The organism is Ralstonia sp. OTU4908, assembly GCF_038440115.1.
GTDB lineage: Bacteria > Pseudomonadota > Gammaproteobacteria > Burkholderiales > Burkholderiaceae > Ralstonia > Ralstonia pickettii.
Genome location: NZ_JASATD010000008.1, coordinates 110,318 through 166,831 on the forward strand (window position 1 = coordinate 110,318; position 56,514 = coordinate 166,831).

The 56,514-nt window shown below is 65.7% G+C and carries 51 protein-coding genes, 1 tRNA gene and 1 riboswitch (2 of these 53 only partly in view); of the genes, 27 read left to right on the forward strand and 25 right to left on the reverse strand.

Translation table 11 applies throughout. The features are described 5' to 3' along the window. Positions 1-96, reverse strand: the 5' end (the start) of a protein-coding gene (locus AAHM38_RS09685; RefSeq protein ID WP_015856048.1) for an alkaline phosphatase. 1,299 nt of this gene lie to the left of the window's left edge; only the first 96 of its 1,395 coding nucleotides appear in the window; its start codon is at positions 94-96; its stop codon lies off the left edge, out of view. 16 nt (positions 97-112) lie between these two features. Next, a complete protein-coding gene (locus tag AAHM38_RS09690) occupies positions 113-1,570 on the reverse strand; it encodes an alkaline phosphatase (protein WP_015856049.1) in 1,458 nt (485 codons plus the stop codon). A gap of 225 nt (positions 1,571-1,795) precedes the next feature. Here AAHM38_RS09690 and AAHM38_RS09695 point away from each other — a divergent pair, with 225 nt between their 5' ends. From AAHM38_RS09695 to AAHM38_RS09715, 5 genes are all read left to right on the forward strand, one after another. Further along, a complete protein-coding gene (locus AAHM38_RS09695) occupies positions 1,796-2,545 on the forward strand; it encodes an AAA family ATPase (protein ID WP_015856050.1) in 750 nt (249 codons plus the stop codon). 42 nt (positions 2,546-2,587) lie between these two features. After that, positions 2,588-2,672, forward strand: a riboswitch (S-adenosyl-L-homocysteine riboswitch). A gap of 108 nt (positions 2,673-2,780) precedes the next feature. Continuing rightward, positions 2,781-4,205, forward strand: coding sequence for an adenosylhomocysteinase (ahcY, locus tag AAHM38_RS09700; RefSeq protein ID WP_015856051.1), 1,425 nt, complete (start codon positions 2,781-2,783; stop codon positions 4,203-4,205). A gap of 55 nt (positions 4,206-4,260) precedes the next feature. Then, on the forward strand, positions 4,261-4,605 hold the full coding sequence (locus AAHM38_RS09705) for a phage holin family protein (protein WP_004628357.1): 345 nt from the start codon (positions 4,261-4,263) through the stop codon (positions 4,603-4,605). Between the two features lie 10 nt (positions 4,606-4,615). Then, the gene (gene metF, locus AAHM38_RS09710; RefSeq protein ID WP_015856052.1) at positions 4,616-5,446 is read left to right on the forward strand and encodes a methylenetetrahydrofolate reductase [NAD(P)H]; all 831 of its coding nucleotides are present in this window, start codon (positions 4,616-4,618) and stop codon (positions 5,444-5,446) included. Between the two features lie 30 nt (positions 5,447-5,476). Continuing rightward, positions 5,477-5,935: a TfoX/Sxy family protein gene (locus tag AAHM38_RS09715; RefSeq protein ID WP_015856053.1), complete on the forward strand. Its 459-nt coding sequence runs from the start codon at positions 5,477-5,479 to the stop codon at positions 5,933-5,935. 4 nt (positions 5,936-5,939) lie between these two features. Here AAHM38_RS09715 and AAHM38_RS09720 read toward each other — a convergent pair whose 3' ends face one another. Continuing rightward, complete coding sequence (locus AAHM38_RS09720) at positions 5,940-6,554, reverse strand: pyridoxamine 5'-phosphate oxidase family protein (RefSeq protein WP_015856054.1); 615 nt, start codon at positions 6,552-6,554, stop codon at positions 5,940-5,942. Between the two features lie 17 nt (positions 6,555-6,571). Continuing rightward, entirely contained in the window at positions 6,572-7,165 is a 594-nt protein-coding gene (locus AAHM38_RS09725; RefSeq protein WP_015856055.1) for a 5-formyltetrahydrofolate cyclo-ligase, read from the reverse strand. An 86-nt stretch (positions 7,166-7,251) separates the two neighbouring features. On the opposite strand from AAHM38_RS09725, the gene AAHM38_RS09730 reads away from it, so the two are divergent. The 4 genes from AAHM38_RS09730 to AAHM38_RS09745 all read left to right on the forward strand — a co-directional run bounded on the left by AAHM38_RS09730 (position 7,252) and on the right by AAHM38_RS09745 (position 12,589). Continuing rightward, positions 7,252-9,204, forward strand: a complete 1,953-nt coding sequence (locus AAHM38_RS09730; RefSeq protein WP_015856056.1) for a lytic transglycosylase domain-containing protein — start codon at positions 7,252-7,254, stop codon at positions 9,202-9,204. A 183-nt stretch (positions 9,205-9,387) separates the two neighbouring features. Then, positions 9,388-10,392 carry a complex I NDUFA9 subunit family protein gene (locus AAHM38_RS09735; protein WP_015856057.1) on the forward strand — a complete coding sequence of 335 codons (1,005 nt, stop codon included), beginning with the start codon at positions 9,388-9,390 and terminating at the stop codon, positions 10,390-10,392. Between the two features lie 224 nt (positions 10,393-10,616). Next, complete coding sequence (locus tag AAHM38_RS09740) at positions 10,617-11,306, forward strand: glutathione S-transferase family protein (protein ID WP_015856058.1); 690 nt, start codon at positions 10,617-10,619, stop codon at positions 11,304-11,306. Further along, positions 11,303-12,589 carry a multifunctional CCA addition/repair protein gene (locus AAHM38_RS09745; protein WP_015856059.1) on the forward strand — a complete coding sequence of 429 codons (1,287 nt, stop codon included), beginning with the start codon at positions 11,303-11,305 and terminating at the stop codon, positions 12,587-12,589. The genes AAHM38_RS09740 and AAHM38_RS09745 overlap by 4 nt, the downstream gene beginning before the upstream one ends. 30 nt (positions 12,590-12,619) lie before the next feature. Here AAHM38_RS09745 and AAHM38_RS09750 read toward each other — a convergent pair whose 3' ends face one another. The 15 genes from AAHM38_RS09750 to def form a co-directional block, all read right to left on the reverse strand. Continuing rightward, positions 12,620-13,525 (reverse strand): glutamate/aspartate ABC transporter substrate-binding protein, encoded by a 906-nt coding sequence (locus AAHM38_RS09750; RefSeq protein WP_015856060.1) that lies wholly within the window; start codon positions 13,523-13,525, stop codon positions 12,620-12,622. Between the two features lie 83 nt (positions 13,526-13,608). Beyond that, on the reverse strand, positions 13,609-14,442 hold the full coding sequence (locus AAHM38_RS09755; RefSeq protein ID WP_041668572.1) for a 3-keto-5-aminohexanoate cleavage protein: 834 nt from the start codon (positions 14,440-14,442) through the stop codon (positions 13,609-13,611). Next, on the reverse strand, positions 14,439-15,794 hold the full coding sequence (locus AAHM38_RS09760) for an aspartate aminotransferase family protein (RefSeq protein WP_015856062.1): 1,356 nt from the start codon (positions 15,792-15,794) through the stop codon (positions 14,439-14,441). Before AAHM38_RS09760 ends, AAHM38_RS09755 begins: the two co-directional genes overlap by 4 nt. Positions 15,795-15,810: 16 nt before the next feature. Next, positions 15,811-16,719, reverse strand: a complete 909-nt coding sequence (locus tag AAHM38_RS09765) for a MurR/RpiR family transcriptional regulator (protein WP_015856063.1) — start codon at positions 16,717-16,719, stop codon at positions 15,811-15,813. 183 nt (positions 16,720-16,902) lie between these two features. After that, positions 16,903-17,208: a hypothetical protein gene (locus AAHM38_RS09770; RefSeq protein WP_009239413.1), complete on the reverse strand. Its 306-nt coding sequence runs from the start codon at positions 17,206-17,208 to the stop codon at positions 16,903-16,905. A 286-nt stretch (positions 17,209-17,494) separates the two neighbouring features. After that, positions 17,495-17,570, reverse strand: a tRNA-Phe gene (locus AAHM38_RS09775). A 67-nt stretch (positions 17,571-17,637) separates the two neighbouring features. Next, positions 17,638-18,351: a response regulator gene (locus AAHM38_RS09780; protein WP_015856064.1), complete on the reverse strand. Its 714-nt coding sequence runs from the start codon at positions 18,349-18,351 to the stop codon at positions 17,638-17,640. Between the two features lie 36 nt (positions 18,352-18,387). After that, positions 18,388-20,859 carry a sensor histidine kinase gene (locus AAHM38_RS09785; protein WP_015856065.1) on the reverse strand — a complete coding sequence of 824 codons (2,472 nt, stop codon included), beginning with the start codon at positions 20,857-20,859 and terminating at the stop codon, positions 18,388-18,390. Further along, positions 20,856-21,626, reverse strand: a complete 771-nt coding sequence (locus tag AAHM38_RS09790; RefSeq protein WP_015856066.1) for a DUF4390 domain-containing protein — start codon at positions 21,624-21,626, stop codon at positions 20,856-20,858. Before AAHM38_RS09790 ends, AAHM38_RS09785 begins: the two co-directional genes overlap by 4 nt. A 13-nt stretch (positions 21,627-21,639) precedes the next feature. Then, on the reverse strand, positions 21,640-22,971 hold the full coding sequence (gene rsmB, locus AAHM38_RS09795; RefSeq protein ID WP_015856067.1) for a 16S rRNA (cytosine(967)-C(5))-methyltransferase RsmB: 1,332 nt from the start codon (positions 22,969-22,971) through the stop codon (positions 21,640-21,642). A gap of 103 nt (positions 22,972-23,074) precedes the next feature. Next, positions 23,075-23,935, reverse strand: a complete 861-nt coding sequence (htpX, locus tag AAHM38_RS09800; protein WP_015856068.1) for a zinc metalloprotease HtpX — start codon at positions 23,933-23,935, stop codon at positions 23,075-23,077. Positions 23,936-24,055: 120 nt separating this feature from the next. Continuing rightward, positions 24,056-24,712, reverse strand: a complete 657-nt coding sequence (locus tag AAHM38_RS09805) for a LysE family translocator (RefSeq protein WP_015856069.1) — start codon at positions 24,710-24,712, stop codon at positions 24,056-24,058. 31 nt (positions 24,713-24,743) lie between these two features. Further along, positions 24,744-25,727, reverse strand: a complete 984-nt coding sequence (gene fmt / locus AAHM38_RS09810) for a methionyl-tRNA formyltransferase (RefSeq protein WP_015856070.1) — start codon at positions 25,725-25,727, stop codon at positions 24,744-24,746. Positions 25,728-25,783: 56 nt separating this feature from the next. Further along, complete coding sequence (locus tag AAHM38_RS09815) at positions 25,784-27,808, reverse strand: ArnT family glycosyltransferase (RefSeq protein WP_015856071.1); 2,025 nt, start codon at positions 27,806-27,808, stop codon at positions 25,784-25,786. Between the two features lie 10 nt (positions 27,809-27,818). Then, positions 27,819-28,334 (reverse strand): peptide deformylase, encoded by a 516-nt coding sequence (gene def, locus AAHM38_RS09820; protein ID WP_009239404.1) that lies wholly within the window; start codon positions 28,332-28,334, stop codon positions 27,819-27,821. Positions 28,335-28,586: 252 nt separating this feature from the next. On the opposite strand from def, the gene AAHM38_RS09825 reads away from it, so the two are divergent. The 4 genes from AAHM38_RS09825 to AAHM38_RS09840 all read left to right on the forward strand — a co-directional run bounded on the left by AAHM38_RS09825 (position 28,587) and on the right by AAHM38_RS09840 (position 34,332). Then, positions 28,587-29,774 carry a LysM peptidoglycan-binding domain-containing protein gene (locus AAHM38_RS09825; RefSeq protein ID WP_041668416.1) on the forward strand — a complete coding sequence of 396 codons (1,188 nt, stop codon included), beginning with the start codon at positions 28,587-28,589 and terminating at the stop codon, positions 29,772-29,774. 25 nt (positions 29,775-29,799) lie between these two features. Continuing rightward, positions 29,800-31,005 (forward strand): DNA-processing protein DprA, encoded by a 1,206-nt coding sequence (dprA, locus tag AAHM38_RS09830; protein ID WP_015856073.1) that lies wholly within the window; start codon positions 29,800-29,802, stop codon positions 31,003-31,005. A gap of 62 nt (positions 31,006-31,067) precedes the next feature. After that, complete coding sequence (locus AAHM38_RS09835) at positions 31,068-31,448, forward strand: thioredoxin family protein (RefSeq protein WP_015856074.1); 381 nt, start codon at positions 31,068-31,070, stop codon at positions 31,446-31,448. A gap of 253 nt (positions 31,449-31,701) precedes the next feature. Further along, entirely contained in the window at positions 31,702-34,332 is a 2,631-nt protein-coding gene (locus tag AAHM38_RS09840; RefSeq protein WP_015856075.1) for a DNA topoisomerase III, read from the forward strand. A 73-nt stretch (positions 34,333-34,405) separates the two neighbouring features. Here AAHM38_RS09840 and AAHM38_RS09845 read toward each other — a convergent pair whose 3' ends face one another. Next, positions 34,406-35,344 carry a LysR family transcriptional regulator gene (locus AAHM38_RS09845; RefSeq protein WP_009239399.1) on the reverse strand — a complete coding sequence of 313 codons (939 nt, stop codon included), beginning with the start codon at positions 35,342-35,344 and terminating at the stop codon, positions 34,406-34,408. 452 nt (positions 35,345-35,796) lie between these two features. Here AAHM38_RS09845 and AAHM38_RS09850 point away from each other — a divergent pair, with 452 nt between their 5' ends. Beyond that, positions 35,797-37,485, forward strand: coding sequence for an AMP-binding protein (locus AAHM38_RS09850; protein ID WP_015856076.1), 1,689 nt, complete (start codon positions 35,797-35,799; stop codon positions 37,483-37,485). A 38-nt stretch (positions 37,486-37,523) separates the two neighbouring features. Here the strand turns inward: AAHM38_RS09850 and rodA are convergent, their stop codons facing one another. The 5 genes from rodA to AAHM38_RS09875 all read right to left on the reverse strand — a co-directional run bounded on the left by rodA (position 37,524) and on the right by AAHM38_RS09875 (position 44,005). Continuing rightward, on the reverse strand, positions 37,524-38,675 hold the full coding sequence (rodA, locus tag AAHM38_RS09855) for a rod shape-determining protein RodA (RefSeq protein WP_015856077.1): 1,152 nt from the start codon (positions 38,673-38,675) through the stop codon (positions 37,524-37,526). Between the two features lie 23 nt (positions 38,676-38,698). Beyond that, entirely contained in the window at positions 38,699-41,104 is a 2,406-nt protein-coding gene (gene mrdA, locus AAHM38_RS09860; protein ID WP_015856078.1) for a penicillin-binding protein 2, read from the reverse strand. 42 nt (positions 41,105-41,146) lie between these two features. Next, on the reverse strand, positions 41,147-41,659 hold the full coding sequence (mreD, locus tag AAHM38_RS09865) for a rod shape-determining protein MreD (protein WP_015856079.1): 513 nt from the start codon (positions 41,657-41,659) through the stop codon (positions 41,147-41,149). A 16-nt stretch (positions 41,660-41,675) separates the two neighbouring features. After that, on the reverse strand, positions 41,676-42,722 hold the full coding sequence (gene mreC, locus AAHM38_RS09870; protein ID WP_015856080.1) for a rod shape-determining protein MreC: 1,047 nt from the start codon (positions 42,720-42,722) through the stop codon (positions 41,676-41,678). A gap of 239 nt (positions 42,723-42,961) precedes the next feature. Then, positions 42,962-44,005, reverse strand: a complete 1,044-nt coding sequence (locus AAHM38_RS09875; RefSeq protein WP_004628293.1) for a rod shape-determining protein — start codon at positions 44,003-44,005, stop codon at positions 42,962-42,964. A gap of 502 nt (positions 44,006-44,507) precedes the next feature. On the opposite strand from AAHM38_RS09875, the gene gatC reads away from it, so the two are divergent. The 13 genes from gatC to AAHM38_RS09940 all read left to right on the forward strand — a co-directional run. Continuing rightward, the gene (gatC, locus tag AAHM38_RS09880; RefSeq protein WP_004628291.1) at positions 44,508-44,807 is read left to right on the forward strand and encodes an Asp-tRNA(Asn)/Glu-tRNA(Gln) amidotransferase subunit GatC; all 300 of its coding nucleotides are present in this window, start codon (positions 44,508-44,510) and stop codon (positions 44,805-44,807) included. Positions 44,808-44,905: 98 nt separating this feature from the next. Beyond that, a complete protein-coding gene (gene gatA / locus AAHM38_RS09885; RefSeq protein ID WP_015856081.1) occupies positions 44,906-46,393 on the forward strand; it encodes an Asp-tRNA(Asn)/Glu-tRNA(Gln) amidotransferase subunit GatA in 1,488 nt (495 codons plus the stop codon). Between the two features lie 38 nt (positions 46,394-46,431). Then, positions 46,432-46,914, forward strand: coding sequence for a hypothetical protein (locus AAHM38_RS09890; protein ID WP_015856082.1), 483 nt, complete (start codon positions 46,432-46,434; stop codon positions 46,912-46,914). Further along, entirely contained in the window at positions 46,914-47,876 is a 963-nt protein-coding gene (locus tag AAHM38_RS09895; protein ID WP_015856083.1) for a dienelactone hydrolase family protein, read from the forward strand. The genes AAHM38_RS09890 and AAHM38_RS09895 overlap by 1 nt, the downstream gene beginning before the upstream one ends. Positions 47,877-47,961: 85 nt before the next feature. Further along, positions 47,962-49,428 carry an Asp-tRNA(Asn)/Glu-tRNA(Gln) amidotransferase subunit GatB gene (gene gatB, locus AAHM38_RS09900; RefSeq protein WP_015856084.1) on the forward strand — a complete coding sequence of 489 codons (1,467 nt, stop codon included), beginning with the start codon at positions 47,962-47,964 and terminating at the stop codon, positions 49,426-49,428. 14 nt (positions 49,429-49,442) lie between these two features. After that, positions 49,443-50,132: a DUF484 family protein gene (locus AAHM38_RS09905; protein WP_015856085.1), complete on the forward strand. Its 690-nt coding sequence runs from the start codon at positions 49,443-49,445 to the stop codon at positions 50,130-50,132. A 14-nt stretch (positions 50,133-50,146) separates the two neighbouring features. Then, positions 50,147-51,133, forward strand: coding sequence for a tyrosine recombinase XerC (gene xerC, locus AAHM38_RS09910; protein ID WP_015856086.1), 987 nt, complete (start codon positions 50,147-50,149; stop codon positions 51,131-51,133). A 39-nt stretch (positions 51,134-51,172) separates the two neighbouring features. Beyond that, positions 51,173-52,366, forward strand: a complete 1,194-nt coding sequence (locus AAHM38_RS09915; RefSeq protein WP_009239390.1) for a class I SAM-dependent rRNA methyltransferase — start codon at positions 51,173-51,175, stop codon at positions 52,364-52,366. A 78-nt stretch (positions 52,367-52,444) separates the two neighbouring features. Then, positions 52,445-52,963 (forward strand): metal-dependent hydrolase, encoded by a 519-nt coding sequence (locus AAHM38_RS09920; RefSeq protein WP_009277216.1) that lies wholly within the window; start codon positions 52,445-52,447, stop codon positions 52,961-52,963. A gap of 131 nt (positions 52,964-53,094) precedes the next feature. After that, the gene (locus AAHM38_RS09925) at positions 53,095-54,621 is read left to right on the forward strand and encodes an FAD-dependent oxidoreductase (RefSeq protein ID WP_015856087.1); all 1,527 of its coding nucleotides are present in this window, start codon (positions 53,095-53,097) and stop codon (positions 54,619-54,621) included. A 12-nt stretch (positions 54,622-54,633) separates the two neighbouring features. After that, positions 54,634-55,872, forward strand: coding sequence for a lactonase family protein (locus AAHM38_RS09930; protein ID WP_015856088.1), 1,239 nt, complete (start codon positions 54,634-54,636; stop codon positions 55,870-55,872). 96 nt (positions 55,873-55,968) lie between these two features. Further along, on the forward strand, positions 55,969-56,496 hold the full coding sequence (locus AAHM38_RS09935) for a Fur family transcriptional regulator (protein ID WP_009239386.1): 528 nt from the start codon (positions 55,969-55,971) through the stop codon (positions 56,494-56,496). Continuing rightward, positions 56,484-56,514: the 5' portion of a CobW family GTP-binding protein gene (locus tag AAHM38_RS09940; RefSeq protein WP_015856089.1), read on the forward strand. The gene runs 1,049 nt beyond the window's last position; the window shows 31 of its 1,080 coding nt (coding positions 1-31); the start codon lies at positions 56,484-56,486; its stop codon lies off the right edge, out of view. Before AAHM38_RS09935 ends, AAHM38_RS09940 begins: the two co-directional genes overlap by 13 nt.

Here is a 56,514-nt window from a genome sequence, read left to right on the forward strand (position 1 = left end):
GTTCTTGGCTTCACCGGCGGCGTGCGCCTGGGCGCAGGCCGCGGCTGCCAGTGCCACCAGGCCGGCGCGGAAGATGCGGTTCGATTGCTTGTTCATGATTGCCCTCTCCCTCTTACAGGCCCACGGCCTGCTTGATGAGGCCGAAGACCTCGGTGTTGTCCAACGTGCCGGTAAAGCGCTCGGCACCCAGGCCGCGTGCGCCGATGAAGACATCGGTGCCGCCGTGCGTTTCGCCGCCCGGTGCAACCGGGATCACGGCTTCCTGGTGGTAGTTCTTGTCGTACACGGCAGCATCGGTCAGGGCGCCGCGCGTGGCCGGGCGGTTCTCACCCGTGCCGAAGCCGATGATCGTGAACGGGTTGCCGCCCGTGTCGGTGGCGTTGGCGCCCGTCACGTAGTTCTTCAGCAGGCCCAGCACGCCGGGGTTGCTGTCGCTGGTCGGGCCCGTGCGCTTGGCGTAGCCGTTGAGCACCAGCGTGTGGTCGTGGTCAGCCGTCACGACGATCAGCGTGTTCTTCAGGCCCGGGTCGATCGTGTTGAGCTTGTCGATCGCGCCGCGGATGGCGGAATCGAACGCCACCGTGTCCTGCAGTGCCTTGCGGGCGGTGGTTTCGTGCAGCGCGTGGTCGATGCGGCCGCCTTCCACCATCAGGAAGAAGCCCTTCTTCTTGGCGGCCAGCACGTCGATGGCCTTGTTGGTCATCTCGCCCAGGCTCGGCTCCTTGCTCGGATCACGATCCAGGTCGTACGACATGTGGCTGCTGGTGAACAGGCCGACGACCTTGCCGTCGGTGGCTTGCAGCGTGTCGAATTCGGCCTTGTTGCTGGCATAGCGGTAGCCGCCCGCCTTGAGTTCGGCGATCAGGTCGCGGCCATCGGTGCGTGCGCCGCCTGCCGTGGTCGGCTGGAAGTGCTTGCGGCCGCCGCCGAAGACGACGTCCACACCATCGCCCAGCGCAGCGTTGAAGCCCTTGCCGGCCGGCGTGAGTTGCGCGGCGATGGTGTTCTCGCCGTCGCGATGGCAAATGTGCGAATACGTGGCGGCCGGCGTGGCGTGCGTGATGCGCGTGGTGGTGACCACGCCCGTCCCGTAGCCCGCTGCCTTCATCAGTTCGAGCAGAGTCGTGACGGGCTTGCCGTTGCCGCTCGGGCAGGTGCTGTCGGCGCCCGAGAGGTAATCCTTGCCGCCGGCGTCATAGGCCATCGTGTCCGGCGACATCGAGATGACCTCGTTGTTCATCTTCACGCCGGTCATGTAGGCCGACATCGACGGCGCCGAGTCGGTCACCTGCGCGTTGTTCGAGAACGTGCGCACGAAGCCGGTTTCCGGCAGCGTGTCCATGGTCAGCTCGCCGTCTTCGCCCACCTTGTAGATGCGCGCGGCGGTCATGGTGGTCAGGCCCATGCCGTCGCCCAGGAAGAACACGACGTTCTTGGCGGGCGTGGCGCTCGGCGGGGTGGTATCCGGCGTGGCGCCGCCGGCGGTGGACGTGCCGTCGCTGCCGCACGCGGCCATGGCCAGTGCAGCGGCCGCGGCGGCGGCGTACTTCGTGAATGTATGGTTGTGCATCGTTGGCTCCCTGAACGATGCCCGGCACTTTGGTGGCCGCGTGTTGCACATCCGTGATGCGGGTGCGCCACTTCCTAACCGGATCGCAAGGTTCGCCCGTGACGGCGCATTGACACTGCGGCGCGAGGCGCGCTACCGAGACTCGGTTGCTTGAGCAGGCAAACGGTCCCGGGCCGGCATGCGGCGCGATACGATGCGGCATCTGCGATTTGCCCCGGGCTTCCCATGCTCACCCGCCAGTTCGTCAGCCATGTCACGCTGCGGCGCGACACCGTTACCGCCTTCGATGCCTATCCGTTCAGCCTGCCCGCCGTGCGCGCGCTCGACACGCTGGAGCTGCATCCCAAGGTCACGTTCCTCGTCGGCGAAAACGGCTCAGGCAAATCCACGCTCATGGAGGCGATTGCCGTTGCGCTTGGCTTCAACGCAGAGGGCGGCTCGCGCAACTTCAACTTCAGCACCCACGCCTCGCACTCCGAGCTGCACGCGCACCTGCGCATTGCACGGGGCTTTCGCAAGCCGCGCACCGAGTTCTTCCTGCGCGCCGAGAGTTTCTTCAACGTGGCCACGAATATCCAGCAGATGGATGACGAGCCCGGCCTGGGCGGGCGCGTGATCGATTCCTACGGCGGTCGGTCGCTGCATGCGCAATCGCACGGCGAATCGTTTCTGGCGCTGTTGATGAACCGCTTCGGCCCGAACGGCCTCTACCTGCTCGACGAACCCGAGGCGGCGCTGTCACCACAGCGGCAGTTGGCGGTGCTCACGCGCCTGCATGACCTGGTGCAGGCGGAAAGCCAATTCGTGATCGCCACCCACTCGCCGATCCTGATGGCCTATCCCGACGCGTGGATCTATCAATGTGACGGCGACGGCATCCGACGCATCGCCTATGAGGAGACCGAGCACTTTCAGGTCACGCGGGACTTTCTGGCGAATCCGCAGCGCATGCTGAACATGCTGCTGGAGCAATGAACTGCCGTGGTGGCGGTCGGCCGAATCCGCTACAATCCAGCCCATTCCGAGGAGCGTTGCAACGGACCGGCCCAAGTTCAGACGGGGCGGCCGCCAGGCTCGGAAGTTCAAACGGCGCTCGCAGTATCGTGGCTGACACGATGGCGAGAACGCATCTATCCGGGGCCCCAGCACGGGCCCCGTCTCAGTGGTCATCTCCCCGCGTGCGGTCACCCTTCTTTTCCGGAGTGATCCAATGAACGCTGTCACCGAACTGAAACACGATTACCTCGTCGCCGACATCAAGCTGGCCGACTGGGGCCGTAAGGAAATCGCCATTGCCGAGACCGAAATGCCCGGTCTGATGGCGATTCGCGAGGAATTTGCCGCGAGCCAGCCGCTCAAGGGCGCCCGCATTGCCGGCTCGCTGCACATGACGATCCAGACCGCCGTGCTGATCGAGACGCTCAAGGCACTCGGCGCCGACGTGCGCTGGGCCTCGTGCAACATCTTCTCGACGCAGGACCACGCTGCCGCCGCGATTGCCGCAACGGGCACGCCGGTGTTTGCGTTCAAGGGCGAATCGCTCCAGGAATACTGGGACTTCACCCACCGCATCTTCGAATGGGCTGACGGCGGCACCCCCAATATGATCCTGGACGACGGCGGCGACGCAACGCTGCTGCTGCATCTGGGCGCCAAGGCCGAGAAGGACGCCTCCGTCCTTGCCAATCCGGGCAGCGAAGAAGAAACCTTCCTGTTTGCCGCCATCAAGGAAAAGCTGTCCAAGGACGCAACGTTCTACAGCCGCAACCTCGACGCCATCAAGGGCGTGACCGAAGAAACCACCACGGGCGTGCACCGCCTGTACCAGATGGCCCAGCGCGGCGAACTGCGCTTCCCGGCCATCAACGTCAACGACTCGGTTACGAAGAGCAAGTTCGACAACCTGTATGGCTGCCGTGAATCGCTGGTCGACGGCATCAAGCGCGCCACCGACGTGATGATCGCTGGCAAGGTTGCGGTCGTGGCCGGCTACGGCGACGTGGGCAAGGGCTCGGCACAGGCACTGCGCGCGCTGTCGGCCCAGGTGTGGGTGACCGAGATCGACCCGATCTGCGCGCTGCAGGCCGCCATGGAAGGCTACCGCGTGGTCACGATGGACTACGCCGCCGAGCACGGCGACATCTTCGTGACCTGCACGGGCAACTACCACGTCATCACGCACGACCACATGGCCAAGATGAAGGACCAGGCCATCGTCTGCAACATCGGCCACTTCGACAACGAGATCGACATCGCCTCCGTCGAGAAGTACCAGTGGGAAGAGATCAAGCCGCAGGTCGATCACGTGATCTTCCCCGACGGCAAGAAGATCATCATCCTGGCCAAGGGCCGCCTGGTGAACCTGGGCTGCGCTACGGGCCACCCGTCGTACGTGATGAGCAGCTCGTTCGCGAACCAGACCATCGCGCAGATCGAACTGTGGACCGAAGCGGTGAAGGGCTCGAACAAGTATCCGGTGGGCGTCTACACGCTGCCCAAGCACCTGGACGAGAAGGTCGCGCGCCTGCAGCTGAAGAAGCTGAATGCGCAACTGACCGAGCTGACGGACCAGCAAGCTGCCTACATCGGCGTGAGCAAGGAAGGCCCGTACAAGGCTGACCACTACCGCTACTAAGCCGTACCTGCCGGCGGCATTCCCCGCCGCCGGCGCTATCACCGAGGACTGCTCCATGAGACTGCTCGCTGTCTGGGTCATCAACGCGCTGGCGTTGCTTCTTGTCGCCTATCTGCTCAAAGGCATTCACGTCAACGGCTTCGGCTCCGCGCTGATCGCGGCGCTCGTGCTGGGTCTGGTCAACACGCTGATCCGCCCGATCCTGGTGATCCTCACCCTGCCGGTGACGCTACTCACGCTCGGGCTGTTCATCTTCATCATCAACGCGCTGCTGTTCCTGTTTGTCGGCAACCTGCTGGCGGGCTTTCAGGTGGCCAGCTTTGGCGCCGCGCTGCTGGGCTCCATCCTGTACAGCGTGATCTCGTGGCTGCTCTCGAGCCTGTTGCTGCGCGAGGCTTAAGGTTTCTGTCATGCAAGATCGTCAATTCAGTTTCGAATTCTTCCCGCCCAAGACGGCGGAAGGCGCCGAGAAGCTGCGCAACACGCGCGCGCAGCTTTCGCCGCTCAAGCCGCGCTTCATCTCCGTGACGTTCGGCGCGGGCGGCACCACGCAACAGGGCACGCTCGACGCCGTGGTGGAAATCCAGCGCGAAGGCATCGAGGCGGCGCCGCACCTGTCGTGCGTGGGGTCGTCGCGCGAGAGCATCCGCGGCATTCTCAATACGTATCGCGAACACGGCATCCGCCGCATCGTCGCGCTGCGCGGCGACATGCCCTCTGGCATGGGCGAGATCGGTGAATTCCGCTTCGCCAACGAGCTGGTCGAGTTCATCCGCCAGGAAACCGGCGAGGCATTCCACATCGAGGTGGCGGCGTATCCGGAATACCACCCGCAGTCGCGCTCCGCCCGGCACGATCTCGAAAACTTCGCCCGCAAGGTGAAGGCCGGTGCGGACTCCGCCATCACGCAATACTTCTTCAACGCCGACGCGTATTTCCAGTTTGTCGACGACGCACGCAAGCTCGGCGTGGACGTGCCCATCGTGCCCGGCATCATGCCGATCACGAATTCGTCGCAGCTGATGCGCTTTTCCGAGATGTGCGGTGCGGAAGTGCCGCGCTGGATCGCCAAGCGCCTTGAAGGCTTTGGCGACGACCGTGAATCGATCCGCGCGTTCGGCCTGGACGTGGTGACGGCCATGTGCGACCGCCTGCTGCAGGGCGGCGCGCCGGGCCTGCATTTCTACACGCTCAATGCCGCCGGCTCTACGCGAGCGATCTGGCAGCGTCTGGGCTTGTAACGCTGATAGCGCAAGGCAAAGGAGATCGTCATGGCCGCCGCACCCGATCCGCTGATCGCCTGGTTGCTTGACGAACTCCGGCCGCTCGCCGCACAGATCGGCGAGATCCGCGCCCGCCGCATGTTCAGCGGCGCGGCGCTGTATTACGACGACATCGTGTTTGCGCTGGTGCTGCGCGGCACGTCTTACCTGCGCGTGGACGACCTCACGCGCGAACGTTTTCTCGCTGAAAAATGCACGCCGTTCAGTTACGAGCGCAACGGCCGCACCATCAGCATGACCGGCTACCTAAGCACGCCGGCAGAGGCGCTCGATGGTGGACAGCCATTGCGCGACTGGGCGCGGCTGGCCATTGAGGCCGCACTGCGCGACGCGAATGCCAAGGCGGCCAAGCCGAAGCGCGCCGCAGCCAAGACTGCCAAGGCGCCCAAGGCAACAAAGACAACGGCGACCAAGAAGGCCGCCGCAAAAAAGACAGCCAAGCGCTGAACGCTCAGTACAGCGTGTTCTTCAGGCGCTCGGGCAGTTCGCGATCATAGGCGTCGCCATCGAACGCGCCGCCGCTGATGTGCTGCAGGATCTTGCCTGCGGTGGGCACGGCCGGTTTGGTTTCCTGCGCGCCGCGTTCCCACAGCTTTGAGCGCACCAGCGCCTTCGAGCAGTGAAAGTAGACGGTCTGCACCTGCACAAGGATCACGCTGCGCGGCAGCTTGCCCTGCACCGCAAATGACGCAAGCAATTCCGGATCCGCCGAGATGGTCGCCGTGCCGTTCACGCGCAGCGTTTCACCCACGCCCGGCACGATGAAGAGCACCGACACGCGGCCGTCTTCGACGATGTTGCGCAGGTTGTCGATGCGGTTGTTGCCGGGCCGATCGGGAATCGCCAGCAGGCGTTCGTTGAGGATGCGCACGAAGCCCGGCGCATCTCCTTTCGGCGAAGCATCCGTGCCCTGCGCGCCCACCGAAGACAGCACGATGAAGGGCGACGCCTCCACGAACGCACGGTAGTCCGCGTTCAAGTGGTCGATCTCCTTGAGCAGCGAACGCGGATTCGGGGCGCCATACACGGCTTCAAGGTCGGCAACGGTTTTCAGCGTGTGGAACATGGGCTTCCTGTGCAGGGTTAAAACACGCCGCGCTCGGTGACGATGCAGTCGAGCGCAATGTCGTGCGGTTGCGGCGCGATGGATTCCACGCGGTTCACTTCGAATGCCACTCCAATCGTGCGCGGGCGGTGCCCCGCGGCATGCAGCGCAGCCAGTGTGCGATCGTAGAAGCCGCCGCCGTAGCCGATCCGGTAGCGCTGCGCGTCAAAGCCCACGCACGGGATCAACAAGGCATCGGGCGTTGCGATCTCACCCGAGCGGGGGATGGGGATGTTGTACGCACCGGGCGTCATTTCACAATCGGGCGTCCATCGCCGAAACTGCAAGGGCGAGAATTTGTCTGTCACTACTGGCAGCAGTGCATGGCGCGTGGCGTCCGCCGCCAACCAATGGCGCAGCACGGTCAACGCATCGAACTCTCCCTGCGTTGGCCAGTAGGCGGCCAGGCGTTTGACAGGCAATGCGTTGAGCAGCCCCGCCAGGTGATGCGCCAGTGCGGCATCGTGAGCGATGCGGTCTGGCAGCGCAGCGCGCGCATCGAGCAACATGGTGCGCAGCGTGCGGCGCGATTCGATTGGCGTGGTGGGATTGGCCGGATCGTGCGTGCTCATTGGATGTGGCCTCTCGCCGGTGGATTGGCGCTAAGGCTAGCGTGGGATAATTCGGCAGACCTAACAGTGATTGGATGGGGCAGGAGATGACATTGAAGGCCAAGGCAGTATATCGCGCGGTCGCGCTGGCTTTTGCGGGCGTGGTGGGCATGAGCGTGGTCGGCCCGACGCCGCTGGCGATGGCCGCCAAGCGGCAGGCGCCGCAAGGCATTCCGGCCAATCCGGACGATGCATTTGTCGAGCTGCGCAACGCGGCCCGCCGCAACGATGTGTCGCGCAGCTGGGAGCTGGCGGATAGCCTCGCCGATTACCCGATCCAGTCGTACGTGCAGTATTTCCGCATCAAGCCCCAGCTGTACGATGCCAGCGGCTATGCCCGCACCGACGCGCCGGAAGATGAGATCCGCTCATTCCTGCAACGCTACAAGGGCGAGGCGATTGCCGACCGGTTGCGCAACGACTGGCTGCTCGTGCTGGGCAAGAAGCGAGATTGGGCGACCTTCGACGCGGAGTACCCGAACTTCGTGCTGAAGGACGACACGCAGGTCGAGTGCTATGCCCTGCTCTCGCGCGCGATGAAGGGCCAGAACGTAGCCGCCGACGCGCGCAACACGCTGTCGGATCCCAAGGGCTATGGCGAAGGCTGTGTCGACCTGATCGGCTATCTGGCGCAGTCCAACCAGTTCACCCGCGCGGATGTGGCGTGGGCGGCGCGGTTGTCGCTGGAGCAGAACCTTGTCACGCAGGCGTCGCGCATTGCGGCGGTGCTGCCGGACGGCGATCGCGTGGACAACGACACGCTGGCCAACGTGACGCGCATGGCGCGCAACGATCCGTCGCAGGCGACGGCGTATCTGCTGGCGCAAACCGGCAGCCTGTCGCGCGAAGAGCAAGGCGCGGGCTGGGGCGTCATCGGCCAGTACGCCGCCAAGAAGCAGACGCCCGATGCGCTGGACGCCTACCGCCGCCAGTTGACGCTTGGCGGCGATGCCTACCTCTCTGACGAGTCGCAGGAGTGGCGCGTGCGCGCGGCCCTACGCGCCGGGGACTGGAAGATGGTGCGGCAGGCCGTTGAGAAAATGCGCCCCAGCCTGCGCGATCGGGACCCTGCCTGGGCGTATTGGTATGGCCGCGCGCTCAAGGCCGACAATCGCAACGACGATGCCCGCCAGCAGTTCCAGTCGATTGCCGGGCAGTTCAACTTCTATGGCCAGCTGGCGCAGGAAGAACTCGGTCAGCGCATCACCGTGCCGCCGCGCACGACCGTGACCGACGCCGAGATCGACGTGATGGGGCGCAACCACCCGGGCTTTGGGCGTGCCAAGAAGCTGTACGACCTGAATCTGCGCTTCGAAGGCAACCGCGAGTGGAACTGGGAGCTGCGCAACATGAGCGACCGCGAGTTGCTGGCCGCAGCCGAATATGGCCGCAAGCTCGGCCTGCTCGATCGCACCGTCAATTCGGCGGACAAGACCAAGGCCGAGCACGACTTCTCGCTGCGCTTCCCGACGCCGTATCTCAATGTGGTTCAGCGCAACGCCGATGCCGTGGGGCTGGACATTGCCTGGGCCTATGGCCTGATCCGCCAGGAGTCGCGCTTCATCATGGACGCCCGTTCGTCGGTGGGTGCCTCGGGCCTGATGCAGGTGATGCCGGAAACCGCCAAGCACATTGCCAAGAAGATCGGCCTGCCGGGGTTCCGCGTTTCGCAGATGAGCGACATCGATACCAACGTGCTGCTGGGCACCGCGTACCTGTCGATGATCCTGACGAACCTCGACAGCTCCGTCACGCTGGCGACCGCGGGCTACAACGCCGGCCCAGGCCGCCCGAAACGCTGGCGCTCGACGCTCACGCGGCCGGTGGAAGGCGCGATCTTCGCCGAGACGATTCCGTTCAACGAGACCCGCACCTATGTGAAAAACGTGCTCTCGAACGCGACGTATTACAGCGCATTGCTGACCGGTCGGCCGCAGTCGCTGAAGGATCGGCTGGGCAAGGTGGTGCCCGAATCGGTCACGCCGGACGACCTGCCATAAACGCCGGATCCCTGTTCCGCTGTTACCTGACGCCCGCCGCAATGCGGGCGTTTTTTCTGGGATGCAGGCGCTGGTTTGCGCACAGAAGTGTGGGTTGCGGCACGCCGCATCGACATACCTTGGGTGCAATCCCGTTCGGGATGTATTGTGGTGTTGCCCCCCACCCGTCTTGGAGATGCCTCCATGCAGACCTCCAATTTGCTGATCTTTGGCGGTACCGGTTTTATCGGTTCGCAGTTGCTGTCCCGGCTGGTGACGGAGACGTTTTCCGCGCCCGGCCTTCCAGAGGGCCGGATGATCGTGCCGACGCGCGATCCCGAGTCGGCCCGCGCGCACAACCTCACGCTGCTGCCGCGTGTCGACGTGATGGATGCCGACATCTACGCCGACGACGCGCTCGACGCGCTGTTCCTCGCGCTGACCGAGCGCGGCGGCGAGCACTGCGCGGTCATCAACCTCGTCGGCGTACTGCAGGATGCGCGCGACATGCCGTACGGCCCGAACTTCCAGCGCGTGCATGTCGATCTGCCGCGCCGCATCGTGGCCGCATGCCGACGCCATGGTGTGAACCGGCTGCTGCACATGAGTGCGCTGGGCGCCGATCCGGCCGGCCCGTCGATGTACCTGCGCAGCAAGGGCGATGGCGAACGCGTGGTCATGAACAGCGAGCTTGACTGGACGGTGTTCCGCCCCTCGGTGGTGTTCGGCCCGCAGGACCACTTCCTGAATCTGTTTGCGAGCATGCAGCGCATGGCGCCGTTTGTGCCGCTGGCCTGTGCCGATGCGCGCTTCCAGCCTGTGTACGTGGATGACGTGGCAGCCGCGTTCATCAACGCGCTCAAAAAGCCGGCGACGATCCGGCACGCTTATCCGCTGGTGGGGCCACGCATCTACACATTGGCGGAACTGATGCGCTTTGCGGGGCGTGCCAGCGGCCACCCGCGCTGGATCGTGCCGCTTCCCGAAGGGCTGGGCCGCATGCAGGCCGCGCTGCTCGAGCATTTGCCGGGCGCACCGATCTCGCGGGACAACCTCGACTCCATGCGTGTGGACAACGTCAGCATGGAACCAGTCGCGCCGGAACTCGGCATCCACCCGCTCGGCATGGAGGCCGTGATGCTGCCCGCCCTGGCCGGCTTTGGGCCGGACCGCGGATTGCGTGCTGCACGTACGCGGGTCCATCGCTAGCCGCTACGGAAACGCGGAGGATTTGCGTCGTTTGTGAATCCGCTTCACAACCGTGGCCAATCCGTTTCATTTTGTGGCGGTGCAGCGCAAGGCTAGAATGGTTTGTTCGCCTTCGCGCTGCCGCTCGCCGCTTCCGATACAACAAAACTAGAGCGCCCGGCATTCCTGCGCGATGCTGGCGGGCTCCCACAACAATTGCAGTGCACTCTCCAAGGACGGGAATCATGAAACTGGTCATCGGCAACAAGAACTATTCGTCGTGGTCGCTACGCCCGTGGCTGCTCGCCAAGCAGGCCGGCATTCCGTTCGAAGAGATTCGCGTGCGTCTTTTTGTCGAAGGGTTTTCCACCGAGATTCGTCGCTATTCGCCGGCGGGCCGTGTGCCGGTGCTGGTGGACGGCGACATGACGGTGTGGGATTCGCTCGCCATCTGCGAGACGCTGGCCGAGCGTTTTCCGCGCGCACAACTGTGGCCGGCCGATCCGAAGGCCCGTGCACACGCCCGCTCGGTCTGCGCTGAAATGCACAGCGGCTTCACCAACCTGCGCAACAACATGCCGATGAACGTGACGGCCGTGCTGCCCGGCATGGGCTGGAACGTGGCCGTGCAGCGCGACATCGACCGCATTGCCACGATCTGGATCGAGCTGCGCCAGAAGTACGCGGCCGAAGGCCCGTTCCTGTTCGGTCACTTCACGGTCGCCGATGCGTTCTACGCACCGGTGGTCAGCCGCTTCGCCACGTACGGTGTGCGTCTGCCCGAGCCTGCCAAGGCCTACGCCGATTACATCCTCAACCTGCCCGCCATGCAGGAATGGATCGACGGCGCACGTGCCGAGCATGACTTCCTTGCCGACGACGAGCCGTATCGCACCGCGCCGGACGAAGACACGCTGGTCGCTGCCAATCAATGACGGAACGCGCAGCGCAGACCGAGGCCATCGTCGATCCAGCCACGCACGGACTGGATGTGTATGCCGTGGGCGGCGCCATTCGTGATGCGCTGCTCGGGTTGCCGGTGCAGGACCGGGACTACGTTGTGGTCGGGGCTACGCCCGAAGATATGGAGGTGCGTGGCTTCCGCGCCGTCGGCAAGGATTTTCCGGTGTTCCTGCACCCGGCCACGCATGCCGAATACGCGCTCGCGCGCACCGAGCGCAAGACCGCTGCCGGTTACAAGGGTTTCTCGGTCTACTACGCACCGGATGTCACGCTCGAAGACGACCTCATCCGCCGCGACCTGACCATCAACGCGATGGCGCAGCGCGTGGCGGAAGACGGCGCGCTGGTTGGTCCCGTCATCGATCCGTATGGAGGGCAGGCTGATCTGGCGTCGCGCGCGTTCCGGCATGTATCCGATGCGTTTATGGAAGACCCGGTGCGCATCCTGCGACTGGCGCGGTTTGCTGCGCGCTTTGCCGATTTCCATGTTGCACCCGAAACCAATGCGCTGATGCAGCGCATGGTGCAGGACGGCGAAGTCGATGCGCTGGTGCCCGAGCGGGTGTGGCAGGAAATTGCCCGTGGCCTGATGGAGGCGCATCCACAGCGCATGTTTGCCGTGCTACGCGACTGCGATGCGCTGGTGCGCCTGCTACCCGAACTCGACCGCCTGTGGGGGGTGCCGCAGCGTGCCGACTACCATCCGGAAGTCGATACCGGCGTGCACACCATGATGGTGATCGAAATGGCCGCAGCGATGGCGACGCCGCTGCCGGTGCGCTTCGCCGCGCTCGTGCACGACCTTGGCAAGGGCACCACCCCCGACGACATCTTGCCGCGCCACGTCGGCCACGAAGCGCGCAGCGTACCGCTCATCGACGCGGTGTGCCAACGCCTGCGTGTGCCGACCGAGTGCCGCGAACTGGCGCTGGTGGTTGCGCGCGAGCACGGCAACATTCACCGCTGCGATGGCTTTGATGCGGCAGCGCTGGTACGCCTGCTGGAGCGTTGCGACGCCCTGCGCAAGCCCGATCGTTTTCGTCAGGCCCTGCAGGCGTGCGAGGCCGATGCGCGTGGTCGTCTCGGGTTTGAAGACCGCAGCTATCCGCAGACGGCGCGTCTGCTGCGCGCGCTGGAGGCCGCATCATCCATCGACGCGGGCGCCGTCGCCAAGCGCCATGCCGACAGCCCGGCGCACATCAAACAAGCCGTGCATCAGGCCCGCATCGAGGCCGTCGCGCAGGCCGGCGTCTAGGTTGGCACCCAGAGCCGGCCTTGCGGCCGCTTACTCGAACGGGTTGTCGTTCGGGTTGGCGTACAGCGCCTTCAACTGATCGTTCATCGGGAAGTTGAAGTTCAGGTTCTTGGGCGGCACCGCCTTTTCGAACCACTTGGCGTAGAGCGCCTTGATTTCGCCGCTCTTCATCACGCCTGTCATCGTGTCGTCCACCAGCTTCTTGAACTGCGGGTCGTCGCGGCGCAGCATGAAGCCGTAGGCTTCGAACGACTGCGGCGTGCCGGTCACGACCCAGTCGTCGGGCTTCTGCGCCAGCGTGCGTGCGCCGGCCAGCAGCACGTCATCCATCATGAACGCCGCCACGCGGCCGCTCTGCAGCGTGAGGAACGATTCACCGTAATCCTTGCCGCTGATCACGTTCATGTTCATCTTCTTCTCGTCGTTCATCTTGCGCAGGATGCGTTCCGACGTGGTGCCCGCGTTGGTGATGACCGACTTGCCCGCCAGGTCGGGAAAATCCTTCACGCCGGATTTCACATTGGTCAGCAGGCGCGTGCCGGCGATGAAAAAGGTCGTCGAAAAAGCAGTCTGCTGCTCGCGCGACTTCAGGTGCGTGGTCACGCCGCACTCCAGATCGACCGAGCCGTTCTGCACCAGAGACGTCCGGTTCTGGGAGGTCACCGGAATCTGCTTGATGTCCAGATTGGGCTTGCCCGTCTTCTTCTTGACGGCGTCGATCACGCGGGAGCAGAGATCGGCCGAGAAACCGACGATCTCGTTCTTGCTGTCGCGGTAAGAAAACGGAATCGACGATTCGCGCACGCCGATCAGGATCGTGTTGCTGTCCTGGATCTTCTTGAGCGTGCCGTCGAGGGCCTGTGCCTGCGCGCCGATCGCGAGCAGGCTCGTCAGCGCAAGCGGGATGATCCGGATACAGCGGGTGGTCAAACGCATACTTCCTCCAATGGTTGTGGTGCGCGGCCTGTTGTGTTGCGGCCGTCTGTGCTTTGGCTTCGTGGCGATGAATGCGGAACGTCTTAACGGCCGAACCAGCTACGCAGATCTGCGGCGCTGGCCAGCGGCCGGTGCAGCGCGTCGAGATGCCGTCGCAGGTTGGTGACGAGCGCTGCGTTGTCCGGCGCTGTGCTGCCGTCGGGCAGGGCCATGTTGTTTTCGAACCCCAGGCGCGCATGGCCGCCGAGCAGCGCTGCGGTGAGCGCGCATTCGGCTTCACGCGGGCCGAAAGCGCACATCGCCCAGGGCACGTTGGCGGTGAGGTCGCCGCCGTCGGCCCACGCCTGCAGGAACTGCAGCAGGTCGGTGGGGTCGGAATGCTGGCCCGCGCTGTAGCGGCCGAGCACGAACAGCACCCAGTGCGACGTATCGGGCAGCACGCCGCGTGTGCGCAGGTCGCGGTAGCGCGCCACGTCGTCGGCGGAATACAGGATGTATTGGATGGCTGTGCGCGCCGCGGCAAGCTCACCAAAGAAGCGCGCCGCTTCCGCCTCGTGCGCGGCATCAGGTGCCAGCTCGCGCAGCGCGGCGGAAATCGCTTCCGGCTGCAGCGCGCGCACCGATGCCATCTGCTGTTCGGGCGTGTAGATGCCGACCGCTTCGGTGGTGATCTGGATTACCAGCGCGTCGCCCACAGCGTGCCGCACCGCGGCGATGGCCGGCCTGTAGTCGCCAGGCTCCAGGCTGTGCGTGCCGTCCGGGCGGCGCACATGCAGATGCAGCATCGCCGCACCGGCATCCACGCATTGACGCGCGCAGGCGGCCAGTTCGTCGGGCGTGATCGGCAATGCGGGGTGGTCGGCGTGCGTCTTGCGCGCCCCGTTGGGTGCAACGGCGATGGCGATGGGCTGGGTCACCACGCGGCCTCCAGCGTGGCGGTGGTGGCGGCGTCAACAGCATCGCCCAGGCGTTCGACGATCGCGTCGATGTCCTGCGCGGTGGCGATGAACGGCGGTGCGAGCAAGATGTGGTCGCCGCGCTGACCGTCGATCGTGCCGCCCATCGGATAGACCATCAGGCCGCGCTGCATCGCTTCGGCCTTCACGCGCGCGTGTGTCTTGCGGGCAGGCGGCAGCGGCGCCTTGGTGGCGCGATCGGCCACCAGTTCCACGCCGACAAACAGCCCGCGGCCGCGCACGTCGCCCACATGTGCGTGGTCGGCAAAGCGCGCACGCAGCGTTGCACGCAGTTGTTCGCCGCGCGCCTGCACATTGGCGAGCAGGTTCTCTTCTGCGATGACCTTCTGCACTTCCAGCGCCGCGGCGCATGCCGTGGCGTGGCCGATGTAGGTGTGGCCATGCTGGAAGAAGCCGCTGCCGTTCGTGATCGCGTCGACAATGCGGCGGTTCACCAGCGTTGCGCCGATCGGCTGATACCCGCCCCCGAGGCCCTTGGCAATGGCGATCATGTCAGGCACCACGCCGTCTTCCTCGCATGCGAAGAGGTAGCCGGTGCGTCCCATGCCGGACATCACCTCATCGAGCAGCAGCAGCACGCCGTGGCGATCGCACACGGCCCGCATCTTGCGGAAGTAATCGCCCACCGGCGGCACCGCGCCGGCCGTGGCGCCCACCACGGTTTCGGCGACGAAGGCCGCGACATTTTCTGCGCCGAGTTCGACGATCTTCGCGTCCAGCTCGTCTGCCAGGCGCTGCACGTATTGCGCGTCGCTCTCGCCATCCAGGCGCTCGCGATACGCATAGCACGGCGAAACATGGTGAGCCGGCACCAGCAGCGGCAGGAACGGCTCGCGGCGCCATGCGTTACCGCCAATCGCCAGCGCGCCCAGCGTGTTGCCGTGATAGCTCTGACGCCGCGCGATGAAGTACCGGCGCTGCGGCTGGCCGATCTCGACGAAGTATTGGCGTGCGAGTTTCAGCGCCGCTTCGATTGCTTCCGAACCGCCGGAGACGAAATACACGTGGTCCAGATCGCCCGGCGCCGCAGCGGCCAGGCGCGCGGCGAGTTCTTCCGCCACGTCCGTGGTGAAGAAAGACGTGTGCGCATACGCCAGCGCGCGCACCTGCTTGCAGATGGCATCGACCACGCGCGGGTGGCCGTGGCCGAGACACGAAACGGCGGCGCCGCCGCAGGCGTCGAGGTAACGCTTGCCGTCAGAGTCGATGAGGGTCATGCCCTCGCCGCCGACTGCGGTGGGCAGCGTCTTGCGCGGGTCGCGGTGGAAGACGGATGTGGTGGACGGTGTCATGGGCGGTCTCGGTAGGTCAACGCTGGGTGGGCGGCACGGCGACAGCCGCTTCACTGCGGCGGGCGCTGCGCACGTAGGCGGCTTGTTGCTTGAGCTGGGCGTCGCTATCGGCGAGGTGGGTAAGCGCGGCGGGACCGGCGTGGCGGAACCACGTCATCAGCAGCGCGTCGAGCAGCGCCATCGGCGCCGCCAGCGAATGGAAGAACGACGGAATAGCGACGGGCGCGACGAGGTGTTGCCACGCCAGCTCGGCGCCGGGGGCGATGGCGCTGTCGGTCACATACACGAGGCGCGCCCCGCGCGCATGCGCGTATTGCATCGCCTCGATGACCTCGCGCGTGTACGGATCAAACGTGACGGCGACGACGATGTCGCCCTCGCCGCAAAAGCGCAGCGGGTCGGCCAGCGTGTTGCCGCTGCCGGCGCACAGCGTGACCTTGTCGTCGAACAGCTGCGCGGCATAGCCGAATGCATGCGTCAGCGCCAGACAACTGCGTGCGCCCAGCAGATACACCCGGCGCGCCCTGCACAGCGCTGCAGCCACAATGTCCAGTGCCGCCATGTTGGCTGGCGAGAATGCCGACTGCACATGCGAGCCGATGGCCATGCCAATGCGTTCGGCCTCCGAAGCGCCTGCGGCATCTTCACCCTGCAATGCACTGGCGCGGCCGGCAAAGCCGTCGGCCTGCTGGCGCAGGTGATTCACGCAGACGTCGCGCAGTGCGGCAAAGTCGTCGAATCCCAGCGCGCGTGCCAGGCGGGAGAACGTGGCCGGCGGTAGGTCGCAGCGGCGCGCCAGGTCCCGCATCGAGAGCAGCGCGATGTCGCGCTGGTGCGTCTCAAGCAACATGGCGGCGCGCTGCAATTGCGGGGACAGATCGGCCGCGCGGTCGCGCAGCGTCTGCATGAGCCCATCGAACGTCATGAGGTGATCGTGGTGATTCAACTGTTTCGTAAACTACTTATTTGAAACAGTTGAGTCAATACCGAATTCACCTTGGCGGCGGTGCGCAAAAAATAAAACGGCCGCATCTCAAGGCGTGCGGCCGTGGCGGGCAAACAAAAACGGAGGCCGAGGCCTCCGTTGTGCGTGTGATGCGCGCGTGTCTCAGGTTGCCGGTGCGTCGACCTGCTCCATGCGGAGCTGGAAGAACCCAGCCCCGATCAGGCCAATCAGGCTCAGCGCCATGCTCGTACAGGCAAGAATCATCACCGCGCCCAGCGACGAGATCCCGCTCATGAGAGGCGTATGCATCAAGGCTGACAGATTGCCGCCCACCCACATGGCCGCAACGAGGGCCATCAAACACATCAGCGCTGCGGCATTGCGCAACCACGTCAACCGCGTCTTACGGCTGATGCCGTCGAAAGCGTGGAAATGGAAGTGATGGTGACCGGTGCCAACGAGTGCCATGGAGAATCTCCTTGTGCTTGCCGTTTGATAGCGTTGAGTCACTATACCGAGACCTGCGACAGTTTGGCGCAGTTTGCGCCGCTAGGTATACCCTGAGCTGCGCTGCGTCAAGAGGTGCGGGTACATTTTTTGTGAGTGCGACACTGCGCCGCAGATCGGCGGCTGGAGCGGCAAAAGGGAGAGGGCGGGCGCCTGCGAATGGCGCCGCTGGAATGAAAAAAGACCTCGCGAGGAGGTCTTTTTTGTTGCCCTGCAAAATCGATTGATCTTGAAGGACGAAGAATTTTGGTGGCCTGGGGCGGAATCGAACCACCGACACGCGGATTTTCAATCCGCTGCTCTACCAACTGAGCTACCGGGCCAAGCAAAGAAAGGCAAGTATGACAGGGTGTGCGCCCAGTCGTCAAGTACCTCCGAGCACTTTGATGATCACGCCGCCGGCTCGCCCTTGTTGCGCGAGAGTTCGACGCCCAGTTGCTTGAGCTTGCGGTACAGGTGAGTCCGCTCCAGACCGGTCTTTTCTGCCACGCGCGTCATGCTGCCGCCTTCACGCTGCAGGTGGTATTCGAAGTAGGCGCGCTCAAACAGGTCGCGCGCCTCGCGCAGCGGCATGTCGAACGAGAACTGCATGCCGCCGCCTTCGGCTGCACGGGTCGGCACGCCATTGATATCGGTGCGCTCGAGCGCGGCAGGCGTACCTGCTGCGGCGGCGTTGGGCATGGCGCCTGCGAGTCCCGTCACCGGAGCGGCAGCCTGTGTCGCCGAGCGTGGCTTTTCCTTGCTGCGCGACAGGCCCTGCTCCACCGCCGTCAGCAGTTTCTGCAGCGCGATGGGCTTCTCCAGGAAATTCAGCGCGCCGATCTTGGTCGCCTCGACGGCGGTGTCGATGGTGGCGTGGCCCGACATCATGATGACGGGCATGGTCAGCAGACCTTGCGACGCCCATTCCTTGAGCAGCGTCACGCCGTCGGTATCCGGCATCCAGATATCGAGCAGGACGAGGTCGGGCGTTGCGTTCGCGCGGTATTCGCGCGCGCGCTGCGCGTTCTCGGCGACTTCAACAACGTGCCCTTCGTCTCCGAGGATTTCGGAGAGCAACTCCCGGATACCCATTTCGTCGTCGACAACGAGGATGGTGGCCATGCTTTTCCTCTATGTGCGGCGGGATTGCCGTCCGCGCTACGCGAGTTTTACGAACAGTATGGAAACCTGGGCACCGACGGTGTCGGTACCCGATGTGCCCGATGTTGTGCTGGACTGGCGGTTGCGCAATTCGATGCGCGCCCCGTGCTCGTCCATGATCTTCTTCACCATGGCCAAGCCCAATCCTGTGCCCTTGGCTTTGGTCGTAACGTACGGCTCGAAGGCGCGACTGAGGATGCGGGAAGAAAACCCGCCGCCGTTGTCCGCGATCACAAGCCGCACGGCCTGTCGCCGCGCGCCCGAGGCGTCGTCGTATTCTACCGTGTCAGTTTGCAACATGACATGCGGAGCGGGTCGCCCGGCCGCTTCATTCTCGGCCACGGCGTCCTGCGCATTCTGCAGCAGGTTGTGGATGACCTGGCGCAGTTGCGTCGGGTCGCCCTTGATGAGCGGCAGATTGGCGCCCAGCTTGGCCTCGATGACGGGGTGGTCGCGGCGGTCAGGGTGATCGATGCCGTACAGGTGCAGCACCTCGGCGGCCAGCGCGTTCAGATCCAGCTCCTGCAGCATGGCCGGCGGTGTGCGGGCGTAGTCCCGGAAGTCATCGACCATGCGCTTCATCGCCGCCACCTGGTTGACGATGGTGGTGGCGCCGCGCCGCAGCACTTCGGCGTCGGTGTCCGACAACTTGGGCGAGAGCTTCATCTCCAGGCGCTCGGCAGAGAGCTGGATGGGCGTGAGCGGATTCTTGATCTCGTGCGCGAGGCGCCGCGCGACCTCCCCCCACGCCACCGAGCGCTGCGCCGAGATCACGTCGGAGATATCGTCGAACACCACCACATAGCCGCGCTCGGTGCCGTGCGCGCCCACTGAAGGGCCGGGCAGGCGCGTGCCGCGCACCAGCAGCGTGAGCGGCTCGTCTTCGTCTTCGAGCGGAATTTCGACCTGCTTCTGCCAGTGGGCCACTGCGCCGCCGGCAGCCGTGCTGGCGTCTTGTTCGGCAAAGGCCTGTTCGACCACCGGCGCGAAGGCGGCCACCGGCGTGATGCTGGTCAGCGCCTGCCCGACCCACGCGCCGAAGGGCTGTTTGAAGATGCGCTCGGCACCCGGGTTGGCGGTCAGCAGCACGAAGCGATGGTCGAACACGAAGACGCCCGCAGTCAGGTTGGTCAGCACGCTCTCAAGATAGGCCTTCGATTGCTCGAGTGCCGCGCGATTCTGCTCGACGGCGCGGCGCGCGTCGGCCAACTGCCGCGTCATCTGGTTGAACTGCTGGGTGAGTACACCCAGTTCATCACGCGTATGCAGTTCCCGCTTGGGGGAGAGATCGCCCTCGGCCACTTCGCGCGTGCCTTGGAGCAGCATTAGCAGTGGCCGTGCCAGCTGCGCGCCGAGCAGCAGCGCGAGCATCACCGCGATGAACACCGCCAGGAACAGCGTGAGCGTGAGCGTGCCGATGTACATCTTTCGCAGACCGGTGCGGCCGAGCGCTTTCTCCTGATATTCCTGGTACGCGCGCTGGACAGCGTCTGCATTGCGGGCAAGCGCCTGCGGCACCGGCTGCACGAGCTGCAGGAAGCGTTCTTCGCGGCCGCTCTCTCCAATCAGGCCGAAGCCACGCGAGGTGCTGCTGCCATCTTCCGGCCGGCGGTCTGCGAGCAAACCGGTGCCGGCCCATTTGCGTGCCGGCGTGCTCAGCCCGAGGCTCGGTTCTTCGCGCGATGACGTACCCAGCGCCACCACGACATGCAGTTGGTACAGATCGCTGCGGCGGCTGCCGTTGCGCGCGGCCGGGGCCGAAGCGGCGGGCGCGGAGGCGCTATCGGTTTCCGTATCGCTGCCGCCCTCCAGGCTGGCATAGCCGCCCGGCGCGCGGGCCTGCTCCAGCACGGCCTGGTCGGGCAGGTTTGGCACCAGCGTGTCATAAGTGTTTGACGCCGTGGCGATCACGCGCCCGCTGGCCGTGAAGATGGTCGCCTCCTGCACGCCAAACTGCTCGCGCAATCGATTGAGCGTGATGGCCGTGGCCGACGCGGACCCGTCGCCTACCTGCTCGGCGATCAGGCGTCCCTTGTTCTGCAGATCGGCCAGCGCCGTGTCCATGGTGGACCGCCCGAGGTTCAGGCCGGCCTCCAGCGCCGACTCGACCTTCACGTCGAACCACGACTCGATACTGCGCGACACGAACTGCAGCGACACCAGATAGATCAGCACGCCGGGCAGGACGCCCACCACGCCAAAGAACACCGCCAGCTTGGTCATCAGCCGCGTGCCGAACTTGCCGCGCCGCGCGCGCAGCGCGAGCGCCAGCATCAGCCCGCCGATGATCACCACCAGCAGCACCCCGATGACGAGGTTGACCTTGTAGAGCAGCGTGAAATACCGGTCGAAGAATTCTGTGTTGGCCGATGCGGCGGCCAGCAGCCCCACCAGCACGATCGCCAGAAAGACGATGGTGCCCGCCACCACCTGATAGAGCAGCCGCTTGTAGCTGCGATCGAAGATCATTTGGCGGGCGCCAGCAACGTGCCTGCGCTGGACGGGCCGGCGCTCATCCCCCAGCCCGGATTGGGCGACAGACCGGACGAGCCGGAAGCCGGCGGCGTGGAAGCCGGTGCGCTGGGCGGTGGCGCAGCGGGCGCGGGCGACGGGGCCGGCGGAGGCTCGTTCGGCACCAGCAGGTTGAAGCGCTTCCACTCGGAGCTGAGATTCCAGTCGCGCGTATTGACTGCGTTGATCTGGAACGGCTTGGGCAGCTGCGTCACGTCCAGGCGCATGCGCACTTCGGCCTGCACGGTTTCGCCGGCCTTGACGGCGCGCTGCTCGAACACACGCCAGCCGCGCACGTGCTGCATGAAGTCGACGGCGTCTTTCAGTCGCGAGAATGGCACCTGCAGGCCGCCGGTCGACACGCGGTACTGGCGTGTGAGCGGGTGATACGACAGCCGCACCACGCGCGTGGCGCTGATGGCGTGATCGTCAAACCAATACCAGCGTGGGCGGATCAGTTCGAATTCGACCAGGAAGTAGAGCGCGATGCCCTTGTTCACCGCGTCTTCGAGGTTGCTGGGCAGGTCGAAATCGAAATCGGCCGACAGGTTCCAGCCGCCGTCGGCGTATTCGAGCTGTGCCCGGTTGATTTCGATGGACTGTGCAGGCGCCGCGAGCGGCCACCAAAGCAGCATGCCCAATGCGACCAGCGCGACCAGCCGTTGCAGAATCTGCCGGAACCGGGTTTGCAGCAGCCGGATCGATGGGCGAAGGATGACAGTCACAACGGTCGGTGCATCAAGGCCGTTTCTGGAAAACCGCGTAAAAGAAGCCGTCGTGATCGAGCGGCAAGGGCGACGCGCCGGCCGCGAACCCGCTGGTCTGCGCCGCGTCGGGCGAGACCGGCAGCAACTGGCCGGGCGCGTGCAATCGTATCGCATCTTCCAGATGGCGTTCAAACCATTGGGCCTGGTCTTCGCCTTCCGTCGGAAAAATCGAACAGGTGACATAAACCAGCTTGCCACCGGGCTTCAGGCATGCCCAGAGGGCGCGGACGATGTCCCGCTGCAGTCCGGCCAGTGCCTTCAGGTCGGCCGGGCGGCGCAGCCAGCGGATGTCCGGATGGCGCCGCACGATCCCAGCGGCCGAACACGGCACATCGGCCAGGATGCGGTCGAACGGTCGGCCGTCCCACCAGGTGTCGGGTTTGGCCGCATCGCCCACGCAAATGGTCGCGGACTGGTTCAAGCGGGCGAGGTTCTCGTGGATGCGCACGGCGCGTGCGGCATCCGATTCAAGCGCCGTCACATCCAGGCCGTCGGCCAGCTCCAGCAGATGGCCGGTCTTGCCGCCGGGCGCGGCACAGGCATCGAGCACGCGCTGGCCGGGTGCCACGTCCAGCAACGTTGCAGCCAGTTGCGCCCCGGCGTCCTGCACGGAGACAGCGCCGTCGGCAAAGCCCGGCAGTTCGGAAACGGGCACCGCGCGCGCAAGGCGTACGGCCTGCTCGCCGATGCGCTCGGCATCGATGCCGGCTTCGGCCAGGCTTGCGAGATACGCGTCGACGGCAATGCGGCGCGGGTTCACGCGCAGCACCATCGGCGGGCGGCGGTTGCCGGCGGCCAGGATGGTTTGCCATGTGTCGGGATACGCGCTGCGTACGGCGTCGATCCACCACGTCGGGTAGTTGGTGGCGGCGGAAGGATCCGCCTGCATATCCGCGACCAGCGCCTGTTGCTCGCGCAGGAAGCGGCGCAGCACGCCGTTGATCATGCCCTTGCCGTGCGACAGCTTCGGATCAGCGGAGGCGGCCGTGACGGTCTGGTCGACGACGGTGAACGGCGCGTACGGCAGCGGGTCGTCCAGCAATTGCGCGAGCGCCACGCGCAGGAGATTGGCGGCGCCTTCGGCGGGCGGGCGCGGGATCAGCGTGCGGATCAGCCAGTCGGTGCTGCCGAGCCAGCGCGTGGCGCGGTAGGCAAGATCCTGCACGGCGCCGCGCACCGGTGCGGGCTGGCCCTGGCAGACGGCATCGATGGCCTGCGGCAATGCTGTGCCCTGCCGCAGCTTGCCCAGGGCGGCGGCGGCAAGCGACAAGGCGTGGGCGAGGGAATCGGGCGGCAGGCGCATCGGGCAGCAGGAAATCAGGCGGACAAAATGCAACGAGCCCGCGATGGGCGGGCTCGTGCGGACTGCGGAAGTATAAAGGAAGCGCCCCGTCGGGCTGCCGCTTTTACGCGGGATATTGCCCCGTCTGCGCCATCTGCATCAGGCGCGCGATGCGCTCTTCCGTGGCCGGGTGCGTGCTGAACAGGTTGGCCAGGCCGCCGCCATGCAGCGGGTTCATGATCATCATTTGCGCGGTGGCGGGGTGAGCCTCGGCAGCGGCAAACGGAATGCCGGCCGCATAGCGGTGGATCTTGTCCAGCGCTGAGGCCAGCGCCTGCGGGTCGCCGCTGATGATCGCGCCCCCGCGGTCGGCTTCGAACTCGCGTGCGCGGGAAATCGCCATCTGGATAAGTGACGCCGCCAGCGGCGCGAGGATCGCCACCGCAATCCCGGCCATCGGGTTGGCGGGGCGGCCTTCACTGTCGCGTCCGCCGAAGAACACGGCAAAGTTCGCCAGCGCCGAGATTGCACCGGCCATGGTCGCCGAGATGGTCGAGATCAGGATGTCGCGGTGCTGCACATGTGCCAGCTCGTGGGCCATCACGCCACGCAGTTCACGCTCCGACAGGATGTTGAGGATGCCAGTCGTGGCCGCCACGGCGGCGTGCTCGGGGTTGCGGCCGGTGGCGAAGGCGTTGGGCTGGGCTTCGTCGATGAGATAGACGCGCGGCATGGGCAGGCCGGCGCGGCCGGCAAGCTCCTGCACCATCCGATAGAACTGCGGCGCGCTGGTCTCGTTGACTTCCTGCGCGTTGTACATGCGCAGCACCATCTTGTCGGAGAACCAGTACGAGAAGAAATTCATGCCCAGCGCGAACAGCAGCGCCAGCATCATCCCGCTGCGTCCGCCGATCATGCCGCCGATGACGATGAACAGCGCGGTAATCGCTGCCATCAACATGAAGGTCTTGATCCAGTTGAACATGGGGGCTTGGCTCCTGTAAGTCTCGGGTTTTACGAGCTCGTTAGATTGCGATAATCGCTGGAAATTCAAGGATTTGCGCGAGAGTTGCGCGATATTTCGCCGCAGATGATGCTTGACGCATCAACGGGTGGTGAACGCCAACCGCGCACCAAGCCCAATGAACGCCGTGCCGACCACGCGATCGAGCCAGCGTTTGATCCCCGGCTTGCCCGCCACGCGGCGCGTGACGCTCGCGGCGACCCACGCCACAAGGCTGTTCCAGATCGTCGACATGACGATGAACACCGCCCCCAATGCCAGGAACGCCAGCGCCTTGTGGGCGGCGTGCGGATCGACGAACTGCGGGAAGAACGACAGGAAGAATAGCACGACCTTCGGGTTCAACACATTGGTGAGGAACCCCTGCATGAACAACGACTTGAGTGGACGCACGCGCTTGGCGGCAGGCGTCTCCGCTTGTTCGACCGTGGCGTCATCACGTTCAGGCGGCGCCAGCAGCATGCGGCCGCCCAGATAGATCAGGTACGCCGCACCCACCACCTTGATGACCGTGAACGCCACGGTGGACGCGGCCAGCAGCGCCGTCAGCCCGAACGCGACCGCCAGCACGTGCACGCAGCAGCCCGCCGATACCCCCAGCGACGACAGCAGCCCCGCCGTGCGTCCTTGCGAGACGCTCCGCCCGACGATATAGGCCGTGTCGGGCCCCGGCGTCACATTCAGCAGAAACACGGCCAGCATGAAGAGCGGCAGATTGACGATGCCCAGCGCGGTCATGGCGAAATCCCCTTCTATATAGATGGCGTGATTAGCCGCGCGATGCGAAGCGCTGGCCGGGCTGGATCGCGAGGCCTTGCAGGAATTCGCGTGCGGGCAGGCGCTTGCCGCCTGGCTTTTGCAGTTGCGTCACGCGTAGCGCGCCGGCGCCGCAGGCGATGGTGACGCCCTCGGCATTGGCGGCGAGTACCGTGCCGGGTTCCGCCTCAGCCGGGCGATCGGCCAGCGCCTCCGCCTGCCAGAACTTGATCGCCACGCCATCCAGCGCGGCCGATGCGCCAGGAAACGGATTGAACGCATGCACCTGGCGCAGCAGCGCGGCGGCGTGGCGCGACCAGTCGAGCGCGGCTTCGTCCTTGGCGATCTTCTCCGCGTACGTGATGCCTTCGGCCGGCTGCGGCGTGGCGTGGAGCTTGCCGTACTGCGCCAGCTTGGCGAGCGCCTCAACCACCATGCGTCCGCCGAGCGCGGCCAGCGTGTCGTGCAGCGTGCCGGTCGTGTCGGTCAGGCCGATGGGCACGCGCTCCATGGCGATCATGTCGCCGGTGTCCAGACCCGCATCCATCTGCATGAGCGTGATGCCCGATTCGGCGTCGCCCGCTTCGATTGCACGGTGGATGGGCGCGGCGCCACGCCAGCGCGGCAGCAGCGACGCGTGGATGTTGATGCAGCCAAAGCGCGGCAGGTCGAGCACTTCCTGCGGCAGGATCAGGCCGTAGGCTGCGACGACCATCACGTCAGGACGCTGGGCGGCCAGGGCGTCGATGACTTCCGCGGCTTCTTGCGGATATTTGCCTGCGCGGCGCAGCGACGGCGGCTGCAGGATCGGCGCGAACCCATGCGTGACGGCGTACTGCTTGACGGGGCTTGCCTGCAATTGCATGCCGCGTCCGGCTGGACGATCTGGCTGACTCAGCACGGCAACGACGGGAAAGCCGGCCTGGTGGATCGCCGCCAGGGCAATCTGCGCAAATTCAGGCGTGCCGGCAAACGCTACGCGAAGGGTGGACGTCATGGATGGGAAACGGAAAACGAGGGGAAGCGCGCTACACGACAGCGTAGCGCATTGGCCTAACGACGGCCGCGATACGGGGTGTCGGCCAGCGGCACGATGGGCTCGGGCGATGGCAATGCCTCCGGCCCCCCATTGCCGCGCCGCTGGAACAGCGAGAAGGTTTCGTTGGTGTCGCCCGGACGGCTGCCGCGCCAGACCATTTCCCAATTGTCGCCGTGCGGGCGGCGTCGGGCGTGTTCCGGGCGTTTTTCGAGCACCAGTATCAGGTCGCAGGTGCGCGCGATCGGGTTGGGGCGGTGATCGTCGCCGGCGCCGCTGTGGCCCAGCAGCCATTTGACGGGGCGCACGCCGGTTTCGTAGTGCATCAACGCGCGCTCGCTTTCGCCCATGCCGCGTGTGGCCACGCAGATCTGCGCGGATTGGAGCACCGGCTTGATCGCCTGGAACAGCGGTCGGTAGCTGCGGGCGTCGTCCACCCACGGCATCAGCAGGGTGCCGAGCAGGCCCCACACCATACCCAGGCCTGCCGCCCATGCGACCACGCCTGAGCGCGCGGGCCGCAGCCACACGCAGATGGCCCACAGCGCCGTGATTGCCCCTGCCGCCAATACGGCACACGGGTGGACCAGCATGTCATACGGCAATGGCAGCACGCGGCCCAGCATCTTGGCCAGCCAGCCCGGCAGTAGCTGCCCGCCGCTGGTAACGAGCGCGCCCCACACGGCCCAGACCACCAGCCCGAGCACACCAAACAACGTTACCGCTGCGCCCCATGCACGTGCGCGCCATGCGGGCGCAATCAGCAGCAGCATCGGCGCGCCCAGCACGGCCAGCGCCGGTTGCAGCGGCATCAAGTAAACATCGCGCAGGACGGCCGAGCGCAGCACCACGGCAATCGTCGCCAGCACGAACAGCGAAACGACAAGGTGCCCCTGATACGGCAGCAGCCACGCCGTGCGCGCGCCGCGTCCGCGTTGCCGCGCGAGCTTGTATAGCGACACGCCCAGCACGGCCACCGCCGGCCACACAGCGGGCGTGCCGGTCAGGAAGATCGATCGGATGGTGGTCGTCAGCGACCCTTTTTCGCCGCCCAGATGCGAGAAGCCGAAGAAGCGGCCCAGGTTGTTGACCCAGAACCATTCGATAAACAGGTCGGGCGATTCGTGCCAGAAGATGGCTGGCCAGATCGCCAGCCACGGAAGGGCCACCAGCAGCGAAAGTCCAAAGAAGCGCCAAGCCTGGCGGTTCCTGAAATCCGGCAATAGCGCGATTGCCGCCAGCAGGGTGATCGCGAACAAGCCCGGCACGAGCACGCCCTTGCCCAGGAAGGCCACACCGATGCCCGTGCCGAACCACAGCGCGGGGCGCAGGACGTCGACGCCCGTCGCGCCTCCGGTCTCGCTCTCTTTGACGAAGCGGACGAGGCCATAGAGGGCGATCGCAGTGCCAGCCAGTTGCGGGACATCGGCAATGAACTTGTGGACGTGCTCGACCAGCCCGATGCAGCCGGCAAACAGAAGCAGCGCGCCCAGCGCATAGTCGCGCAGCGCAGCACCGCCAGCGTCGAGACCGGCTTCGCGGCGTGCCGACAGCGTCAGCCCTGGACGTCCGCGCGCCAGATCTGCGCCGACGCGCAAGCGCCAGTCGCGCGCCTCGCTGCGCAGCAGGCGCGCCGTGCGCGAGACCGCCCAGCACGTCAGCGCCATCCAGAACAGCACCGCCACGCGCACGGCTTCGTGCGGCGGCAGATCGGGCAGCGCCAGCGCGGCCAGCGCGCCAGTCCAGTACATCAGCGGGGGTTTTTCGACGAACGGCTCGAAGGCGACATTGGGGATGACCCAGTCGCCGCGCTCGATGATGTTGATGACGATGCCGAAGGAATACGGCTCGTCGGCCTTCCATGGCGCGCGCCAGAACGTGCCGGCAACAAAATACGCGCACAGCATCAGCACGACGACGGCGCGCCAATGCCGCACAAGCAGCGCCGACACCCTGCGCGGGCTGGCAGCGGTGCCTGCTTCAGCGGGGGGTATCGGCATCAGCGGGTGGGAGCGGGTGCGCGCATCGGCGTCGGCAGGCATCAGGGCGCGTTCAACGCTGGGGTGCAGCGTCGCGTTGATGCTTCTTGAGCTTTGAGCGGATACGCGTCTGCTTGAGCGGCGAGAGGTATTCAACGAAGACCTTGCCCATCAGATGATCCATCTCGTGCTGGATGCAGACGGCCAGCAGGTCGTCGGCTTCCAGTTCGAACGTTTCGCCCTTCTCGTTCAGTGCGCGCACGCGCACACGGGCCGGCCGGTCGACCTTGTCATAGATATCAGGCACCGACAGGCAGCCTTCGTCCCAGACCTTGTGCTCGTCACTTGCCCAGAGGATCTCCGGGTTGATGAACACGCGCAGCTCGTCTCGCGACTCGGACACGTCGATGGTGATCACGCGCTCGTGCACGTCGACCTGCGTGGCGGCCAGGCCCACTCCGGGTGCCTCATACATGGTCTCGGCCATATCGGCGACGAGTTTGCGGATGCGGTCATCCACAACGGCAACCGGCTTGGCGACTTTGTGCAGCCTCGGGTCAGGGTATTGCAGGATATTCAGTAGGGCCATGATGCTTGGCAACAACGGTTGCTGAAGGCCACGCTAACGAGGGGTTGCCTTCAATTGCGATCGCCTGGAATGTCATGCAGAATCGGGGGCGCTATCCGCCACATGGCTTAGGAAAAAGCCTGACGAATGTTGGATGCCATACCCCTCTTGCTGCAGCGCAGAACTGCGTACAGCCGCGGCGGTGAGGCGTCGAACAGGCACGCGGACCACCCGCCGATTCTTCATAGAATAATGCGCCATCGTAACACACCGATGCACTCTCAGCCCGCCATGCAAACAGCCACGAAAGCGCGCCAGCCTTACGTTTGCGCCCTATCGGCGCTTGCCGCGGCAGCGCTTTTCTGCATGGGCACCGCCCACGCCGCCGAGCGCACTGTGACGCCGGCGCAACAGGCGCAGGCTGTGACCGCTGCTCAAGCGGGCATCCCTGAGGCCGAACTGTCCGCCACCGCGCCAGCGCAGTACACCGTGCGCCGTGGTGACACGCTCTGGGCGATCTCGGGCAAGTACCTGAAGCGGCCTTATCGCTGGCCCGAGCTGTGGGGCATGAACCGCGAGCAGATCCGCAACCCGCATCTGATCTACCCGGGCCAGATCCTGTATCTGCATCACGCGAATGGCCGCGCATGGCTGTCGAGTTCCCCGGCATCGGCGGATGGCAGCACGGTGCGCCTGTCGCCGCATACCCGCGTGTCGGGGCAGGACGGTGACGCCATCTCCAGCATTCCCGCGGCCGCCATCGAGCCGTTCCTGACCCAGCCGATCGTGGTGGATGAAGACACGCTGGCCACGCCGGCGCGCATCTTTTCGCTGCCTGAAGGCCGCGTTTATCTTGGCAAGGGCGAGAACGCCTATGCCCGCGGCCTGCCGCAGGGCGAAGGCGGCCAGGCCGGTACCGAATGGCAGGCGTATCGCCCAGTCCGTCCGCTCAAGGATCCGGTGACGGGCAACGTGCTCGGCTATGAAGCCGACTTCCTCGGTACGCTGCGCGTGGTGCGCGCGGCGACCGGTCCGCAGGCGGTGACCAAGATGGAAGTGCTGTCGTCCAAGGAAGAAATGGGCGTCGGCTCGCAACTGATGCCATTGCCCCCGCGCGTGCCGGTGCGCTATGTGCCGCATGCGCCGGAAGGCGACATGCACGGCGCGGTCGCCAAGGTGACCGGCGGCGTACGCTTTGGCGGTACCGACCAGGTGGTTGTGCTGAACATCGGCAGCCAGCAGGGGCTGGAGCCGGGTCACGTGCTGTCGCTGGCACGCGCCGGCGCCGTCGTGAAGGACGCGACGGCCGGCAACGAAGCCGTGCAGCTGCCCGCAGAGCGCTATGGCCTGGCCTTCGTGTTCCGCGTGTTCCCGCACGTGGCCTATGCGCTGGTGACGGACGCGTCGAACGCCGTGGAAGTGGGCGACAGTGTCAGCAACCCGATGTCGCAGCAACCTTGAACTACGCGCTACCGCAGTCCTCGATTTGACCGATGCCTCCCAGGCCGCGGCACCCGCCGCGGCCGATTCCACCGCTTCCCTCTCCTGCACGCGCGATCCGGCTGAACTGGCCGCGTGGCTGCGTCTGACTGAAACCCCCGGCGTTGGGCCCGTTGCCGCGCGGCAGTTGCTGGCGGCTTTCGGGTTGCCGCAAGACATCTTCGCCCAGCCATATGCCGCGCTCGCCAAGGTGCTCCCGGAGCGGCAAGCGCGCGCAGTGCTCGCCGAGCCCGACGGCACGCTCGCGGCGCTGATCGAGCGCACCGTCGCCTGGGTGAACGAGCCGGGCAACGCCATTTTCACGCTGGCCGATCGCGGCTACCCGCCCCGCCTGCTCGAACTGCCGGACCCGCCGACCCTCCTGTACACCAAGGGCGACGCCTCCCTGCTGCGCGCCGCCGCGGTGGGTGTGGTGGGCGCGCGCAGCGCCACGGCGGCCGGTATCGACAACGCCCGGGCGTTTTCCCAGGCGCTGTCGGCGGCGAGCGTGACCGTCGTGTCGGGCCTGGCGCTCGGCATCGATGCGGCCGCGCATGAGGGCGCGCTGGCCGGCCCGGGAAGCACCATCGCAGTCGTGGGGACAGGGCTGGATATTGTTTACCCGGCCCGCAACCGGGTGCTGGCGCATCGCATTGCCGAGGCTGGCGTCATCATCTCCGAATACCCGCTCGGCATGGGCGCACGTGCCGAGAACTTCCCGCGCCGCAATCGACTGATCTCCGGCTTGGCGCGCGGGCTGCTGGTGGTGGAAGCGGCTGCGCAGTCCGGCTCGCTGATCACGGCGCGGCTGGCGGCCGAGCAGGGGCGCGATGTGTTTGCGATTCCCGGGTCGATCCATTCGCCGTTGGCCAAGGGCTGCCACCTGCTGATCAAGCAGGGCGCCAAGCTGGTGGAAACCGCCGCCGATATCCTCGACGAACTCGGCTGGGGGCGTGCTGCAGCGCCGGCCAAACGTGCGACGCGTACGGCTACGGTCCAGCCACCTGAGGCTGCGCCGGCCCCCGCCCGCGCGGCGCCGAGTGCCGCTGAAACGGCGCTACTCGACGCGCTCGGCTTTGATCCCGTCGATCTGGATACCTTGTGTGAGCGCACCGGGCAGGCAGCGGCCGCGCTCTCCGCACAGCTCCTGGCGTTGGAGCTTGATAGCCGCGTCGAGCGTCAGCCCGGCGGGCGCTTCCTGCGGCTTCCGTAAAAGCGTGCCTACAATAGGCGCGGCCCCTTCGCCACGCCGCTTATCGTTCAGCCCCGTTTTTCATGCCATTGCTCTCGCCCGACTCCGACGCCGCTGCGCTCCACGCGGGCATTCGCTCCGGGCAACTGCTGGTCGCGTGCCTGTGCGCAGAGTGGTGCGGCACGTGCCGCAGCTATCGCACGACCTTCACTGAGCTGGCGCAGCGGCATCCGGAGTGCTGCTTCGTCTGGGTCGATGTGGAAGACCATGCCGACGCGCTGGGCGATTTCGACGTGGAAAACTTTCCGACCCTGCTGGTGCAGCGAGGGAGCGATGTGTTGTTTTTCGGCCCGGTCCTGCCTCACGCGGGCGTTGTTGAAGGATTGATTTCGCGTGATCTGGGCGTTGCTCCCGCGGTACCGGCGGCCCCGGACTTGCGAGGCTGGCTGTTGGAATCGACGTGATTCCAAGTCTTGACAGGGCGGAGCGCCGCATGCGCCACTCTATTGCGCCTGAAAAGGAACCGCGCTTATGATTGGCGGCCAAATTTGGGCCGGCCGAACATGAAGGACGCCCAAATGGGCGCGCTGACAAGCGTCGCCGGCACTTGAAGTCGGCAGGCGTTGCCATAAGACTCTAAAAAAACACGCGAACGGTCGTTATAGAAAAGCGACTTCTTCTTTACCCGATCACTTGCGATCGCCAGGATCCGCTCACATGTCCAAGGCTCTCATCATTGCCGAAAAACCGTCGGTCGCCGCTGATATCGCGCGCGCGCTGGGTGGCTTCACCAAGCACGACGAGTACTTTGAGAGCGACGACTACGTCCTCTCCTCGGCGGTTGGCCACCTGGTCGAGATTGCCGCGCCGGATGAATACGAGGTCAAACGCGGCAAATGGAGCTTCGCGCATCTGCCCGTGATCCCGCCGCACTTTGATCTGCGCCCGATCGCCAAGTCCGAGTCGCGCCTGAAGGTGCTGACGCGCCTGATCAAGCGCAAGGACGTGACCAGTCTGATCAACGCATGTGACGCGGGGCGCGAAGGCGAGTTGATCTTCCGCCTGATCGCGCAACATGCAAACACCAAGCTGCCGGTAAAGCGACTGTGGCTCCAGTCGATGACGCCGCAATCCATCCGTGATGGCTTTGGCAAGCTGCGCAGCAACGAAGACATGATGCCGCTAGCGGACGCCGCGCGCTGCCGTTCCGAGGCCGATTGGCTCGTCGGTATCAACGGCACGCGCGCCATGACGGCGTTCAACAGCAAGGGCGGCGGCTTCTTCCTGACCACCGTGGGCCGCGTGCAAACGCCCACGTTGTCGATCGTGGTGGAGCGCGAAGAGAAGATCAAACGCTTCGTGCCGCGCGATTACTGGGAAGTGCGCGCCGAGTTCATCGCCGCGGCCGGCCTGTACGAAGGCCGCTGGTTCGACCCGAAGTTCAAGAAGAACGAGTTCGATCCAGAGCAACGCGATTCGCGTCTGTGGAGCGAGGCCGAGGCCAAGAGCATCGTTGCCGCGTGCCGCGACAAGCCGGGCTCGGTGACGGAAGAATCGAAGCCGTCGACGCAGATGTCGCCGGCGCTGTTCGACCTGACCAGCCTGCAGCGCGAGGCCAACGGCCGCTTCGGCTTCTCGGCCAAGAACACGCTGGGCCTGGCGCAGGCGCTGTATGAAAAGCACAAGGTGCTGACCTACCCGCGTACCGATTCGCGCGCGCTGCCCGAAGACTACCTGGGCACGGTCAAGCAGACGCTGGACATGCTGGGCGAAAGCTCGCCCAACTATCTGACGCATGCGAAGAAGATCCTGGCCAACCAGTGGGTCAAGCCGAACAAGCGGATCTTCGACAACAGCAAGATCAGCGATCACTTCGCCATCATCCCGACGCTGCAGGCGCCGAAGAACCTCTCGGAGCCCGAGCAGAAACTGTACGACCTGGTGGTGCGCCGCTTCCTGGCGGTGTTCTTCCCGGCCGCCGAATACCAGGTCACCACGCGGATTACCGAGGTGGCCGGGCATCACTTCAAGACCGAAGGCAAGGTGCTGGTGAATCCGGGCTGGCTGGTCGTGTACGGCCGCGAGGCGCAGGGCGAAGACGCCAACCTCGTGCCGGTCGCCAAGGACGAGAAGGTCAAGACGGACAAGGTCGAGCCGGTCGGCCTGACCACCAAGCCGCCCGCACGCTACAACGAAGCGACGCTGCTGTCGGCCATGGAAGGTGCCGGCAAGCTGGTCGACGACGACGCGCTGCGCGAAGCCATGGCCGGCAAGGGCCTGGGCACGCCAGCGACGCGCGCGGCCATCATCGAAGGTCTGCTGACGGAAAAGTACCTCGTGCGCGAGGGCCGTGAGCTGATCCCGACGGCCAAGGCCTTCCAGCTGATGACGCTGCTGCGCGGCCTGGGCGTGGAAGAACTGACGCAGGCCGAGTTGACCGGCGGCTGGGAGCACAAGCTTTCGCTGATCGAACGCGGTCAGCTGGAGCGCGACGAATTCATGCGCGAGATCGCGCAGATGACGCAGCAGATCGTCAAGCGCGCGAAGGAATACGACAGCGACACCATCCCCGGCGACTACGCGACGCTCTCCACGCCGTGCCCGCAATGCGGCCACGTGGTCAAAGAGAACTACCGCCGCTTCGCCTGCAGCCACTGCGATTTCTCGATCAGCAAGATCCCGGGTGGCCGCCAGTTCGAGCTGGACGAGGTGGAAGAGCTGCTGACCAACAAGACCATCGGCCCGCTGCAGGGCTTCCGCAGCAAGATGGGCCGGCCGTTTGCGGCCATCCTCAAGCTGGCGCAGGAAGACGGTCACTGGAAGATGGAGTTCGACTTCGGCCAGAACGACGAAGACGATGGCGAGCCGGTCGATTTCTCCGGCCAGGAAAGCGTCGGCCACTGCCCGAAGTGCAACGGCAACGTCTACGAGCACGGCCTGAAGTACGTGTGCGAGAACGCCGTGGCGCAGCCCAAGACCTGCGACTTCACCACGGGCAAGATCATCCTGCAGCAGGAGATCAGCCGCGAGCAGTTGGCCAAGCTGCTGACCGAAGGCAAGACGGACCTGCTGACCGGCTTCAAGTCGGCGCGCACAGGGCGCAACTTCAAGGCGTTCCTCGTCAAGCAGCCGGACGGCAAGATCGGCTTCGAATTCGAGCCGCGTGGCGAAGGCAAGGGCAAGCCCGGTGCCAAGACTGCGGCGAAGAAGACGACGGCTGCGGCCAAGACGCCCGCTGCCAAGAAGGCGCCCGCCAAGACCGCAAGCAAGACCGCCGCCAAGAAGACCCCGGCGCGCAAGAAAGCCGCTGAAGCCGAGGCCGACGAGGAAAGCACCAGCGAAACCTGATCGCGGTTTCGCAGGCATCAATGCAAACGGGAGGACACTGTCCTCCCGTTTTGTTTTGGCGATGCGGCTCGGCTTATGCGGCCTCGCTCAGGCCGCGTCCGGCACGCGCCTCGCTGTGCTTGACCTCCATCGCCTGGGCCAGCATGTAGTCGATGAACGTGCGGACCTTCGTCGGCAGGAACTTGCGGCTCGGGTACACCAGCGACAGCGACCGGTGCGGCAACTTGTATTGCGGCAGCACGCGCACCAGTCGTCCGGATTCGAGATCCGGACGCGCCATGTACGACGACAGAATCGCGATGCCCATGTCGGCGAGCACCGCGCGGTGCATCAGTTCGGCATTGCTCGTGACGAGCGAGGGCTGCACCGGCACCGAGATCGACTGGCCGTCGGGCGTGCTCATCTCCCATTCGTGACGCAGTTGCGGATGCCACATGGCGATGACGCGGTGCTCGGCAATATCTTCGGCGCGCTGGGGCGTGGAATGCTGGCGGAGGTAGGCTGGCGTGGCGGCCATGACCATCTCGGCGGAAATCATCCGGCGTGCGACGAGGTGCGAGCCGAGGCCGAGTTCCGAAACCATGATGCCGACGTCACGGCCATCCTCGACGATGTCGATCGGGCGATCGGACAGCGCCACGTCAAACGTTACCTCGGGATAAAGCTGCTGGAAGCGCGCGAGCAGCATCGGCAGCACGTGCAGCCCGAACATGACGGGGGCGACGATGCGCAGGCCACCGACGAGCGCCTGGCTGCGCGAGGTGGCGAGCGATTCGGCCTCGTCAATGTCGAGCAGGATCTGCGCACAGCGCTGCAGGTAGGTTTCGCCCACGTCGGTCAGCGACAGGCTGCGCGTGGTGCGGTTGAGCAGGCGCGTGCCGAGATGCGCCTCAAGATCGGCCACGTACCGCGTGACCACGGCATTGCTCATCGACAGATGCTGGGCCGCCCGGGCGAAGCTGCCAAGCTCCACCACCTTGGAAAACACCCGCATCGACTGCAAACGATCCATTCCTGCCTCTCACATAATTTGTTGTCAAAAATAGAACAAATCTGTCATGACAGCAAATATTTAATATTGTCACACGCAATTCAATGCCTAGCGGCAATCCTGGAATGTGAGCGCACGCTCAGGTCAGAATGTCGGCGGCATTTGTGTTTGGGCTGTTTCCTTGCCGTGGCTGGGTATCCGACTTCTCACCGATTGACGCCGTAGCAGATTTGCGCCGAGACTCTATACCGAACGGTAGATTTTTGTGGGATTCGTCTTGCGCGACGTCATGTTCGGCTCAAATCGTGGGTGGAACAGGGTCTTGCGCAAATCGGTGCGGCGGTGGCCAGACGGCTTCGCCATACTCGAACGATGGATGCCGCGAACCCTGACCCGCATGAGCGCCCCGCATCGAGGGCTGCCATCACGGCCGATGCCTCGCTTTGCGAGGCCGGTGGCCGAGGAGACACCACATGACCATCCAGAACCGCGAACCGGTCAATTATTTGGCGGGCGAAATGCCGCTGCACCGGTATTGCGCCCACCATGCGCAGCAAACGCCCGAGCGCATCGCCCTGTTGTGGTACGGCCGCACGATCTGCTGGCGCGAGCTGGACCAAGCCTCGACGCGGCTGGCAGTGCAGTTGCGGCGCCTGGGCGTGACACGCGGCGATCGCGTTGCGCTGTTTCTGCACAATTGTCCGCAAGCCATCGTGGCGCATCTGGCCACGGCCAAGCTGGGCGGCATCGTTGTGCCGTGCGGGCCGCTGTCGCGCCAACACGAGCTGCGCGACCAACTGGCCGATTCTGGCGCCAAGATTCTGGTGGCCGCGGCAGACCTGATGCCGATCGTCGAGGCCGCCCGACTTGGCACGTCGGTCACGACCGTCATTACTACGCGCTATGCCGATCTGCAGCCCTCGCAGCCGGCGTGTCGTAAGGCGCTGGCCGTGCCGCCCGAGCTGATTGCCGCCGATGCCTCGTCCGCGCCGCCACTCAAGAACAAGCCGGGCGCCGCGCAGCTTGACCTGATGCAGCTGATGGCCGAACCGGTGGATGTGGCCGAGCGCAACGCGGTGGCGGCTATCGAGGTGAGCCTGGACGACGTTGCGCTGATGGTCTACACGTCGGGCACCACCGGCCGCCCGAAGGGCGCCATGCTCACGCACCGCAACGCACTGTACAAGACCGCCGTCACGGTGCAGGTCAGCGGCATCCATGCCGCGGACGTGATGCTGGCGGTGGCGCCGCTGTCTCACATCGCCGGCATGCTGATGGGCATGAACGTGATGCTGTACTCCGGTGCGACGACCATCCTGCTCCATCGGTTCGATCCTCTGGCCGTGCTGCAGGCGATCGACCGCTACCGCGTGACACGCTGGTACAGCATGACGCCGATGAATCTGGCGGTCATGGCGCATCCGGACGCGGCGCAGTACCGCATGGAATCCTTGGTGGCCAACCCATGCACCAGCTTCGGTGTCACCCTGACCGAAGCGATTGCCGAGCAGTGGCGTGCTTTTGCCGGCCCGCAATGCCGCATCTACGAAGCGGCCTATGGGCTGTCGGAAACCCACACCTGCGACGCCATCACGCCCGCCGAGGCTCCGCGCTGGGGTTGGCACGGCAAGATCGTCCCGCAGACCGAGGTATGCATCGTCGACCCGCACACCGGCGCGGAATTGACCCCGGGCCAGGCCGGCGAGATCACCATCCGCAGCCCCGGCGTGTTCCGCGGTTACTGGCAGCGCGACGATGCCACGCGTGCCGTCCTGCACAACGGCTTTCTGCGCACCGGCGATATCGGCCAGGTCTCGCCCGACGGCTACCTGCAATGGCAGGGGCGCATCAAGGAAATGATCAAGGTGTCGGGCTACAGCGTGTTCCCGGAAGAGGTCGAGGCGCTGCTGTCGCGCCACCCCGGCATCCGCCAAGTGGCCGTGACGCCCATTCCCGATCCCGACAAGGGCGAAGTCGTGTGCGCGCACGTGGTACCGATGAACGGCGTGACGCTCTCGGAAGCCGAGCTGATTGCATGGTCGCGCGACAACATGGCGCCATACAAGGTGCCGCGGCGCGTGAAGTTCCACGATGCGCTGCCCGCCACCGCAACGGGCAAGGTGCTGCGAAGGTTGCTGCGCGAAGAAGCCGTCGCCGCCTGAAAGCAAAACGGCCGCCCAATTCTGGCGGCCGTTTTTTTTCAGGTCTGTACGAAGCGTTTCTGTCGCGCGATGCTCATCAGGATGCCGATGCCCATGCCCAGCGTGACAAGCGCCGTCCCCCCGTAACTGATGAGCGGCAGCGGCACGCCCACCACAGGCAGGATGCCGCTCACCATGCCCATGTTGACGAAGGCGTAGGTGAAGAAGATCAGCGTGATCGACCCTGCCAGCAGGCGCCCGAACAGTGTGCCCGCATTGGCGGCAATGAAGAGCCCGCGCAAGATCAGCAGCAGATAGAGGAACAGCAGCACGCCGTTGCCCACCAGCCCGAATTCCTCTGAATACACCGCGAAGATGAAGTCGGTGTGCTTCTCGGGGATGAACTCCAGGTGGGTTTGCGTGCCCTTCAGCCATCCCTTGCCCGTCACGCCGCCCGAGCCGATAGCGATGATCGACTGGATGGTGTGGAAGCCCTTGCCCAGCGGGTCGGTGGTCGGGTCGAGCAGCGTACAGACGCGGTGTTGCTGGTAGTCGTGCAGGATCGGCCAGTTCACGCCCGGCGCGCAAATGCGCGATTCGAACGACACCACCAACGTGATCGCCGTGACAGCAACCACCAGCACCGGCACGATCAGCCGCCAAGACAGCCCGGCGAAGTAGATCACGTAGATGCCTGCTGCCAGGACCAGCAGCGCGGTGCCGAGGTCCGGCTGCTTGGCGATGAGCCCGACGGGAATCAGCAGCAGCAAGGCGGCCGCCAGATAGTCGTACCAGTGGATCACGCCCTCGCGCTTCTGGAAGTACCACGCCAGCATCAGCGGCATGGCGATCTTCATGATCTCGGAAGGCTGGACCACCACGCCGATATTGAGCCACCGCCGCGCGCCCTTGCGGATCAGCCCGAACGCCGCCACGCCAATCAACAGCGCCACGCCCACGGTGTAGAGCGGCACGGCAAAACGCATCAGTGTCTGCTGCGGCAGGTTGGCGATGATCCACATCAGCACGAACGACAGCAGGATGTTGCGGACCTGGTCTTCCACCCGGCCCGGCATGTCGATGGCGGCCGAATACAGGGCCACCAATCCCGTCCCGAGCAGCAGGAAGACGATCAGCGCCAGCGGGCCATCGAAGCCCGTGAAGAGCGACTTGATGACGTTGAATATGCGGCGCTTGTCCAGTTTGTCCATGGCGAGATCCTCAAGCGCAAATATCAGGGCGCGGCCGGCTTGGAGGCCGGTTTCTGCGCGGGCTTCGGTGCCGGCTTGTTGCCCGGCTTGGTGTCCTTCGCACCCTTTGGTGTGGTCGCTGGAGCCGAAGCCGGTGCGGCAGCGTTGCCCCGTCCGCGCGGTGGCAGTTCGGGCGCCGGTTGTGCATGCGACAGCGCTTGCAGCACCTGGGCGTCCAGGGTGGCCGGGGCGACGGCTTCGGCGCTGGTGCCAGCCTCGCGCAGGGCAGGGGCCACCAGGTCCGGCGACAGCGGCGGCACACTGCGTGTGGTGCCCCCTGCCACCGACGATGCGGCGGGCGCCGAAGCGGCGGCCACCGCACTGGCGGCGGAGGCTGCCACGCCCGAAGCAGCAGCGACCCCGGATGCCGGCTCTGCGGTCACCTGCGGCGCAGCCGTCGCGCTGGCGATGGTGGCCGTCTTGCCGGTCGAGAACACGCTGGGCGTATCCACCGGCGGTTGCTGCTGGGGCTTCGGCGCGGTGGCGGCCAGTTCCGCAGGCCACCTGCCGGTCAGGTAATAGTCCATGACCGCACGTGCGATGGGTGCGGCCGATGCGGCACCAAAGCCGGCATTTTCCACGATCAGCGCCAGCGCGATCTTCGGATGGTCCGCCGGTGCGAAAGCCTCGAACAGCGCATGATCGCGCTTGTTCTCGGGAATGGCGTGGTGGTTGTACTTCTCGTTCTTGCCCAGCGAGTACACCTGCGCCGTACCGGTCTTGCCCGCCGACACGTATTGCGCGCCGATGAACGCCTTTGCCGCCGTACCGGCCTGGTTCACGCCCACCATGGCGCGCTTGATCACGTCGATGTTGGCCTGCTTGAGCGGAATGCGATAGCTCTCCGTCGGCACCGTCAGCGCGCGCGACTTGGACAGCGAATCTTCAACCGCCTTCACCAGGTGGGGCTTCATCACCACGCCATTGTTGGCCAGCGTCGAAATCGCATGCGCGAGCTGCAGGATGGTGAAGTTGTTGTAGCCCTGGCCGATGCCCAGCGAGATGGTTTCGCCGTCGTACCACTTCTGCTGTTCCGGGCGCTTATAGGCTTTGCGCTTCCAGTCCGTGGAGGGCAGGATGCCTGTGCGCTCGCCTTCGATGTCGATGCCCGTGACCTGCCCGAAGCCGAACGGCTTCATGAAATCGTGGATGGCATTGACGCCCATGTCGTTGGCGAGCCGGTAGTAATACGTGTCGCACGACGCCACGATGGAGCGGTACATGTCGACCCAGCCGTGCCCGCCCGGCACGTCGTCGCGGAAGGTGTGGTTGCCGAGCGTGAACGAGCCCGGATCAGCCATGCCCCACTGCGGCGTGCGCTTGCCCAGCTCCAGCGCGCCCAGCGCCATGAACGGCTTGTACGTCGAGCCCGGCGGATACGTGCCGCGCAGCGGGCGGTTCAGCAGCGGCTTGTCCGGCGAGTTGTTCAGCTCATTCCAGGTCGCGCTGTCGATCCCTTCAATGAACAGGTTCGGATCGAACGTCGGCTTGGAGACGAAGGCGAGGATGTCGCCCGTCTCCGGCTCGATCGCCACGAGGGCGCCGCGCCGGTTGCCGAAGAGCTGTTCGGCCAGCCGCTGCAGGTTGATGTCGAGCGACAGGATCAGGTTGTTGCCCGGCGTTGCCTGCGAGGTCGACAGCGTGCGGATCGGCCGGCCGCCCGCGCTGACTTCCACCTCTTCGTAGCCCGTCAGGCCGTGCAGTTCGGTTTCGTAGCTCTGCTCGATGCCGACCTTGCCGATGTATTCCGTGCCGCTGTAGTTGTTCGAATCCTTGCGCGGGTCGTACGCCACGCCGGGCTGGCTGTTGGCATCGCTCATATTGTCGATGCGGTCCAGATCGCGCTCGGAGATGCGGCCGATGTAGCCGATCACGTGCGACGCCGAGTCGCCCAGCGGGTATTGGCGGAACAGCCGCGCATGCACGTCCACACCCGGAAAGCGGAAGCGCTGCGCCGAAAAGCGCGCGACTTCCTGGTCCGTCAGCTGACTGCGGATCGGCAGGCTCTCGAAGCTGCGCGCATCTTCCATCAGGCGCTTGAAGCGACGGCGGTCGCGCGGCTGGATATCGACCACCTGGGCAAGCTGGTCGATCGTGTTATCGAGCGTGTCCTGCAGCTTGGAAGGCGTGATCTCCAGCGTGTAGGCAGAATAGTTGCGCGCCAGCACCACGCCGTTGCGGTCCATGATGATGCCGCGGTTGGGCTCGATGGGCGCGACCGAAATGCGGTTGTCTTCCGCCTTGGCCGAGTACTGCTCGTGCTTGACCTGCTGCAGCCAGAAGAAGCGCGCCAGCAGCAGCCCGAAGCAGACGAGCACGAACAGGGCGGCCGCCGCCAGCCGCAGGCGGAAGCGCGACAGCTCCTGTTCGACGTTGCGGATTTCGGTCATGCCAGGTGAGGGCGAATAGCGGGGCGCATCAGGTCGGCCGCCTTAGATGGGCCGGGTTTCGTCGACGCTCTCCGGGCGACGCTGCGGCGCCAGCAGGAAGGCGTTGGCGAACGGCCACAGGGCGGCTTCGATCAGCGGCGGCAGGATGACCTGCCAGTCCGGCAGGTGCGCGCCCATCAGCAGACGGATGACGATCGGTACGGCGTGCGCCAGCACCAGCAGCGGCAGCACGTGCAGCGCCTGCGACAGCACCGAAAACCACAGCACGCGCCGGTGAATCGTGATCGCAAAATACGACAGCATCGTGTAGGCCATCGCGTGTTCGCCAAGCAGACGCGCTTCGTGCACGTCCATCAGGAGGCCCAGCAGGAAGGCCACCACCATGCCCACGCGGCGCGGCTGATGGATGTTCCAGAACACCAGCACCAGCGCCACCAGATCGGGAATCCACTGCATGTGGCCCCACGGCATCAGGTTGAACAGGAACGCCAGCACGAAGCTGAACGCGATGAAGCCAGGATTGACCGGGCGCAGCAGGTATTGGGGCGAGTTCATGATCGATGGCCTCGCTTCAGCGTTTTTGCGCTGAATCGGTGTCCAGCGGATTGCCGTCGGCGTCGGTCGGGCGCGGCGGCGGGGCGTTTTCTTCGGCGGCCGGCGCGGGCGCCGGCACATTGGCTTCGGCGGCGGCGCGTGCGGCGCGATCCTTCTCTTCGCGGGCGTCGCGGGCAGCGTTCTTGCCCTTGGCTGCGGGCGGCGGCGCCAGATCCGTCGGCGGCGGGAAGCCCGATTCGTACTTCACGATCAGCAGGTGCCGGTTGCTGCGGATGCCGGCCACCGGCTCGCAAATCACGCGTGAGAACGCGGTATCAGCCTTGCGCTCGATTTGCGAAATACGCGCCACCGGCAGGCCAGCCGGATAGACGCCGTCCAGCCCCGACGTGACCAGCAGGTCGCCCTGCTGCAAATCGGCCGAGGCGGCCATGAAGCGCAGGTCCAGCGCGCCCGGCCGGGCACCGCCGAAGGCCACGCTGCGCAGGCCGTTGCGCACGACCTCCACGGGGATCGCCTGGTCCTTGTCCGTCAGCAGCGTGACTTGCGATTCGAACAGCGACACGCGCGTCACCTGCCCGACCACGCCGCGGTCGTCGATGACGGGGTAGCCCGCGCGCACGCCGTCCTTCGAGCCGCGATCGATCACGATGCGCTGCGTATAAGGGTCACGTGCTTCGTAGAGGACTTCGGCCGCTACCGTGGGCACCGCGGCGTGCTGCTTCAGATTCAGCAGCGTGCGCAGATTCCGGTTTTCGGCTTCGAGCTGCGAGGCGCGCAGCGATTGCTGCGCCTGGGCAACGGCCGATTCGCGCAGGCTGCGGTTATCGACGGCCAGCTTGGTGGACGACTGCGTGTATTCGAGCGCGGCGCGTGCCGTATCGCGTGGAATCAGCACCAGGCGCTCGACGGGGTACAGGATGACCGACACGACTTGCCGGACCACGCCCAGCACGGACATGCGGGCATCGATCACGAGCAACGCAAGCGCAAGCGCGAGCAAGGCGACCAGCCGCGCGGTGGCGGACGGGCCCTGCTTGAAGAGGGGCGGCGGGGAGTAATCCATGACCCGGACGCTTCAAATGGGCACGGCAGACGCGTGACGGTCAACGTCAAGGTCAACGGCCTGCCGGCAACAGATTGGGTGTGGCGCTGGTGCGGTGCCGAAGCCCTGCGTGGGCGGAGCACAGCGCACGGGCGCGAGACGCATCTCAGCGGTCCGCGAAGGCGGCTGGCGTGACTAGAACGGCAGTCACGAAATCGGCCGCAACAGCGGAACGCGGATCGGCGTGGCGCATGGTCCCGTTATTCGTACGAGAAGATGCTGCCGAGCTTGTCCATGCGTTCGAGCGCCATGCCCGAGCCGCGCACCACGCAGGTCAGCGGGTCTTCGGCCACCAGCACCGGCAGACCGGTTTCTTCGGCCAGCAGGCGGTCGAGGTCGCGCAGCAGTGCGCCGCCGCCCGTGAGCATCATGCCGCGCTCGGCAATGTCGGCGCCCAGTTCCGGCGGGGTTTGTTCCAGCGCGATCTTCACCGAGGAGACGATCTGGTTCAGCGGATCCGTCAACGCTTCCAGAATTTCGTTGGACGACACAGTGAAGGCGCGCGGAATGCCTTCCGACAGGTTGCGGCCCTTCACTTCCATCTCGCGCACTTCCGAACCCGGGAAGGCCGAGCCGATTTCCTTCTTGATGGCTTCAGCGGTCTGTTCGCCGATCAGCATGCCGTAGTTGCGGCGGATGTAGTTGACGATGGCCTCGTCGAACTTGTCGCCGCCCACGCGCACGCTGCCCTTGTAGACCATGCCGCCCAGCGAGATGATGCCCACCTCGGTGGTGCCGCCGCCAATGTCCACCACCATCGAGCCCGACGGCTCCGACACCGGCAGGCCGGCGCCAATGGCCGCCGCCATCGGCTCTTCAATCAGGTAGACCTGCGATGCGCCGGCGCCCAGCGCCGATTCACGGATGGCGCGGCGCTCGACCTGGGTCGAACCGCACGGCACGCAGATGATGATGCGCGGGCTCGGGCGCAGCAGCTTGGTGTCGTGCACCATCTTGATGAACTGCTTGAGCATCTGCTCGGTGACGGTGAAGTCGGCGATCACGCCGTCTTTCATCGGGCGGATCGCCTCGATATTGCCCGGCACCTTGCCCAGCATCTGCTTGGCTTCCTTACCGACAGCCTGGATGGTCTTCTTGGCGTTCGGGCCGCCTTCCTGGCGAATGGCCACAACCGAGGGCTCGTCAAGGACGATGCCCTTGTCGCGGACGTAGATCAGGGTGTTGGCGGTGCCGAGGTCGATCGCGAGATCGTTGGAGAAATAGCTGCGCAAAAAGCCGAACATCGAATGAATCCTGTTTTTCGAGTCATGGGCGGCCCAGCAGCAGGATTGCGGTGCTACGGCTGCACCTACGCGCGGACGTCGCAAGGGCATGCCATGCGGTCCGATCCTGCTACTGCGCTCCCGGGAATGTCGCGGGCTCCGTGGTGATCGACGGTGGGGTGCCGTGGCACTGGCCATCCTGCCGAGGCTGGGCCGCCCGGAGAGGGGGCCCCCAAGGAACCTTTGATTAAGTGTCGCCTGATGCTGACGGTGCGACTGCCGGGAGGTTCCCGGGGTACTTAATCAGAGGGTCCGTGACTGCACGAAGTCGCCTGCTGACTTAGAAATTTAGTCGGCAATCATACCTTATAATTCGGGCAATCTGCGGGTATTCGGCGGGCGTTTGGCGCCGAAATTGCGGCAAATCGGCGCTGTCGGGGCCCAACCTGGGCGCCCCTTGCGCGCAGTAGCCGTCGCTTGCCGCACTTTGCCCGCCCGCCGCTGCACTCACTGACCCATTCCGATGGCACTCGAACTCTCCGACGTCAAACGCATCGCCCATCTCGCCCGTATCGAAGTCTCCGAGGGCGAGGCCGCGCAAACCCTCACGCAGCTCAACCAGTTTTTCTCGCTGGTCGAGCAGATGCAGGCCGTGGACACCACCGGCATCGAGCCGATGGCCCACCCCATCGAGCAGGTCCAGGCGCAAGCCCAGCGTCTGCGCGACGATGCCGTCACCGAGGCCGACCGCCGTGCCGACTACCAGCAATGCGCCCCGGCCACCGAGGCCGGCCTGTACCTTGTGCCCAAGGTGATCGAGTAACCCGCGGCAATCCGCGTAAACGGCGCGTCCGCGCTGGTCTTGAGCCCACTCCATTCGACGTCGCCGGCCGCTGCCGGCAGCCCATCCGAACGTATTCGATGACCGCATCCACGATCAAAGCCCTGTCCGCCCAACTCGCCGCCAAGGAGGTTTCGGCGGAGGAACTGGCGCGCCATTACCTGTCGCGCATCGAGGCGGGGGCGCACCTCAATGCCTTTACCCATGTCGACGCCGAGGCGACGCTTGCCCAGGCGCGGGCCGCCGACGCGCGCATTGCGGCCGGCAACGCGGCGCCGCTGACCGGCGTGCCCATCGCGCACAAGGACGTGTTCGTCACCCGCGGCTGGCGTGCCACGGCGGGCTCCAAGATGCTCGGCAATTACACCAGCCCGTTTGACGCCACCGTCGTCGAGCGCCTGGGGGCGGCCGGCATGGTGACGCTTGGCAAGACCAACATGGACGAATTCGCGATGGGCTCGTCCAATGAGAACTCGGCGTTCGGCGCGGTCAAGAACCCGTGGAACCTCGAGCACGTGCCGGGCGGCTCGTCGGGAGGCTCCGCCGTGGCGGTGGCGGCCGATCTGGTGCCCGCTGCAACGGGGACGGACACGGGCGGCTCGATCCGCCAGCCGGCATCGTTCTCGGGCATTACGGGGATCAAGCCGACGTACGGCCGCGTGTCGCGCTACGGCATGATCGCTTTCGCTTCATCGCTGGACCAGGGCGGCCCGATGGCCCGCACGGCCGAGGATTGCGCGCTGCTCCTGTCTGCCATGGCCGGCTTTGACCCGCGCGATTCCACCAGCCTGGAACCCGGCCGCGGCGGCGATGTGGAAGATTTCGGCCGCCTGCTCGGCCAGCCGCTGCAAGGCGCCGATGCTGCGCGCCCGCTGGCCGGCCTGCGCATCGGCCTGCCCAAGGAGTATTTTGGCGAAGGCCTGGCCGACGACGTGCGCGCCACGGTGCGCGCGGCGCTGGGCGAGCTGGAAAAGCTCGGCGCCACGCTGGTCGACATCAGCCTGCCGAAGACCGAATTGTCGATCCCGACGTATTACGTGATCGCCCCGGCCGAGGCGTCGTCCAACCTGTCGCGCTTTGACGGCGTGCGCTACGGTCACCGCGCGGCGGAATACCGCGATCTGGCCGACATGTACCGCAAGTCGCGCGCCGAGGGTTTTGGCTGGGAGGTCAAGCGCCGGATCCTGGTGGGCACCTATGTGCTGTCCCACGGGTATTACGACGCCTATTACCTCCAGGCGCAGAAGATCCGCCGGATCATCGCGCAGGATTTCCAGAACGCATTCGCGCAGTGCGACGTGATCATGGGCCCCGTCGCCCCGACCGTCGCCTGGAAGATCGGCGAGAAGAGCGATGATCCTGTGCAGATGTACCTTGAAGACATCTTCACCCTGTCGACCAGCCTGGCAGGCCTGCCGGGCATGAGCGTGCCGGCCGGTTTCGGCGCCAACGGTCTGCCAGTTGGCTTGCAGATCATCGGCAACTATTTTGAAGAGGCACGCATGCTGCAGATCGCGCACGCGTTCCAGCAGGCGACCGACTGGCACAACCGCCAGCCTGCGGCCTGAGGCCCCATCCAGACGTCCGCTCCACGCAGGAGGCACGCATGAACCACCGCATCCGCACTGCACTCGGGCTGGCGCTTGCCGCCGGCCTGCTGGCGGCGTGCGTGCCGATTCCGCTGCCATCGATTCCGGGCATCAGCCGCCCGTCGAAGCCGCCGCCGATCTCCGACCGCCGCATCGACATCAACGGCTACTGCAGCCAGACCGAGGAAGACGGTTTCCGCGAGCAGGCGACGCTCACCGTGGCCGACAACAACGTCAGCGCCATGCAATGGCAGTTGTGGGTCGGCCGGCGCGGTTCGTGTCAGTTCGACCTGTCGACGTTCCAGCAGACCAGGCGCCGCCCCAGCATCGAGCTGCGCGAGCGCAACGGCAATTGCACGCTGATGGTCTGGCAGGACCCGCGCCGCGTCACGCTGGCACACGCCAACTGTGAAGCGCATTGCACGCCCGGCATCTATGAAGAAGCGTGGCCGGTGATGTTCGACCCGCAAACGGGCCAATGTGCCCGCAATGCCCGGTGATGCGCCTATTGCTTCGCGTGGTGGCCGCGCTGGCCGGCGCCCTGGCGCTGCACGCCGCCGCGCAACCGACGCCGGACGCCGAAGGCGCTCTGCCGGATATGCCGGCTGCGCGTGCGCCATCGGCGGCCGAGCTGGGCGTGCAGACGGTGGAGATTCCCCGTGCGTCCATGAAAGACGCCGAGGATGCGCCGCCAACGTTGACCGCCTACTGGGTCGCGTCGCCCGTCAAGGCGCCTGCGACCGGTACGCCGGTGGTGATCGCGCTGCACGGCTGCAGCGGCCTGTATACGCCGGCTGGGGCGGATGCCAAGGCGCTGGGCTCGCGGTATCGCGGTTATGCGCAGTGGCTGGGCGCGCGTGGTTACGCGGTGGTGTTTCCCGACAGTTTCGGCCCGCGCGGCAAACCGCACGGCATCTGCACCGAACGCACCGCCACGCGCGATATCAACGGCGCAGTACGCCGCGCCGACGTGCTGGCGACGATCCGCTGGGTGGCGGGGCAGCCGGGCGTGGATGCGCGCCGCATCGTGCTGCTCGGCTGGTCCAACGGCGCGCAGGCCGTGCTGGAGGCCGTGGACGCCAGCCGCGCCTGGCCCGCCGACACGCCCGTGGTCAATCGCGCGGTGGCCTTCTATCCGGGCTGTGCGTCGGCGCAGAAGCGGCCGGACTATCGGCTGAATGCGCCATTGCTGCTGCTGGCCGGCGGCAACGACGACTGGACGCCGGCTGATCACTGCCAGGCGCTGCAGACGGCCGTCCTGGCGCGCCAGCCGCAGGCGCGTTTCGAGCTGGACATGTTTGGCGGCGCGTATCACGGCTTTGACGGCACCGCCGCAGTCACGGAGCGCAACGGCGTCCCGAAGGGACGTCGCTACGGAACGGTCACCGTCGGTGGCGATCCGGCAGCGCGCGAGGCCGCGTTCGCGAAGCTCGCGGCGTGGCTCGATGCGCCGCACCCGTGATCGCAGCCAGACAAGAACACCTGATTACCTGAACACCTGAGTACCTAGATATTCACACCACAACAATCGACAGGACACACGCAACATGCAATGGGAAGTGGTGATCGGCCTCGAGACGCACACGCAGCTCTCGACGGTCTCGAAGATTTTCTCCGGCGCGTCCACCGCCTTTGGCGCGGCGCCCAACACGCAGGCGGCGCCGGTTGATCTGGCGCTGCCGGGCGTGCTGCCGGTGCTGAACAAAGGCGCCGTCGAGCGCGCCATCGTGTTCGGTCTGGCCATCGGCGCCAAGATCGCGCCCAAGAGCATCTTCGCGCGCAAGAATTACTTCTACCCCGATCTGCCCAAGGGCTACCAGATCAGCCAGTACGAAATTCCGGTGGTGCAGGGCGGCACGCTGACCTTCCAGGTGGAAGGCAAGAACGGCCAGCCCGGCTATGAGAAGACCGTGCAGCTCACGCGCGCCCATCTGGAAGAAGACGCCGGCAAATCGCTGCACGAAGACTTTGCCGGCATGACCGGCATCGACCTGAACCGCGCCGGCACGCCGCTGCTGGAAATCGTGACCGAGCCCGACATGCGCAGCGCGGCCGAGGCCGTTGCTTACGCCAAGGCGCTGCATGCGCTGGTGATGTGGCTGGGCATCTGCGACGGCAACATGCAGGAAGGCAGCTTCCGCTGCGACGCGAACGTGTCGGTGCGCCCGGGCCCGGATGCGCCGTTCGGCACGCGCTGCGAAATCAAGAACCTCAACTCGTTCCGCTTCCTGGAAGAGGCGATCAACTATGAAGTGCGCCGCCAGATCGAGCTGATCGAAGACGGCGGCACCGTGGTGCAGGAAACCCGCCTGTACGATCCGGACCGCAAGGAAACGCGCTCGATGCGCAGCAAGGAAGACGCGCAGGATTACCGCTACTTCCCGGATCCCGACCTGCTGCCGCTCGTCATTGGCGACGATTGGATCGAGCGCGTGCGTGCCACGCTGCCCGAGCTGCCGGCGGCCATGGCTGCGCGCTTTGAGTCGGCGTACGGCCTGCCGAAGTACGACGCCAGCATCCTCACCGCCACCAAGGCGACGGCTGCCTACTTCGAGGCCGTCGTGGCGGATGCCGGCGCTGCGAACGCCAAGGCCGCCGCCAACTGGATCATGGGCGAGGTTGCCTCGAACCTGAACCGCGCCGATCTGGACATCGATGCCGCACCGGTCAAGCCTGCACAGCTGGCCAAGCTGCTCGCACGCATTGCCGACGGCACGATCAGCAACAACACCGCCAAGAAAGACGTCTTCCCCGCCATGTGGGCAGGCGAGCACGGTGGCGATGCCGATGCGATCATCGCCGAGAAGGGCCTGAAGCAGATGTCGGATTCGGGCGAGCTGGAGAAGATCATCGACGACGTGCTGGCAGCCAATGCCAAGTCGGTCGAGGAATTCCGCGCCGGCAAGGAGAAGGCATTCAACGCGCTGGTCGGCCAGGCCATGAAGGCCACGCGCGGCAAGGCCAACCCTGCACAAGTCAATGACCTGCTGAAGAAAAAACTGGGCGCAGCCTGATGAGCACCTCCACGATGAACGCACAAGACGTCGCCAACTACCTGCAGGCGCATCCGGCCTTTTTTGAAGAGCATGCGGAGCTGCTGGCCGCCATCCAGCTCACCAGCCCGCACAGCCATCGCGCCGTGTCGCTGCAGGAGCGCCAGATGGAGATCCTGCGCGACAAGAACAAGCATCTCGAACTCAAGCTGTCGGACCTGATGCGCCACGGCAACGAGAACGACCGCACGCAGCAGCGCGTGCACGCATGGACGACGCGCCTGCTGGGCGAGGCCGACACGCATGCGCTGCCGTATGCCGTGCAGGATGGCCTGCGTGAAATCTTTGACGTGCCGGCCGTGGCGCTACGCGTGTGGCAGGTCGGCGAAGAATTCGCGCATCTGGAAGTCGCGCAGGGCGTGAGCGAGGAAGTGCGCCTGTTTGCGACCGGTCTGCGCGCGCCGTATTGCGGCGCCAATGCCGGCTTTGAAGCCGCCGGCTGGCTCGATACGACCGATACCGGCGGCGCACCGATCGAATCGCTTGCCATCGTCACGCTGCGCGTGCCGGTGCGTGGGGATGCCGATGCCAGCGCCGCGCCGGCTTTCGGCCTGCTGGTACTCGGCTCGCCGGACGCCCGCCGTTTCCATGACGGCATGGGCACGACCTACCTCGCGCAGATCGGCGAACTGGCCGCTGCCGCGCTCAACCGACTGCGCGACTGAGCGCAGCCCGCCGCATGCCGCAATCTGCATCCGCCGATGACCATGGCGCTCAAGCGCCGCATCCGCAGATTGCGGCGTACCTGGACGCGCTGAGGTTCGAGCGGCAGCTCTCGCCGCATACGCTGGAGAGCTACACCCGCGAGCTGGCCGTGCTGCAGCGCCTCGGTGCGCAGCACGCCGCCAATATCGACCTAACGCAGCTGCAGTCGCACCACATTCGCCGCATGATGGCGCAACTGCATGGCGACGGCTTGTCGGGACGCAGCATTGCGCGGGCGCTGTCCGCGTGGCGCGGCTGGTTCAAATGGATGGCGCTGCGCGATGCCGCCGTCACCGCCAACCCGGTCGATGGCGTACGCGCCCCGAAGAGCCCGAAGCGACTGCCGAAAGCGTTGTCCGTCGAGCAGGCTGTCGCGCTGATGGAGCAACTGCCTGGCGACGATCCCGAGACGGTGCGCGATCGCGCTGTCAACGAGTTGTTCTATTCGTGTGGCTTGCGGCTCTCCGAACTCGTCAGCCTGGATATGCGACACGTGAAGGCCGGCGCGTATGAATCGGCGAGCTGGCTCGACCTCGAGGCGCGCGAGGTGCAGGTGCTTGGTAAAGGCAGCAAGCGGCGCACCGTGCCGGTGGGCACCAAGGCGGCGCAAGCGCTGGCTGCATGGCTGGCGGTGCGCGCGCAGCTTGCCAAGCCAGACGCGGCACCCGAAGACGCGCACGCGCTGTTTCTCTCGCCGCGCGGCAAGCGGCTGGCGCAGCGGCAGATTCAATTGCGCATGAAGCGCAACGCCATCGCGGCGGGTGTTCCGGCGGATGTGCACCCGCACGTGCTGCGGCATTCGTTTGCCACGCACATGCTGCAGTCATCGGGCGATTTGCGCGCGGTGCAGGAACTGCTCGGCCACGCCAGTATTGCCAGCACGCAGGTTTATACTTCGCTCGATTTTCAGCACCTGGCCAAGATCTACGATCAGGCGCATCCCCGCGCAAAAAAGAAGTAGCGCATTGCCCGAGCCATCGGGCGCCCCATCCCCAGTCGTATGCAAACCCTGATTCTGAAGCCCGGCAAGGAGCGCTCGCTGCTGCGCCGGCACCCGTGGATTTTCGCCAACGCCATCGATCGCGTGGAGGGCAAGCCGGCCTCCGGCGCGACCGTCATCGTGCGCGCGCACAACGGCCAGTTTCTGGCGCGCGCCGCGTTCAGCCCTGTCTCGCAGATTCGCGCGCGCGTGTGGAGCTTTGATGAATCGGAGCCCGTCGACCACGCGTTCTTCAAGCGCCGTATTGCCGCCGCCGTGGCGTACCGCCGCGCGTGGGTGCACGACACCGACGCCGTGCGCCTCGTCATGGGCGAAGCCGACGGCCTGCCCGGCCTGATCGTCGACCAGTACGGCACAGGCGATGCTGGCCAGCTCGTCTGCCAGTTCAGCGCCGCCGGTGTGGAGCACTGGAAACAGGCGATCGTCGCCGCGCTCGTCAAAGAAACCGGGTGCCCGAACGTGTACGAACGGTCGGACGTGAGCGTGCGCGAGCGCGAAGGCCTGGAGCAGATGACCGGTGTGCTGGCCGGCGCCGAGCCGCCCGCCGATCTGTCCGCCACCGAGCACGGCGTGCGTTATTACGTGGACGTGCGCGAAGGTCACAAGACGGGCTTCTACGTGGACCAGCGTGACAACCGCGCGCTCGTCGGCGCCTTGGCGCGCGATCGCGATGTGCTGAACTGCTTCTGCTATACGGGCGGGTTTTCGCTGGCGGCGCTCAAGGGCGGGGCGCGCTCGGTGGTGTCGATCGACTCGTCGGGCGAGGCATTGGCGGTGGCTGAGCGCAACGTCACGCTCAACGGCTTCGATCCGGCGCGCGCCGAGTGGCTGGACGCGGACGTCTTCAAGTCGCTGCGGAACTTCCGCGCGGAAGGCCGCCAGTTCGACTTGATCGTGCTGGATCCGCCCAAGTTTGCGGCCTCGGCGCAGCAGGTCGATCGCGCGGCACGGGCGTACAAGGAGATCAACCTGGTCGGCATGCAGTTGCTGCGCCCGGGCGGCCTGTTGTTCACGTATTCGTGCTCGGGTGCAATCGACGCAGACCTGTTCCAGAAGATCGTCGCGGGCGCGGCGGCGGATGCCAAGGTCACGGCGCGTATCCAGCGCCGGCTGGCGGGCGGCGTCGACCACCCGCTGCTGACGAGCTTCCCGGAAGGCGAATACCTCAAGGGCCTGCTGCTGCAAGTCAGCTAGCAATTTGTCGCAATTTTTGGCTTGTCCTGGCAAGCCGCCATTGCGAAGATGCGGTCCTTCGTTTTCCGCATCACGTCGATGGCCTCCAATGCTGCCCATCACGCGACCGGTTGGGCAGCAGGACTGATTGCCGCCACCCTCGTCGCACAGGCTTCGCACACGTCTCTCGAACATCTCGGCAGCATCCTGGCGTTTTGCGCGGCGGTGGCCGGCAGCACCGCGCCTGACTGGATGGAGGTGGCCTGGTGGACCCGCGCCCGCCGTCTCTGGATCACGCACCGCACCGCCACCCATTGGGGCATCGGCTGGCTGGCGGCGCTTGTTCTGTCATACCAGGCGCTGGGCCACGCCCATCTGTGGGCACCGCTGCTGTTCGGCTTTGCCTGCGGCGGGCTGATGCACCTGCTGGCGGATTGGCCGAATCCGCTAGGCGTGCCCTGGATCTGGGGGCGCCATTCCCTGAACTTATGGAAGAGCGGCCACTGCGATCTAATCGTGGTGATCCTGGCATGGGCCGCGGCATGCTGGCTCGTGCGGCCGTTGTGGGCGGCGACGGCAACGCGCGTAGTTGGATGGTTCGCCCACGTCGCGCGATGAGCCGGCTGCATCGGCATCGTCTGATGGAAGCCGGGCCCGCGAGCGACTAAGTTGGAACCGCCGGACGCCACGCGTCCGAATCCAACTTGTTTGCGCAACGCTTGCGCAAACGCCCTCACCGGGAGTCGTCGATGACACTGGATGTGACGCGCCAAGACCCTCGCTACAACACGCTCAAACATGGCTTCAACCTGCGCTGGCCGTCGACGGACGCGCAGGCCGTGAGCCGCATCGCCCTCATTGAAAAACCCGACGATGTGGCGCCCGCCGTGCAGCGCATCATCAACGCGGGCCAGCGCCCGACCGTGCGCAGCGGCGGACATTGCTACGAGGATTTCGTCTCCAACAACCCCGACGGCACGATCGTCGACCTGAGCCTGCTCGGCACGCCCGAGGTGCGCGCCGACGGCTCGGTGCGCATTCCGGCCGGTACGCAGAACTGGAACGGTTACCTGGAGCTGTACAAGCGCCACAACGTGACGCTGCCTGGCGGCTCCTGCTATTCGGTGGGCGCGGGCGGGCATATCTGCGGCGGCGGGTATGGGCTGCTTTCGCGGCTGCAGGGGCTGACGGTGGATTGGCTCTCGGCCGTGGACATCGTCACGGTCGACAAGACAGGCAAGGCCGCTGCCCGCACGGTGGATGCGGCGCACGAACCGGATCTTTTTCGTGCGTGCCGCGGCGCGGGCGGCGGCAACTTCGGCGTCATCACCGGCTACACGTTCGCCAAGCTGCCCACGGCACCGCAGGAAGTCACGCTCGCCACCGTGGCCTTCGACTGGGCCACCATGACGCCGCAGCGCTTTGCAGAACTGCTGCGCATCTACGGCGAATACTGGGAGACGCGCGGCAAGGATCCGAACACGTGGGGCATGTTCTCGCTGCTCAAACTCACGCACAAATCGTCGGGGCAGATCGTGCTGCTCACGCAGTTCTGCAACCCGGATGGCACGTGTCGCGACCTCTCTGTCCTCAATGATTTTCTGAACCGCTTCCAGGCCTGCGCGCCCACGCTGGTCAAAGGGCGCCCGCCCGGCTACGGCCCCGCGCACAAACAGGGCGTGGGGCAGCTGGTCTGCTCCAAGCCGCACACCATCGTGCAATACGACTGGCTCACGGCCACGCAGTATCTGAATGGCTCGGGGGCCAATCAGCGCGGCAAGTACAAATCGGCCTATATGAAGCGCGGCTTCACGGCGCGCGAGGCGCAGCGCATCTACGCCCACCTCACGCGGACGATGCCGGGCGTCGATCTGAGCCAGTCGCTGCTGCAGGTCGATTCGTACGGCGGCGCCATCAACAAGGCCGAGCGCATTGGCGACACCGCCGTGCCGCAGCGGGCGTCGATCATGAAGCTGCAGTACCAGACGTACTGGACGTCTGCCGCCGACGATGCCGGCCACCTGCGCTGGATCGGCGATTTCTACCGTGACGTCTACGGCGCCCCCGACGTGCCCGCGCCGCACAGCGGCACGCCGTACCCCGGCGACCGGTACGAGGGCTGCTACATCAACTACCCCGACGTCGACATGCTCGCCTACCAGTTCTGGCCGCAGCTCTACTACGGCAGCGGCGACCTGTACGCGTTTCTGCAGGACGTGAAGCGCCGGTATGATCCGAACAACATCTTCCACCACGCGATGTCCGTGCGTGTTTGATGGAGCCATCCCATGACCAATCGTCTTCGTCGAACTTTCATGCAGTGGACTGGTAGCTTGCCTTTGTTGGGCGCTCTTCCCAAAACCGTCATGGCCCAGGCGGGCGAGCAACCCGCTGCGTCGGGTGTGCAGCCTGCGGGCAATGCCCGCCCTCCCCGCTTCGCCTATGTCGGTACTTACACGTTCAACGCACCAGGCGGCACTGCCGGCGGCCCGGCCGCTCGCGGTATTTATGTGCTGGCGCCGCGCGGCGATGCGTGGACCCAGGTGCAGGTGGTCGAAAGTGCCAATCCGTCGTTCCTGGCCGTGCACCCGAACCAGCGGTTCCTGTACGCCATCAATGAATTGGAGGTCTACGAGGGTCGCCCCAGCGGCAGCGCCGAGTCCTATGCGATCGACCCGCACGACGGCAAGCTGACGCTGCTCAACCGCCAGCCGCTCTCTTTGTCGGGTACCAACCCTGCGCACGTGGTGGTGTCGCCGGACGGCAAGCACCTGTGCGTGTCGATCTACAGCGGCGGTGCGTACAACCTCCTGCCGATCGGCGAGGACGGCAAGCTCGGCACCGTGTCCGGCATCTTCAAGGACACCGGCTCCGGCCCCCGCTCCGAACAGGAAGCGCCGCATGCGCACATGATGTTGTTCGACACCACCGGCCAGCACGTGATCGGCACCGACCTGGGCACCGACCGCATCAACGTGTTCGCCATCGAGGGCGGCAAGCTCGCCCCCCGGGATCGCGCACAGCTCAAGCCCGGCAGCGGCCCGCGGCACCTGGCGTTGCATCCGCAAGGCAAGCTGCTCTACGTCATCAACGAACTGGAAGGCTCGGTCGCCTGCCACGGTTACGACCCCGCCACCGGCCACGTGCAGGAAGAGCGCCAACGCATCTCCACCACCCCCGCCGACTACACCGGCCAGAAGAGCGGCGCGGAACTGCTGATGCATCCGTCGGGGCGCTTCGTCTACGCCAGCAACCGGAAGCTGAAGTCCGACCACCCGCTAGCCGACAGCGTGGCCGCTTTCAGCATCGACGCCTCCGGCAAGCTGGCGCAGCTCCAGTACTGGAACGAAGGTGTGCACTTTCCGCGCGCGATGACGATGGCGCCCGACGGCAGCCACGTCTACGTGCTCAACCAGAAGGGCGATACGATCCTGCGGCTGCGCATCGACGGGCAGACCGGCAAGCTGGATCAGCCCACGGTGGTGGCGAAGGTGCCGACGCCGGTGTGTCTGGTGTTTGCGGCATAAGCGCTACCGGCGCGCGAAAAGAAACCTTGGGCGGTGCAAGGCCGCCCAGTTGCAACTCAATTGCAGCAACCCGCGCCCCGTGGGACAATCCCGCGCATGAATACCCCGGCGCCGCGCGACGATCTCGCCACTCCGCAACCCCATTCGCCTGAAGAGGCGGCCCGCGCACGCCTGCGCGGCCTGGGCAGCCGTGTGACCGAGCCCCGCGTGCGCGTGCTGGCTGTGCTGATGCAGGGCGCCGATGCGCTTTCGCACCAGGCGGTATGCGACGCGCTGCCGGACGACTCCGGCATCGACCGCGTGACGGTCTACCGCGTGCTCGACTGGCTCGTGGCAGGCGGCATCGTCCACAAGACGGCCGGGGCCGATCGTGTCTTCCGCTTCAGTCTGGCCGAGCACGATGCCGCGCGGGAAGCTGCGCACCGCTCGCACAGCCACTTCCATTGCACGCAATGCGGGCGCGACTTCTGCCTGGAAGGCGCCGAGCCGCCGGCCATGCCGATGGCCGCCCTGCCCGCCGGCTTCGCGGCCGACCATGCTGAACTCACCATCAAGGGCGCCTGCGCGGATTGCGCGCCTCTGGCGTCTCATCACAAGACAGGAAACGCACCATGTCCAAAATGATCCCCGTTACCATCCTGA

Excerpts from the sequence above, each read along its gene's own strand:
- AAHM38_RS09750 (WP_015856060.1), bottom strand. The coding sequence starts at position 13,525 with ATGCGTTTGACCACCCGCTGTATCCGGATCATCCCGCTTGCGCTGACG.
- mreC (WP_015856080.1), bottom strand. The coding sequence starts at position 42,722 with ATGGATTACTCCCCGCCGCCCCTCTTCAAGCAGGGCCCGTCCGCCACC.
- AAHM38_RS09890 (WP_015856082.1), top strand. The coding sequence starts at position 46,432 with ATGAACCACCGCATCCGCACTGCACTCGGGCTGGCGCTTGCCGCCGGC.
- AAHM38_RS09745 (WP_015856059.1), top strand. The coding sequence starts at position 11,303 with ATGACGGAACGCGCAGCGCAGACCGAGGCCATCGTCGATCCAGCCACG.
- AAHM38_RS09725 (WP_015856055.1), bottom strand. The coding sequence starts at position 7,165 with ATGAGCACGCACGATCCGGCCAATCCCACCACGCCAATCGAATCGCGC.
- AAHM38_RS09895 (WP_015856083.1), top strand. The coding sequence starts at position 46,914 with ATGCGCCTATTGCTTCGCGTGGTGGCCGCGCTGGCCGGCGCCCTGGCG.
- AAHM38_RS09935 (WP_009239386.1), top strand. The coding sequence starts at position 55,969 with ATGAATACCCCGGCGCCGCGCGACGATCTCGCCACTCCGCAACCCCAT.
- AAHM38_RS09785 (WP_015856065.1), bottom strand. The coding sequence starts at position 20,859 with ATGATCTTCGATCGCAGCTACAAGCGGCTGCTCTATCAGGTGGTGGCG.
- AAHM38_RS09770 (WP_009239413.1), bottom strand. The coding sequence starts at position 17,208 with ATGGCACTCGTTGGCACCGGTCACCATCACTTCCATTTCCACGCTTTC.
- ahcY (WP_015856051.1), top strand. The coding sequence starts at position 2,781 with ATGAACGCTGTCACCGAACTGAAACACGATTACCTCGTCGCCGACATC.
- htpX (WP_015856068.1), bottom strand. The coding sequence starts at position 23,935 with ATGTTCAACTGGATCAAGACCTTCATGTTGATGGCAGCGATTACCGCG.
- AAHM38_RS09735 (WP_015856057.1), top strand. The coding sequence starts at position 9,388 with ATGCAGACCTCCAATTTGCTGATCTTTGGCGGTACCGGTTTTATCGGT.
- AAHM38_RS09690 (WP_015856049.1), bottom strand. The coding sequence starts at position 1,570 with ATGCACAACCATACATTCACGAAGTACGCCGCCGCCGCGGCCGCTGCA.
- AAHM38_RS09730 (WP_015856056.1), top strand. The coding sequence starts at position 7,252 with ATGACATTGAAGGCCAAGGCAGTATATCGCGCGGTCGCGCTGGCTTTT.
- AAHM38_RS09835 (WP_015856074.1), top strand. The coding sequence starts at position 31,068 with ATGCCATTGCTCTCGCCCGACTCCGACGCCGCTGCGCTCCACGCGGGC.
- AAHM38_RS09740 (WP_015856058.1), top strand. The coding sequence starts at position 10,617 with ATGAAACTGGTCATCGGCAACAAGAACTATTCGTCGTGGTCGCTACGC.
- AAHM38_RS09720 (WP_015856054.1), bottom strand. The coding sequence starts at position 6,554 with ATGTTCCACACGCTGAAAACCGTTGCCGACCTTGAAGCCGTGTATGGC.
- gatB (WP_015856084.1), top strand. The coding sequence starts at position 47,962 with ATGCAATGGGAAGTGGTGATCGGCCTCGAGACGCACACGCAGCTCTCG.
- xerC (WP_015856086.1), top strand. The coding sequence starts at position 50,147 with ATGCCGCAATCTGCATCCGCCGATGACCATGGCGCTCAAGCGCCGCAT.
- rsmB (WP_015856067.1), bottom strand. The coding sequence starts at position 22,971 with ATGCGCCTGCCGCCCGATTCCCTCGCCCACGCCTTGTCGCTTGCCGCC.
- AAHM38_RS09705 (WP_004628357.1), top strand. The coding sequence starts at position 4,261 with ATGAGACTGCTCGCTGTCTGGGTCATCAACGCGCTGGCGTTGCTTCTT.
- mrdA (WP_015856078.1), bottom strand. The coding sequence starts at position 41,104 with ATGACCGAAATCCGCAACGTCGAACAGGAGCTGTCGCGCTTCCGCCTG.
- rodA (WP_015856077.1), bottom strand. The coding sequence starts at position 38,675 with ATGGACAAACTGGACAAGCGCCGCATATTCAACGTCATCAAGTCGCTC.
- AAHM38_RS09925 (WP_015856087.1), top strand. The coding sequence starts at position 53,095 with ATGACACTGGATGTGACGCGCCAAGACCCTCGCTACAACACGCTCAAA.
- AAHM38_RS09840 (WP_015856075.1), top strand. The coding sequence starts at position 31,702 with ATGTCCAAGGCTCTCATCATTGCCGAAAAACCGTCGGTCGCCGCTGAT.
- def (WP_009239404.1), bottom strand. The coding sequence starts at position 28,334 with ATGGCCCTACTGAATATCCTGCAATACCCTGACCCGAGGCTGCACAAA.
- AAHM38_RS09805 (WP_015856069.1), bottom strand. The coding sequence starts at position 24,712 with ATGACCGCGCTGGGCATCGTCAATCTGCCGCTCTTCATGCTGGCCGTG.
- AAHM38_RS09765 (WP_015856063.1), bottom strand. The coding sequence starts at position 16,719 with ATGACGTTCGATGGGCTCATGCAGACGCTGCGCGACCGCGCGGCCGAT.
- metF (WP_015856052.1), top strand. The coding sequence starts at position 4,616 with ATGCAAGATCGTCAATTCAGTTTCGAATTCTTCCCGCCCAAGACGGCG.
- AAHM38_RS09875 (WP_004628293.1), bottom strand. The coding sequence starts at position 44,005 with ATGTTCGGCTTTTTGCGCAGCTATTTCTCCAACGATCTCGCGATCGAC.
- AAHM38_RS09825 (WP_041668416.1), top strand. The coding sequence starts at position 28,587 with ATGCACTCTCAGCCCGCCATGCAAACAGCCACGAAAGCGCGCCAGCCT.
- AAHM38_RS09695 (WP_015856050.1), top strand. The coding sequence starts at position 1,796 with ATGCTCACCCGCCAGTTCGTCAGCCATGTCACGCTGCGGCGCGACACC.
- AAHM38_RS09930 (WP_015856088.1), top strand. The coding sequence starts at position 54,634 with ATGACCAATCGTCTTCGTCGAACTTTCATGCAGTGGACTGGTAGCTTG.
- gatA (WP_015856081.1), top strand. The coding sequence starts at position 44,906 with ATGACCGCATCCACGATCAAAGCCCTGTCCGCCCAACTCGCCGCCAAG.
- mreD (WP_015856079.1), bottom strand. The coding sequence starts at position 41,659 with ATGAACTCGCCCCAATACCTGCTGCGCCCGGTCAATCCTGGCTTCATC.
- gatC (WP_004628291.1), top strand. The coding sequence starts at position 44,508 with ATGGCACTCGAACTCTCCGACGTCAAACGCATCGCCCATCTCGCCCGT.
- AAHM38_RS09780 (WP_015856064.1), bottom strand. The coding sequence starts at position 18,351 with ATGGCCACCATCCTCGTTGTCGACGACGAAATGGGTATCCGGGAGTTG.
- AAHM38_RS09905 (WP_015856085.1), top strand. The coding sequence starts at position 49,443 with ATGAACGCACAAGACGTCGCCAACTACCTGCAGGCGCATCCGGCCTTT.
- AAHM38_RS09760 (WP_015856062.1), bottom strand. The coding sequence starts at position 15,794 with ATGACACCGTCCACCACATCCGTCTTCCACCGCGACCCGCGCAAGACG.
- fmt (WP_015856070.1), bottom strand. The coding sequence starts at position 25,727 with ATGACGTCCACCCTTCGCGTAGCGTTTGCCGGCACGCCTGAATTTGCG.
- AAHM38_RS09815 (WP_015856071.1), bottom strand. The coding sequence starts at position 27,808 with ATGCCTGCCGACGCCGATGCGCGCACCCGCTCCCACCCGCTGATGCCG.
- AAHM38_RS09715 (WP_015856053.1), top strand. The coding sequence starts at position 5,477 with ATGGCCGCCGCACCCGATCCGCTGATCGCCTGGTTGCTTGACGAACTC.
- AAHM38_RS09915 (WP_009239390.1), top strand. The coding sequence starts at position 51,173 with ATGCAAACCCTGATTCTGAAGCCCGGCAAGGAGCGCTCGCTGCTGCGC.
- AAHM38_RS09920 (WP_009277216.1), top strand. The coding sequence starts at position 52,445 with ATGGCCTCCAATGCTGCCCATCACGCGACCGGTTGGGCAGCAGGACTG.
- AAHM38_RS09850 (WP_015856076.1), top strand. The coding sequence starts at position 35,797 with ATGACCATCCAGAACCGCGAACCGGTCAATTATTTGGCGGGCGAAATG.
- AAHM38_RS09845 (WP_009239399.1), bottom strand. The coding sequence starts at position 35,344 with ATGGATCGTTTGCAGTCGATGCGGGTGTTTTCCAAGGTGGTGGAGCTT.